55 protein-coding genes, 1 tRNA gene, 1 pseudogene and 1 riboswitch (2 of these 58 cut by a window edge) are annotated in these 56208 nt (G+C 61.9%); of the genes and pseudogenes, 19 read left to right on the top strand and 38 right to left on the bottom strand.

The features are described from left to right. From ACN5AZ_RS01870 to ACN5AZ_RS01860, 3 genes are all read right to left on the bottom strand, one after another. On the bottom strand, positions 1-397 hold the beginning of the coding sequence (locus ACN5AZ_RS01870; protein WP_419427144.1) for a xanthine dehydrogenase family protein molybdopterin-binding subunit. Its footprint begins 1973 nt before the window's first position; only the first 397 of its 2370 coding nucleotides appear in the window; the start codon lies at positions 395-397; its stop codon lies beyond the left edge, outside the window. Positions 398-455: 58 nt separating this feature from the next. Further along, positions 456-941 (bottom strand): (2Fe-2S)-binding protein, encoded by a 486-nt coding sequence (locus tag ACN5AZ_RS01865; RefSeq protein WP_419427143.1) that lies wholly within the window; start codon positions 939-941, stop codon positions 456-458. Between the two features lie 62 nt (positions 942-1003). After that, positions 1004-1513 (bottom strand): CoxG family protein, encoded by a 510-nt coding sequence (locus ACN5AZ_RS01860; RefSeq protein ID WP_419427142.1) that lies wholly within the window; start codon positions 1511-1513, stop codon positions 1004-1006. A 136-nt stretch (positions 1514-1649) separates the two neighbouring features. Between ACN5AZ_RS01860 and ACN5AZ_RS01855 the strand changes: the two genes are divergently transcribed. Then, entirely contained in the window at positions 1650-2783 is a 1134-nt protein-coding gene (locus ACN5AZ_RS01855; RefSeq protein WP_419427141.1) for an MFS transporter, read from the top strand. Positions 2784-2812: 29 nt separating this feature from the next. Here ACN5AZ_RS01855 and ACN5AZ_RS01850 read toward each other — a convergent pair whose 3' ends face one another. Beyond that, positions 2813-4369: a helicase HerA-like domain-containing protein gene (locus ACN5AZ_RS01850; protein ID WP_419427140.1), complete on the bottom strand. Its 1557-nt coding sequence runs from the start codon at positions 4367-4369 to the stop codon at positions 2813-2815. Positions 4370-4864: 495 nt separating this feature from the next. Here ACN5AZ_RS01850 and ACN5AZ_RS01845 point away from each other — a divergent pair, with 495 nt between their 5' ends. Beyond that, positions 4865-5518, top strand: a complete 654-nt coding sequence (locus ACN5AZ_RS01845; protein ID WP_419427139.1) for an invasion associated locus B family protein — start codon at positions 4865-4867, stop codon at positions 5516-5518. A 68-nt stretch (positions 5519-5586) separates the two neighbouring features. Here ACN5AZ_RS01845 and ACN5AZ_RS01840 read toward each other — a convergent pair whose 3' ends face one another. Further along, positions 5587-6552, bottom strand: coding sequence for a DUF808 domain-containing protein (locus ACN5AZ_RS01840; RefSeq protein ID WP_419427138.1), 966 nt, complete (start codon positions 6550-6552; stop codon positions 5587-5589). Between the two features lie 287 nt (positions 6553-6839). Between ACN5AZ_RS01840 and gap the strand changes: the two genes are divergently transcribed. After that, complete coding sequence (gene gap / locus ACN5AZ_RS01835) at positions 6840-7844, top strand: type I glyceraldehyde-3-phosphate dehydrogenase (RefSeq protein ID WP_419427137.1); 1005 nt, start codon at positions 6840-6842, stop codon at positions 7842-7844. A gap of 57 nt (positions 7845-7901) precedes the next feature. On the opposite strand, the gene ACN5AZ_RS01830 is transcribed toward gap, so the two are convergent. From ACN5AZ_RS01830 to ACN5AZ_RS01820, 3 genes are all read right to left on the bottom strand, one after another. Then, entirely contained in the window at positions 7902-8159 is a 258-nt protein-coding gene (locus ACN5AZ_RS01830; protein ID WP_419427136.1) for an excalibur calcium-binding domain-containing protein, read from the bottom strand. A gap of 81 nt (positions 8160-8240) precedes the next feature. Beyond that, entirely contained in the window at positions 8241-11714 is a 3474-nt protein-coding gene (gene mfd, locus ACN5AZ_RS01825) for a transcription-repair coupling factor (protein WP_419427135.1), read from the bottom strand. Positions 11715-11768: 54 nt separating this feature from the next. Further along, positions 11769-12290, bottom strand: a complete 522-nt coding sequence (locus tag ACN5AZ_RS01820; RefSeq protein WP_419427134.1) for a component of SufBCD complex — start codon at positions 12288-12290, stop codon at positions 11769-11771. Between the two features lie 127 nt (positions 12291-12417). On the opposite strand from ACN5AZ_RS01820, the gene hemB reads away from it, so the two are divergent. The 5 genes from hemB to ACN5AZ_RS01795 all read left to right on the top strand — a co-directional run bounded on the left by hemB (position 12418) and on the right by ACN5AZ_RS01795 (position 18831). Beyond that, positions 12418-13416 carry a porphobilinogen synthase gene (gene hemB / locus ACN5AZ_RS01815; protein ID WP_419427133.1) on the top strand — a complete coding sequence of 333 codons (999 nt, stop codon included), beginning with the start codon at positions 12418-12420 and terminating at the stop codon, positions 13414-13416. A gap of 127 nt (positions 13417-13543) precedes the next feature. Further along, the gene (locus tag ACN5AZ_RS01810) at positions 13544-14098 is read left to right on the top strand and encodes a YSC84-related protein (RefSeq protein WP_419427458.1); all 555 of its coding nucleotides are present in this window, start codon (positions 13544-13546) and stop codon (positions 14096-14098) included. A 364-nt stretch (positions 14099-14462) separates the two neighbouring features. Next, a complete protein-coding gene (gyrA, locus tag ACN5AZ_RS01805) occupies positions 14463-17216 on the top strand; it encodes a DNA gyrase subunit A (protein WP_419427132.1) in 2754 nt (917 codons plus the stop codon). Positions 17217-17477: 261 nt separating this feature from the next. Next, on the top strand, positions 17478-18335 hold the full coding sequence (locus ACN5AZ_RS01800) for a LysR family transcriptional regulator (RefSeq protein WP_419427131.1): 858 nt from the start codon (positions 17478-17480) through the stop codon (positions 18333-18335). A gap of 103 nt (positions 18336-18438) precedes the next feature. Next, positions 18439-18831 carry a hypothetical protein gene (locus ACN5AZ_RS01795; RefSeq protein WP_419427130.1) on the top strand — a complete coding sequence of 131 codons (393 nt, stop codon included), beginning with the start codon at positions 18439-18441 and terminating at the stop codon, positions 18829-18831. 98 nt (positions 18832-18929) lie between these two features. On the opposite strand, the gene ACN5AZ_RS01790 is transcribed toward ACN5AZ_RS01795, so the two are convergent. The 3 genes from ACN5AZ_RS01790 to ACN5AZ_RS01780 all read right to left on the bottom strand — a co-directional run bounded on the left by ACN5AZ_RS01790 (position 18930) and on the right by ACN5AZ_RS01780 (position 22489). Continuing rightward, positions 18930-20384, bottom strand: a complete 1455-nt coding sequence (locus ACN5AZ_RS01790; RefSeq protein WP_419427457.1) for a carboxypeptidase M32 — start codon at positions 20382-20384, stop codon at positions 18930-18932. A 28-nt stretch (positions 20385-20412) separates the two neighbouring features. Beyond that, positions 20413-21549 (bottom strand): heme A synthase, encoded by a 1137-nt coding sequence (gene ctaA, locus ACN5AZ_RS01785; RefSeq protein ID WP_419427129.1) that lies wholly within the window; start codon positions 21547-21549, stop codon positions 20413-20415. A gap of 184 nt (positions 21550-21733) precedes the next feature. After that, a complete protein-coding gene (locus tag ACN5AZ_RS01780; RefSeq protein WP_419427128.1) occupies positions 21734-22489 on the bottom strand; it encodes an RNA methyltransferase in 756 nt (251 codons plus the stop codon). Positions 22490-22621: 132 nt separating this feature from the next. On the opposite strand from ACN5AZ_RS01780, the gene ACN5AZ_RS01775 reads away from it, so the two are divergent. Then, on the top strand, positions 22622-23245 hold the full coding sequence (locus ACN5AZ_RS01775) for a thiamine phosphate synthase (protein ID WP_419427127.1): 624 nt from the start codon (positions 22622-22624) through the stop codon (positions 23243-23245). Here the strand turns inward: ACN5AZ_RS01775 and ACN5AZ_RS01770 are convergent. The 3 genes from ACN5AZ_RS01770 to ACN5AZ_RS01760 all read right to left on the bottom strand — a co-directional run bounded on the left by ACN5AZ_RS01770 (position 23213) and on the right by ACN5AZ_RS01760 (position 25189). Continuing rightward, entirely contained in the window at positions 23213-24067 is an 855-nt protein-coding gene (locus ACN5AZ_RS01770; RefSeq protein WP_419427126.1) for a lysophospholipid acyltransferase family protein, read from the bottom strand. The two genes, ACN5AZ_RS01775 and ACN5AZ_RS01770, sit on opposite strands and share 33 nt — an antisense overlap. Continuing rightward, positions 24064-24843 (bottom strand): GNAT family N-acetyltransferase, encoded by a 780-nt coding sequence (locus ACN5AZ_RS01765; RefSeq protein WP_419427125.1) that lies wholly within the window; start codon positions 24841-24843, stop codon positions 24064-24066. Before ACN5AZ_RS01765 ends, ACN5AZ_RS01770 begins: the two co-directional genes overlap by 4 nt. A gap of 163 nt (positions 24844-25006) precedes the next feature. After that, on the bottom strand, positions 25007-25189 hold the full coding sequence (locus tag ACN5AZ_RS01760) for a DUF3553 domain-containing protein (protein ID WP_419427124.1): 183 nt from the start codon (positions 25187-25189) through the stop codon (positions 25007-25009). Positions 25190-25216: 27 nt separating this feature from the next. Here ACN5AZ_RS01760 and ACN5AZ_RS01755 point away from each other — a divergent pair, with 27 nt between their 5' ends. Further along, positions 25217-25825, top strand: coding sequence for a histidine phosphotransferase family protein (locus ACN5AZ_RS01755; protein ID WP_419427123.1), 609 nt, complete (start codon positions 25217-25219; stop codon positions 25823-25825). A gap of 26 nt (positions 25826-25851) precedes the next feature. Here ACN5AZ_RS01755 and ACN5AZ_RS01750 read toward each other — a convergent pair whose 3' ends face one another. The 7 genes from ACN5AZ_RS01750 to ACN5AZ_RS01720 all read right to left on the bottom strand — a co-directional run bounded on the left by ACN5AZ_RS01750 (position 25852) and on the right by ACN5AZ_RS01720 (position 32201). Next, positions 25852-27117, bottom strand: coding sequence for a glutamate-5-semialdehyde dehydrogenase (locus ACN5AZ_RS01750; RefSeq protein ID WP_419427122.1), 1266 nt, complete (start codon positions 27115-27117; stop codon positions 25852-25854). A gap of 86 nt (positions 27118-27203) precedes the next feature. Next, the gene (gene proB, locus ACN5AZ_RS01745) at positions 27204-28310 is read right to left on the bottom strand and encodes a glutamate 5-kinase (RefSeq protein WP_419427121.1); all 1107 of its coding nucleotides are present in this window, start codon (positions 28308-28310) and stop codon (positions 27204-27206) included. Continuing rightward, a complete protein-coding gene (obgE, locus tag ACN5AZ_RS01740; RefSeq protein WP_419427120.1) occupies positions 28298-29350 on the bottom strand; it encodes a GTPase ObgE in 1053 nt (350 codons plus the stop codon). The genes proB and obgE overlap by 13 nt, the downstream gene beginning before the upstream one ends. 142 nt (positions 29351-29492) lie before the next feature. After that, complete coding sequence (locus ACN5AZ_RS01735; RefSeq protein ID WP_419427119.1) at positions 29493-30032, bottom strand: GNAT family N-acetyltransferase; 540 nt, start codon at positions 30030-30032, stop codon at positions 29493-29495. Positions 30033-30184: 152 nt separating this feature from the next. Further along, a complete protein-coding gene (gene rpmA / locus ACN5AZ_RS01730; protein WP_419427118.1) occupies positions 30185-30454 on the bottom strand; it encodes a 50S ribosomal protein L27 in 270 nt (89 codons plus the stop codon). A gap of 6 nt (positions 30455-30460) precedes the next feature. Next, positions 30461-31153 carry a 50S ribosomal protein L21 gene (locus ACN5AZ_RS01725; RefSeq protein ID WP_419427117.1) on the bottom strand — a complete coding sequence of 231 codons (693 nt, stop codon included), beginning with the start codon at positions 31151-31153 and terminating at the stop codon, positions 30461-30463. Positions 31154-31361: 208 nt separating this feature from the next. Beyond that, the gene (locus ACN5AZ_RS01720; protein WP_419427116.1) at positions 31362-32201 is read right to left on the bottom strand and encodes a DUF2059 domain-containing protein; all 840 of its coding nucleotides are present in this window, start codon (positions 32199-32201) and stop codon (positions 31362-31364) included. 154 nt (positions 32202-32355) lie between these two features. On the opposite strand from ACN5AZ_RS01720, the gene ACN5AZ_RS01715 reads away from it, so the two are divergent. Then, a tRNA-Ser gene (locus tag ACN5AZ_RS01715) sits at positions 32356-32445 on the top strand. Between the two features lie 98 nt (positions 32446-32543). Continuing rightward, positions 32544-33400 (top strand): annotated as a pseudogene (locus tag ACN5AZ_RS01710) (IS5 family transposase). A gap of 164 nt (positions 33401-33564) precedes the next feature. On the opposite strand, the gene ACN5AZ_RS01705 reads toward ACN5AZ_RS01710, so the two are convergent. The 9 genes from ACN5AZ_RS01705 to ACN5AZ_RS01665 all read right to left on the bottom strand — a co-directional run bounded on the left by ACN5AZ_RS01705 (position 33565) and on the right by ACN5AZ_RS01665 (position 42686). After that, complete coding sequence (locus ACN5AZ_RS01705; protein ID WP_419427115.1) at positions 33565-34311, bottom strand: ABC transporter ATP-binding protein; 747 nt, start codon at positions 34309-34311, stop codon at positions 33565-33567. Continuing rightward, the gene (locus ACN5AZ_RS01700) at positions 34308-35177 is read right to left on the bottom strand and encodes an ABC transporter ATP-binding protein (RefSeq protein ID WP_419427114.1); all 870 of its coding nucleotides are present in this window, start codon (positions 35175-35177) and stop codon (positions 34308-34310) included. The genes ACN5AZ_RS01705 and ACN5AZ_RS01700 overlap by 4 nt, the downstream gene beginning before the upstream one ends. Further along, a complete protein-coding gene (locus ACN5AZ_RS01695) occupies positions 35174-36085 on the bottom strand; it encodes an ABC transporter permease (protein WP_419427113.1) in 912 nt (303 codons plus the stop codon). The genes ACN5AZ_RS01700 and ACN5AZ_RS01695 overlap by 4 nt, the downstream gene beginning before the upstream one ends. Then, positions 36082-37104, bottom strand: a complete 1023-nt coding sequence (locus ACN5AZ_RS01690; protein ID WP_419427112.1) for an ABC transporter permease — start codon at positions 37102-37104, stop codon at positions 36082-36084. Before ACN5AZ_RS01690 ends, ACN5AZ_RS01695 begins: the two co-directional genes overlap by 4 nt. A 26-nt stretch (positions 37105-37130) precedes the next feature. After that, complete coding sequence (locus tag ACN5AZ_RS01685) at positions 37131-38720, bottom strand: ABC transporter substrate-binding protein (protein ID WP_419427111.1); 1590 nt, start codon at positions 38718-38720, stop codon at positions 37131-37133. Between the two features lie 37 nt (positions 38721-38757). Then, a complete protein-coding gene (locus ACN5AZ_RS01680; protein ID WP_419427110.1) occupies positions 38758-39801 on the bottom strand; it encodes a dipeptidase in 1044 nt (347 codons plus the stop codon). Positions 39802-40390: 589 nt separating this feature from the next. Continuing rightward, the gene (locus ACN5AZ_RS01675; RefSeq protein ID WP_419427109.1) at positions 40391-41032 is read right to left on the bottom strand and encodes a hypothetical protein; all 642 of its coding nucleotides are present in this window, start codon (positions 41030-41032) and stop codon (positions 40391-40393) included. Between the two features lie 104 nt (positions 41033-41136). Beyond that, the gene (locus ACN5AZ_RS01670) at positions 41137-41649 is read right to left on the bottom strand and encodes a hypothetical protein (protein WP_419427108.1); all 513 of its coding nucleotides are present in this window, start codon (positions 41647-41649) and stop codon (positions 41137-41139) included. Positions 41650-41738: 89 nt separating this feature from the next. Next, positions 41739-42686, bottom strand: a complete 948-nt coding sequence (locus ACN5AZ_RS01665) for an SDR family oxidoreductase (protein ID WP_419427107.1) — start codon at positions 42684-42686, stop codon at positions 41739-41741. 164 nt (positions 42687-42850) lie between these two features. Here ACN5AZ_RS01665 and ACN5AZ_RS01660 point away from each other — a divergent pair, with 164 nt between their 5' ends. From ACN5AZ_RS01660 to ACN5AZ_RS01640, 5 genes are all read left to right on the top strand, one after another. Beyond that, a complete protein-coding gene (locus tag ACN5AZ_RS01660; protein ID WP_419427106.1) occupies positions 42851-43729 on the top strand; it encodes an AraC family transcriptional regulator in 879 nt (292 codons plus the stop codon). Between the two features lie 147 nt (positions 43730-43876). Then, a riboswitch (guanidine-I (ykkC/yxkD leader) is annotated at positions 43877-43985 on the top strand. Positions 43986-44078: 93 nt separating this feature from the next. Continuing rightward, entirely contained in the window at positions 44079-45149 is a 1071-nt protein-coding gene (locus ACN5AZ_RS01655) for a putative urea ABC transporter substrate-binding protein (protein WP_419427105.1), read from the top strand. A 75-nt stretch (positions 45150-45224) separates the two neighbouring features. Next, positions 45225-46037: an ABC transporter permease gene (locus tag ACN5AZ_RS01650; RefSeq protein WP_419427104.1), complete on the top strand. Its 813-nt coding sequence runs from the start codon at positions 45225-45227 to the stop codon at positions 46035-46037. Continuing rightward, positions 46034-46819, top strand: a complete 786-nt coding sequence (locus tag ACN5AZ_RS01645; RefSeq protein WP_419427103.1) for an ATP-binding cassette domain-containing protein — start codon at positions 46034-46036, stop codon at positions 46817-46819. Before ACN5AZ_RS01650 ends, ACN5AZ_RS01645 begins: the two co-directional genes overlap by 4 nt. Positions 46820-46916: 97 nt before the next feature. Next, complete coding sequence (locus ACN5AZ_RS01640) at positions 46917-48206, top strand: agmatinase family protein (protein WP_419427102.1); 1290 nt, start codon at positions 46917-46919, stop codon at positions 48204-48206. Here the strand turns inward: ACN5AZ_RS01640 and ACN5AZ_RS01635 are convergent, their stop codons facing one another. Further along, a complete protein-coding gene (locus ACN5AZ_RS01635; protein ID WP_419427101.1) occupies positions 48207-48419 on the bottom strand; it encodes a hypothetical protein in 213 nt (70 codons plus the stop codon). Between ACN5AZ_RS01635 and ACN5AZ_RS01630 the strand changes: the two genes are divergently transcribed. After that, a complete protein-coding gene (locus ACN5AZ_RS01630; protein ID WP_419427100.1) occupies positions 48408-48764 on the top strand; it encodes a hypothetical protein in 357 nt (118 codons plus the stop codon). The genes ACN5AZ_RS01635 and ACN5AZ_RS01630 overlap by 12 nt on opposite strands. Further along, on the top strand, positions 48761-48934 hold the full coding sequence (locus ACN5AZ_RS01625; protein WP_419427099.1) for a hypothetical protein: 174 nt from the start codon (positions 48761-48763) through the stop codon (positions 48932-48934). The genes ACN5AZ_RS01630 and ACN5AZ_RS01625 overlap by 4 nt, the downstream gene beginning before the upstream one ends. A 61-nt stretch (positions 48935-48995) precedes the next feature. On the opposite strand, the gene ACN5AZ_RS01620 is transcribed toward ACN5AZ_RS01625, so the two are convergent. The 7 genes from ACN5AZ_RS01620 to ACN5AZ_RS01590 form a co-directional block, all read right to left on the bottom strand. Continuing rightward, on the bottom strand, positions 48996-49763 hold the full coding sequence (locus tag ACN5AZ_RS01620; protein ID WP_419427098.1) for a peptidase: 768 nt from the start codon (positions 49761-49763) through the stop codon (positions 48996-48998). 10 nt (positions 49764-49773) lie between these two features. Further along, a complete protein-coding gene (locus ACN5AZ_RS01615) occupies positions 49774-50571 on the bottom strand; it encodes a transglutaminase family protein (protein WP_419427097.1) in 798 nt (265 codons plus the stop codon). Positions 50572-50575: 4 nt separating this feature from the next. After that, on the bottom strand, positions 50576-51517 hold the full coding sequence (locus tag ACN5AZ_RS01610; RefSeq protein ID WP_419427096.1) for an alpha-E domain-containing protein: 942 nt from the start codon (positions 51515-51517) through the stop codon (positions 50576-50578). A 4-nt stretch (positions 51518-51521) separates the two neighbouring features. Further along, a complete protein-coding gene (locus ACN5AZ_RS01605) occupies positions 51522-52946 on the bottom strand; it encodes a circularly permuted type 2 ATP-grasp protein (protein ID WP_419427095.1) in 1425 nt (474 codons plus the stop codon). A gap of 153 nt (positions 52947-53099) precedes the next feature. Next, a complete protein-coding gene (locus tag ACN5AZ_RS01600; RefSeq protein WP_419427094.1) occupies positions 53100-54224 on the bottom strand; it encodes a glycosyltransferase in 1125 nt (374 codons plus the stop codon). A gap of 4 nt (positions 54225-54228) precedes the next feature. Further along, a complete protein-coding gene (locus tag ACN5AZ_RS01595; RefSeq protein ID WP_419427093.1) occupies positions 54229-55203 on the bottom strand; it encodes a glycosyltransferase family 2 protein in 975 nt (324 codons plus the stop codon). Next, positions 55196-56208: the 3' portion of a glycosyltransferase gene (locus tag ACN5AZ_RS01590; RefSeq protein WP_419427092.1), read on the bottom strand. Its footprint extends 148 nt past the window's final position; the window shows 1013 of its 1161 coding nt (coding positions 149-1161); its start codon lies beyond the right edge, outside the window; the stop codon is at positions 55196-55198. Before ACN5AZ_RS01590 ends, ACN5AZ_RS01595 begins: the two co-directional genes overlap by 8 nt.

Genomic DNA, 56208 nt, shown 5'->3' with positions numbered 1-56208 from the left:
GTTCGATGGACTCGGCGGCGTTGCGGGCCTCTTCGAGACTGTCTGCCACGACGGCAGCAATCGGATCGCCCACATGGCGCACCTTGCCAATGGCCAGCACGGGATGGGCGGGCTCTTTCATCGGTTGGCCGTTTTTATCGGTGACTTCCCAGCCGCAGGGCAGCCCCCCGATGCCCTCGAAATCGGCACCGGTGAAGATGCGCACCACACCGGGCATGGCCGCGGCGGCGGCTGTATCGATCCCGTTGATCCGGCCATGCGCCACGTCAGAGCGCAGAAAATGCACATAGGTCTGGTTATGAATGTTGATGTCGTCGGTGTATTGACCGGCTCCGGTCAGAAAGCGCACATCCTCGCGCCGTTTCTGACTTGCGCCGATGCCATGGTCCTTCGGCATGGGGCTTCCTCCCTTGGGGCCTTGTGCGGGTGCGACCCACCAAGGCGAAATATGGTGGTTATTCTGCGGCCACGGCGGGCACCTGCTGCCCGGAGGCGGCAAGGATCGCGCGCACGATGTTATGATATCCGGTACAGCGGCAGATATTGCCTTCGAGGTGGTGGCGCACCTCGGCCTCTGTCGGGGTCGGGTTGTCGCGCAGCAAAGCCGCCGCTGCCATCACCATGCCCGGCGTGCAAAATCCGCATTGCAGCCCGTGGAATTCCTGAAACGCCGCCTGTAGCGCGGACAAGGTGCCATCGGGCGCGGCCTGCCCTTCGATCGTGGCGATCTCTGCCCCGTCTGCCTCGATGGCGAACATGGTGCAGGCTTTGACCTGTTTGCCGTCCACGTGGATCGTGCAGGCCCCGCATTGCGAGGTGTCGCAGCCCACATGGGTGCCGGTCAGGCGCAAATCCTCGCGCAGGAATTCGGTCATGAGCGTATTGCCCCTGACCGTTCGGGTGACGGTCTTGCCGTTCACCACCATTGTGACCTCTGTCATGGTTTCCCTCCCTATGATCATGGCGGCAGCCGCGCTCCTCTTCGCGGCAACCACCCGTCGTGTTATCCCGTGATGCGTTTCAACCAGCCTTTCTTTTCCACGGGCGTGGCCTCTGCCGCATCCACATCCGGCGGCCCCTCAACCGCCCGCTGGAAATTGTCAAAGAACTGGTCGGCCATCTTCTTGGCAAAGCCGTCGATGATCCGGCTGCCAAGCTGTGCCAGCTTGCCGCCGACACTGGCCTCCACATCGTAGTGCAACAGGGTGCCGCCATCGCTGTCCTCAAGCCGGACGTCGGCGCCCCCCTTGGCAAAGCCTGCCGCACCGCCTTTGCCCTCGCCACTCAGGCGCAGGCTGGCGGGGGCTGTCATATCGGTCATCTCGACCCGGCCTTTGAACGTGGCCTTCACGGGGCCGACCTTTTGCGTGACCACCGCGTCAAAACCACTGGCCGCGTCGCCGGTCATCTCCGTGCATCCGGGCACGCAGGCCTTTAGCACATCGGCGTCCTGTATCGCCGCCCAGACCTGCGCACGTGGTGCTGCAATCTGGCGGGTATCGCTCATTTTCATGGACTGTCCTCTCTCCTCCGCCTTTCAGCCTAAGCGCGCTTTCCCCAACGGCATATTCGACCAAAGCGCTATGCCAAGACCGTCTGTGGCGCATTCGCGGGTTGCGAATCCCCGCCGTGCAGCGCAAGCCCGCCTCATGCATGTATCTTCCCCCAGACTGGCCGTTTCCGCAGCTTTTGCCCTGAACGGGGCCTTGCTTGGCGCATGGGCCGCGCGTGTACCCGCCGTGGTTGACCGCTTTGCGCTGAGCGAAGCGGCCTTGGGGCTGTTGTTGCTGGGTCTGGGCTTGGGGGCGCTGGCGTCCTTTCCACTGGCGGGGCGCGGGGCCGATCGCCACGGGGCCTATGGCGTCACCTGTGTGCTGGCGGTTGTCTATGCGCTGGGCCTGCTGGCGGTGGGTCTGGCGCCCACGGTGCCGCTGCTGGCGGTGGCGCTGGTGTTCTTTGGCGCGGGCCACGGGGCAATGGACGTGACGATGAACGCATGGGCCGCCGAGGTCGAGCGCCACGCGGGCAAATCCATCATGCCGTCCTTTCACGCGATGTGGAGCCTTGGCGCAGGCGTAGGTGCTGCGGGCGGCTGGTACGCGGTGCGCACGGATCTGGGGCTTGGCGCACATTTCGTGGCGACGGGCGTGCTGTGCGTCGCGGTCTTTGGCCCGCTGATGATGACCCGATGGACCAGCGACACAACCAAAGGCGGACAGGCGGGCCTGTTCACCCTGCCCAAGGGGCCGCTGATCGCTGTGGGGCTGATCGCCCTGTGTGGCGGCACCGGCGAAGGGGCCGTCGTGGACTGGAGCGCGCTGTATCTGACAGAGGTGGTCGGCACGTCAGCTGCGCGCGGTGCGCTGGGCTTTGCGGTGTTCTCTGTCACCATGGTGGCCATGCGCCTAAGCGTGGGACGGCTGATCACCCGTTATGGCGCGGTCGCCGTCGCCCGAGGCAGCGGGCTGTCGGCGGCGGCAGGCGTGGCCTGTCTGATGATCTCACCCGGCTTTGGCACGGCGATGCTGGGCTATGTGCTGATGGGCATGGGCTATGCCGCGATCATTCCGCTGGCCATCAGCCGGGCGGCCGCCGATCCGCATATCCCGCCGGGACAGGCCATCGCGTCGGTGGCAACCTTGGGCTATGGCGCGATGCTACTTGGCCCGCCCAGCATCGGCTTTCTGGCCGAGGCATGGGGGCTACGACTGGCGTTCGGATTGGTCGGCACGCTGGCCATTTGCGTGATCGTCGCGGCAGGGGCGCTGCGCACGGGGCGCTGACGCGCGCACCCCATGCTCAGGCCGTCAGCTCAGCGCGCCTTGAACAAACCGCCAAGGATGCCGCGCACGATGCGCCGCCCTGTGGTGCCGGTCAGTTCCTTCATCACCATTTTGCCCATCTGCTCGCCAAAGCTGTCGGTGCTTTTGCGGCGGCTGCGTGATCCGGTGCCACTGGTCGAGCGGCTGACACGTTTGCCGGTATAGCGGCGGCCTGCGCTGAATTCGCGCGCGCGGGCCTCCTGCGCCTCCTCTGCGGCTTCGGCCTCTTCAGCGGCTTGGGCGGCAGCGGCTGCCCGTTCTGTCAGGATCTCATGGGCGGATCTGCGATCCACCGGCGTGTCGTATTTCCCCGCCAGATCGGACGCGCCCATCACCCCGCCCCGCTCGGCGGCCGTGATCGGCCCCAGTTGCGAGGACGGCGGGCGGATCAGCGTGCGTTCCGCCATGCCCGGCACCCCCTTTTTCTGCAGGAAAGAGGTCACGGCCTCGCCAACCCCGACCTCGCGGATGGCGGTTTCGATGTCAAAGCGCGGATTTTCGCGGTAGGTCTCGGCGGCGAGACGCAGCGCCTTGCGGTCGCGCGCGGTAAAGGCGCGCAAAGCGTGCTGGACGCGATTGCCCAACTGGCCAAGGATGTCCTCGGGAATGTCATCGGGGTTCTGGGTGACGAAATAGACGCCCACCCCCTTGGACCGGATCAACCGCGCGACCTGTTCCACCTTATCGACCAAAGCGTCCGATGCGCCGTCAAACAGCAGATGCGCCTCGTCAAAGAAGAAGACGAACTTCGGCTTGTCGGGATCGCCCACCTCCGGCAGCGTTTCGAAGAGCTCGGACAGCAGCCACAGCAAGAAGGTCGCATACAGCCGCGGGCTGCTCATCAGCACATCGGCGGCCAGAATGTTGATCTGTCCGCGCCCGTCCGCGTCACAGCGCATCATGTCGTCCAGATCAAGCGCGGGCTCCACGAAAAAGCCACCGCCCCCCTGATTTTCCAGCACCAGCAGACGTCGCTGGATCGCCCCGATGGAGGCGACGGACACATTGCCATAGCGCAGCGACAGCGATTTGCGGTTCTCGCCCATCCAGACCAGCATCGCGCGCAGGTCATCAAGATCCAGCAGCGCCATGCCTTCCTCGTCCGCAAGGCGGAAAGCGATGTTCAGAATGCCCTCTTGCGCCTCGGACAGCTCCAGCAGGCGCGACAGCAAAAGCGGTCCCATCTCGGCGATGGTGGTGCGCACGGGATGGCCCTGCGTCCCGAAGAGATCCCAGAAGGTGACGGGGAACGCCTGATAGCTGTAATCGGCAAAACCGATCTTGGCCGCGCGTTCCATGAAAGGCGTGTGCAACTTATGCGCGGGATCGCCGGATTTGGCCATGCCGGACAGATCGCCTTTGACGTCGGCCATGAACACCGGCACACCGGCATTGGAAAACCCCTCGGCCAGGATCTGCAGCGTGACCGTTTTGCCAGTGCCGGTGGCCCCCGCAATCAGCCCGTGACGGTTGGCATAGTCCAGCGACAGCCCCTGCGCCGTGGCGTAGTCCGCGCCGCCGCCGCCCACAAAAATTTCATTTGCCATAAATCAATCCCACTTGGTCCGGAGCGACCATACATCGTTAACCATTGAATGCCATAGTCGAGCTTGGTCCGGGGCGACATGTCCTCTCCTGCCTTGGGCCAACTTCCTCCCTGTCAGACTGGCCGCGCCTTCTTGGCGCGGCTTTTTTCGTCCAACTCCATGCTTTACGCACGCAGTTTACCATAACATGAAATTCAATCATGCCAGTGGCTTGTCGCTTTCCCTTCGGATTATGTCAGCGGATGTCATTTCCGTGAAAAACCCTGTTGACCCGCGCCGCGCCTTCTCGTAGCGTCCTGATCAATGACAAAGTCGGCCGGTCCGACAGGGAGCGAAATAGAAAGGGGCCGTGCGGCCCCTTTCGTCTTGGAACACCCCGTCAGGACGCCTGCGGCAAACCGCCGATCCCCTGCCCCGTTTCACCATTTCTGCCCTGACAGTTCTTGTCAGTCATGTTAGGCATCCGTTCAGATTTATTCGATCCCGAGGATATCCATGACACAGAACCGGCTTCTCCTGCCCGTGATCGCCCTGCTTGCGGCGACACCTGCCCTGGCGCAAGAAACCGAAACCCCTGCCGAAGAGGCGCCCGCCGCCGAGGCAGAGGCAGCGACCCCCGAGGCCGAGACCGAAGAGGCCCCGCAAACCCCCGTGGGTGGCGATCTGGATCTGGGCCAAGGCGACGCGCCGCAACAGCCGCAGCCCTACATCCGCGAGACATTTCAGGACTGGTCGCTGCAATGCGTGGCGGTTCAGGGCCAAGAAGACGAAGTCTGCCAGATGTACCAGCTGTTGACCGACGAACAGGGCTCGCCCGTGGCCGAGGTCAGCATGTTCAAACTGCAAGGCGGCGGTCAGGCCGTGGCGGGCGGGACGTTCATCGTGCCGCTGGAAACCCTGCTGCCGCAAAAGCTCAGCGTGTCTGTCGATGGCGCGCAGGCCAAGCGGTATGACTATTCCTTCTGCGCGCAGGCAGGCTGCTACGCGCGGATCGGTCTGACCAGTGCGGATGTCGCCCAGTTCAAAGCCGGTGCAAAAGCTGAGGTCACAATCGTCCCCGCGCTTGCGCCGAACCAGAAGGTGACCGTGCCCATGTCGCTATCGGGCTTTACCGCCGCGTACGAGGCGACCTCGGCCCTGCGTCCGTAAACGGACCTCCAGAAACGACAAAAGGCGCGCCGGTGGGGCGCGCCTTTTTTGATTCATAAAGGCTGGCGTCAGTGAGCCGTGGTTTTACCGCCAAAGGCGCGCGCCCAAAGCGGGCCGATCAGCTTGGTCCCGATGGGGATCAGGATCAGGCCAGCCACCAGCCCCACCACAAAATCGATGCCCGCCGTCACGGCCCATTCCAGAAAGGCATCGCCGCCGCCCAGATCAACCGCAATGTGGTGGATCGTGTCGTATGGCACAGCCCAGCCCATCTCCTTGAGCGAGTTGGTCAGGATATGACCGCCCACCCACAGCATCGCCGCCGTGCCGATCACGGTCAGCGCCTTCAACAGCCATGGCATGAAACGCACGATCCCGCGGCCCAGCGACCGCGTCGCCCCAAGACGCCCGGTCTGGCTGAGCCAAAGGCCGATGTCGTCCATCTTTACGATGATGGCGACCGCGCCATAAACGACCAGAGTGATGGCAACCGCCACAACGGCCAGCGTTGCCGCCTGCATCCAGAATGTCGGGGCTTCGATCGCGGCCAGTGAAATCACCATGATCTCTGCCGAGAGGATGAAATCGGTCTTGATCGCGCCTTTGACCTTTTCCTCCTCCAGATGGGTCGGGTCGCCCACGGCGTGGCTGCCATCCGGTCCGCCCGACTGTTCGTCATGGGGCATCACAGCATGGGCGATTTTCTCGGCCCCTTCGAAACACAAATAACAGCCGCCAAGGATTAGCAAAGGCCAGACTAGCCAAGGGGCAAAGGCCGCCATCAGCAAGGTCACAGGCATCAGGAACACCAGCTTGTTGATCAGCGAGCCGCGCGCAATGCGCCAGATGATCGGCAATTCGCGGGCCGGCTTGAAGCCTTGGACATATTTGGGCGTCACCGCCGCATCGTCGATGATCACACCTGCGGTTTTGGACCCCGCTTTCATCGCCGCCGCGCCGATATCGTCGATCGAAGCCGCAGCCACCTTGGCGATGGCCGCCACGTCATCCAAAAGCGCCAGAAGTCCGCTCATACCCGTTCCTTACTGTTGTCTTGCATCGGACCCTAACGCGCGCGCCCCAAAGCTCAAGCGTCAAGCCCCACTGCCTACCCAATTCACGTGACGTGATTCTGTTCCCCGTGAACAGCCCCGCCGCCTTGCGTTCGACTGTTACCGCAAACCTTTACAAAAGGTTAGCGCCACCAGTGCTGGACGGGTCAAGTTTATCGCTAACAGTCTGATTTTGCGTGTATTTTACCCTAGCCGGTCATGGCACACATTCCTATACCAAGGCGCGACCGCCCAACAGGAGACAGAACATGACCGTGACCATCGGGATCAATGGCTTTGGCCGTATTGGCCGCTGCACCCTTGCGCATATTGCCGAATCCGCCCGCAATGACGTGCAAGTGGTGAAGATCAACGCCCCCGGCCCGCTGGACACCCATGCGCATCTGCTGCGTTATGACAGCGTGCATGGCCGCTTTCCCGGCGAGGTCACGGTCAAGGACCGCGCCATCGACCTCGGGCGCGGCCCGATTGATGTGATGTCGTCCTACGAGCTGGACGCGCTGGACTGGGGCGGCTGTGACGTGGTGCTGGAATGCACCGGCCAGTTCAACGACGGCGGCAAGGCCAATGCCCATCTCGCGCGCGGCGCGAAATCGGTGCTGATCTCCGCCCCGGCCAAGAACGTGCAGCGCACTGTGGTCTACGGCGTCAACCACCGCGACATGGTCAAAGGGGATGTGATGGTGTCGAACGGCTCTTGCACCACCAACTGTCTGGCCCCGCTGGCCAAGGTTCTGGACGAGGCCATCGGCATCGAAAGCGGCATCATGACCACGATCCACAGCTACACCGGCGACCAGCCGACGCTGGACCGTCGGCACAAGGATCTCTACCGCGCGCGCGCCGCCGCCATGGCGATGATCCCCACCTCTACCGGTGCGGCCAAGGCCTTGGGGGAAGTGTTGCCCAACATGAAGGGGCGGCTGGATGGCTCTGCCGTGCGGGTGCCGACCCCGAATGTGTCTGCGGTGGATCTGACGTTCTACGCGGGGAAAGACGTGACGCTTTCGGACGTGAACGAGGTCGTGGCCGAAGCTGCCGCCGGGCGCATGGGCTGTGTGCTGTCCTACGATCCCGAACCCAAAGTCTCGGTCGATTTCAACCACACCACCCATTCGTCGATCTTTGCGCCCGACCAGACCAAGGTGGTGGGCAAACGCATGGTGCGCGTCATGGCGTGGTACGATAACGAATGGGGCTTTTCCGCGCGCATGGCCGATGTTGCGGGCGAAATGGGCCGCCTTCTGCACTAAGCGCTACCCCACAGGGCAAGGCGCGCGATCCCGAGAGGTCGCGCGCTTTTTTGTGTCTCAGCACCGTGACCGGCACAGGTTTTCGCAAGGGATGCCGTCGTTGTCGCCATCGCGCACAGTCTGGCCGCATTGATGCAGTTTGAAACAGGCTTCGGCGCAGGACCGCAGGCGTTTGCAACTGACATTGCGGCAATCAAAGGCCTGCGCCGTGCGGAAACTGTCCAACCGGGTGCGCAGATCATGGGCGGTTTGTGGCGCGGCAGACGCCGCCCCGGCCATCAGCCCGAGGACCAAAGCCAGCTTTAAAATGGTCATGAAAATCATCCGTTAACTAAAGTAAACGAATGATTAACCACCCCCGCGCATCAGACAATCGACGCGGACGCAACTGCGCCGTTACGCCTTGGCCTTTTTCTTGATCGCGCCGGCACATTCCGCCAGATCACGCGCGATGGCAAAGGCACCTTGGATCTTGTCCTTGTCCGAATTCCAATCGCGGCGCACGACGATCTTATTGTCCTTGATCTTGGCCATGCCCTTTTGGTCGCTAATGAATTTGACCAGCCCCTCGGGCGAGGCGAATTTATCGTTATGGAACTGGATCGTGGCCCCTTTTGGCCCGCCGTCAAGCTTGGCAATCCCCGCCTTTTTGCACATCGCCTTGATCCGCACGACCAGCAGAAGGGTGTTCACCTCGCGTGGCAGCTTGCCAAAGCGGTCGATCAACTCGGCGGCAAAGCCTTCAAGCTCCACCTTGGTGGTCAGCGTGGACAGGCGGCGGTACAGACCCAGACGCACATCCAGATCGGGCACGTAATCCTCGGGGATCAGAACCGGCACGCCAAGGTTGATCTGCGGCGCCCATTGGCCGTCCTCTTCGGTCAGCCCCTCGCCTTCGCCGGATTTGATCTTGGCGATCGCCTCCTCGAGCATGGATTGATACAGCTCATAGCCCACATCGCGCATCTGACCGGACTGTTCCTCGCCCAGCAGGTTGCCCGCGCCGCGAATGTCGAGATCCTGCGAGGCCAGCGCAAAGCCCGCCCCCAGCGTGTCGATGCTGCCCAGAACGCGCAGACGTTTCTCGGCGGTGGTGGTCAGCTTGGCGCGCGGTTTGGTGGTCAGATAGCAGTAGGCGCGGGTTTTCGACCGGCCCACGCGGCCACGGATCTGATAGAGCTGCGACAGGCCGAACTGATCGGCGCGGTGCACGATCATCGTATTGGCCGTGGGAATGTCCAGCCCGCTTTCGACGATGGTTGTCGCCAGCAGCACATCATATTTGCCGTCGTAAAAGGCGTTCATGCGCTCATCAAGCTCGCCCGCCGCCATCTGGCCGTGCGCCACCACATAGGAACATTCCGGCATCTGTTCCTTCATGAAGGCTTCGATTTCGGGTAGGTCGCTGATCTTGGGCACCACATAGAACGACTGGCCACCGCGATAATGTTCGCGCAACAGCGCCTCGCGGATGGTGACGGGATCGAATTCCGAGACGTAGGTGCGGATCGACAGCCGGTCCACCGGCGGCGTGCCGATGATGGACAGATCGCGCACGCCGGTCAGCGACAGCTGCAACGTGCGCGGGATCGGCGTGGCGGTCAGCGTGAGCACGTGGATGTCAGAGCGGAGCTGTTTCAGCCGTTCCTTGTGCTGCACGCCAAAGCGCTGTTCCTCGTCGATGATCAACAGGCCAAGATTGTTGAACCGGATGTTCTTGGCCAACAGCGCGTGGGTGCCGACGGCGATATCAACGCTGCCTTTGGCGATGCCGTCGCGCGTGGTGGCCGCCTCTTTGCTGCCAACAAAGCGCGACAGCGGGGCCACGTTCAGCGGGAAGCCACGAAAGCGTTCGGCAAAGGAATTGTAGTGCTGACGCGCCAGCAGCGTCGTCGGCGCGATCACAGCCACTTGCTGGCCGGACATGGCGGCGACAAAGGCCGCGCGCATCGCCACCTCGGTCTTGCCAAAGCCCACGTCGCCACAAATCAGACGGTCCATCGGCTGGCCGGAATGCAGGTCCTCCATCGTGTCCTCGATGGCGCGCAGCTGGTCATCGGTCTCTGTGTAAGGGAAGCGCGCGGCAAAGCTTTCATACGCGCCGGGCGGCGTGTCGATCATCGGGGCCTTGCGCAGCGCCCGTTCGGCGGCGATGCGGATCAGCCGGTCCGCCATCTCGCGGATGCGTTCCTTGAGCTTGGCCTTTTTCGCCTGCCATGCGCCACCGCCGAGCTTATCAAGCAGACCTTCCTCATGGCCGTATTTCGACAGCAGTTCGATGTTCTCGACCGGCATATACAGCTTGGCGTCTTCGGCATATTGCAGCGTCAGACATTCATGCGGGCTGCCTGCGGCGGTGATCACCTCCATGCCCAGATAGCGGCCAATGCCGTGATCCACATGCACCACCAGATCACCGGGGCTGAGCGATTGGTGTTCGGTCAGGAAATTCTCGGCCTTGCGGCGCTTGGCGGGTTTGCGGATCAGCCGGTCGCCCAGAACATCCTGCTCGGAAATCACCGTCAGTTTTCGGTCGTCCCAAGGCGCCTCGAACCCCGCCTCCAGCGACCAGACCGCCAGATGCAGCCCGCGTTTGCCGATGCGCGTGGCATTGGTGATCGCAATGGCCTCGGCCAGCCCTTCATCCTCGATCAGGCCGGTCAGCCGTTCGCGCGCGCCCTCGGAATAGGACGCAATCACAACCGGCCCGTCGGTCATGCGCGTTTTGACGTGATCGGCCAGCGCGGCGAACAGGCTGATGTTTTCCTGCTGGCGCTCAGGGGCAAAGTTGCGCCCGATCCGCCCGCCGGCATCCACCACGCCCGGCCCGCTGGCCTGCGGCAGCGGATGCAGTTGCACAATCCGGTGGCCGGCGGTCGCAGCCTCCCACGCTGTGTCGTCAAGATACAAAAGCTGCGGCGGGATCGGTTTGTAGACCGAACTGCCCAGCGTCTTTTTCTGGCTCAGCGCATGTTTGCGGGTGCCATATTGGTCGTCGATCTGCTCCCAGCGCGACAGGCGCTGCGGGGTCAACTGGTCGTCCAGCATCACCGGCACGCCTGGCAGATAGTCAAACAGCGTCTCCAGCCGTTCATGGAAGAACGGCAACCAGTGTTCGATGCCTTGATGCTTGCGCCCTGCGCTGACCGCCTCGTACAGCGGATCATCGGTTCCGGCGGCGCCGAATTCGATGCGATAGTTCTGGCGGAACCGCATAATCGCCGCGTCGTCAAGGATTACCTCTGACACAGGCGCCAATTCCACCACGTCGAGCTTTTCCGTCGTCCTTTGGCTGACCGGATCAAAGCGGCGCGCCCCGTCCAATGTGTCGCCAAAGAAATCCAGCCGCACCGGACCGCCCTCGCCGCCGGTGTTGGGCGGGTAGATGTCGATGATGCCGCCGCGAATGGCGTAATCGCCGGGCTCTGTCACAGTGGGGGCCTGGCTAAATCCCATGCGCACCAGAAAGGCGCGCAAGGCTTCCTCGTCAACACGGTCCCCGACCCGCGCGCTAAAGGCCGCCTCGCGCAGGACATCGCGGGCAGGCACCCGCTGCATCGCTGCGCCCAAGGTCGTCAACAGAATGAAACGGTCCGGCATGCCATGCACAAGACCGGCCAAGGCCGCCATGCGCACCGCCGAGATATCGGCATTCGGCGACACCCGATCATAGGGCACACAGTCCCATGCGGGAAAGACGACCACCGGCATATCAGGCGCAAAAAAGGCCAGCGCCTCTTGCAAGGCCGCCAGCCGCTTGTCGTCACGGGCAATGTGAACCACGGGACCCGAGGCTTTCTCGACCTCCCGCAGCAGAAGTTGCGCATCAAACCCCTCTGGGGCACCGCCAATCGTGATCTTGTCTGCCATGGCTGCCCAAATGGCGCGCACAACCGGCGGCGTCAAGCGCGCATGGCCCGATGGTTACAGAATGCCGGTCGACAGATTGTAGAACATGCCCCACAGCGCGGTCACAAAAATAGACAGCATGCCGATCGCTTGCGTGATCAAACGGTGGATGCGCAGCCTGCGCCACAGCGCCTCGCCGGTGTTTTCCCCCATCTGGACACGGCGCGCGGAAAACACGGTCAAAAGCCCCACCAATGTCAGCGGCAGCGCCAAAAGGAACAAGGCCTGCGCCATTTCCACACGATACCAGAACCCGAGGATCAACGCCCCCGTCAAAAAGGCCGACACGATTCCCGCCAACACCAGTCCCGACTCTTCGATGATGAACAAAAAGCGGTTGGTGTTGATGCGGACCAGATCCTCAAGGTCCTGTGCCGCCTGCCCGCCATTGCGCCGCGCGCGTCCCACCATATCGAACGGAACGCCCAGCACCCAGTGCGAGATCGAGGACCATAAAACCGCCAAGACGATCCAGAACCACAGGTTCGAGAAAGACCGCATGTCGATCACTTCAAAGACAGTTCCGTACCAGCCCAATTGCCCGCTCTGTTTTGTTTTGCCTGCCGCCTTATGCCGCGCAGAATGCCCGTTGCGCAATGGGGTCTTGTGATTGCGCGTCAATCCATGCCACCCAAAGGGAGCTGTTTCCTCCGGAGGTCGCCTGATGCAACCCACGCTCGCCCCCTACCCCCACACACGTCTGCGGCGTCTGCGCCGCACCCCTGCGATCCGTGCATTGGTGTCGGAAAACACTCTGTCGCCTGCGGATTTCATCTGGCCGGTCTTTGTCCGCGACGGCGAGGGAGAGGTGGAACCCATTCCATCGATGCCCGGGGTGAACCGGCTGTCCGTGGACAAGGTTGTAGATGCCGCACGCGAGGCGCATGCCCTCGGGATCCCCTCGATCTGCCTGTTTCCCTACACCGATCCCGCGCTGAAGACCGAAGACTGCGCCGAGGCCTGGAATCCCGAAAACCTCTCGAACCGCGCCACCCGCGCGGTCAAGGACGCGGTGCCCGATATCGCGGTGATGACCGATGTGGCGCTTGATCCCTATAACATCAACGGCCATGACGGCTTTGTCGAAGATGGCGTGATCGTCAATGATCGCACGGTCGAGGCGCTGGCCAAACAGGCCCTCAGCCAGGCCCGCGCCGGGGCCGACATCATCGGGCCATCGGATATGATGGACGGCCGGATCGGTGCCCTGCGCGACACGCTGGAGGCCGAGGGATTCAAGGATGTGGTGTTGCTGTCCTATGCGGCGAAATACGCAAGCGGGTTTTACGGCCCGTTCCGCGATGCAGTCGGCGCGTCTGGCCGTCTGGTTGGGGACAAGAAGACCTATCAGGAGGACCCGGCCAACAGCGACGAGGCCATGCGTCTGATCGCCCGCGACCTGTCCGAGGGCGCCGACATGGTGATGGTCAAACCGGGCATGCCCTATCTGGATATCTGCCAGCGCGCGAAGGAGATGTTCGGCGCGCCGACCTTCGCCTATCAGGTGTCCGGCGAATACGCCATGTTGGCGGGGGCTTTCCAGAACGGCTGGCTGGATGCGGACAAGGTGATGCTCGAAAGCCTGATGGGGTTCAAACGCGCCGGATGCGATGGTGTGCTGACCTATTTCGCGCCGACAGCGGCGCGTCTGCTCAACGAATGACGCAGCCTTTAGCGGCCTGACGCCCACCCACCACAAGGTGAGGTGACAAGCATTTGGTTGCAGTGTAATGTCCACATCAACCGGCGGAACAGCCGGACTGAGGCATCGGCAGAAAAGAGCTTATATCATGACACTTTCCCGACGGACGGTCCTTGCGGGCCTGGGTGCGACAACTTTTGTGGCAGGCTGCGCCAATGGCGTGGGCTCCCGTGGCCCCCAAACCATTGACGCACGCGTAAACGCGACATTGTCGCAACTATATGCAGACTACCCCGGCACCCGCGATCTTGCCGCGAAATCGGTGGGCATGCTGGTCATGCCTCTGGTCACAGAAGCAGGACTTGGCCTGGGCGGCGGCGGCGGCAACGGCGCCCTGCGCGTGGGCGGCGCAACCGTGGATTATTACTCGCTGGTCAAAGCCTCCGGCGGCCTGCAGATCGGCGTCCAGCAATACAGCCACGTTTTGTTTTTCATGACCAACAACGCGCTTGAAAATTTCCGCCGCTCCCCTGGCTATGCAGCAGGCGCGAATATTTTGTACGCAACGCCTGGGAAGGGCGAGACGCTGGCCGCAGAAACCACGACGTCTCTTGCGCCTGTCATCGCAGTGATTTTCGGTCAATCCGGTTTGCGGGTCGGAGCCACACTCGAAGGTGTGAAATACACCCGCATCATCCCTTAAGTTAAATCACCGGAGCGCGCTTTCGCGCGCGCTCTGGCATTTGGGCCTGATCGGCCCGTTTTTAGGTATTTGAACCAAGAAAAAACAAAGCTGCGTGTTTTTCTTTGGCGCAAATACCTCGGGGAGGCACAGCGCAAGCTGTGACGGGGCGGAGCCCCAGTTCGCCCCGCCTCTAAAGACTAATCCGCGGCTTTCTTTTCACCCGATCAGCAGCCCTCCGCTGCGACACGGCTGAATTGGATCTTAGAGCAAGATTTTCCACGGTTTATCCGGTCGTTACAGGACGCTATCATTGCGCCCTATATCCTGCATCTGTTATAGTGCATCTCAACTAGATATGGCACAATGACGGACAGGCACCCACGTGAGCGATACGCCGGAAACACCTGAGAACGCGGAACAAAATCCGCCAGCACCCAGCGGACCTTCGATTTCTATCGAAAACGAGATGAAGGCCAGCTATCTCGATTATGCGATGAGCGTGATCGTCAGCCGCGCGATTCCCGATCTGCGCGATGGGCTCAAGCCCGTCCACCGGCGTATTTTATACGCGATGTATGAGGGTGGCTACACACCCGACAAATCCTACCGCAAGTCAGCAAAATCCGTGGGCGAGGTGATGGGCAACTATCACCCTCACGGTGACTCGGCGATTTACGATGCTTTGGTCCGGATGGCGCAGGACTTTTCCATGTCGCTGCCGCTGATTGATGGTCAGGGCAACTTTGGCTCCATGGATGGCGACAGCCCCGCCGCCATGCGCTACACTGAAAGCCGTCTGGCCAAGACCGCGCTGGCATTGCTGGTGGATATCGACAAGGACACCGTCGATTTTCAGGACAACTACGATGGCAAGGAACGCGAGCCCACGGTCCTGCCTGCGCGGTATCCCAACGTTCTGGTCAACGGTGCCGAAGGCATTGCGGTCGGTATGGCCACGCGCATTCCGCCGCACAACCTTGGCGAGGTTATCGATGCGACGCTGGCCCTGATCGAGAATCCTGACTTGTCGTCTGAGCAGTTGATCGAATACATCCCGGCCCCCGATTTCCCCACAGGCGGCGTTATTTTGGGGCGCTCCGGCGCGCGCAAGGCCTACCTTGAAGGGCGCGGTTCGGTGGTCATTCGCGCCAAGACCCGCGTCGAGGAAATCCGCAAGGACCGTTACGCCATTGTCATCGACGAGATTCCCTATCAGGTGAACAAGGCGACCATGATCGAGCGCATCGCCGAGGCTGCCCGCGATAAGAAGATCGAAGGCATCGCCCATGTTCAGGACGAATCCGACCGTGATGGCGTGCGCGTGGTTGTCGAGCTCAAGCGCGATGCCACAGCCGAGGTGGTATTGAACCAACTCTACCGCTTCACCCCGATGCAGACATCTTTTGGCTGTAACATGTTGGCGCTGAATGGCGGGCGACCGGAGCAGCTGACTTTGCGTGCGTTCCTCACATCCTTCATCGATTTCCGCGAGGATGTGGTCGCACGTCGCACCGCCTATCTGCTGCGCAAGGCGCGCGAGCGGTCACATGTTCTGTGTGGTCTGGCTGTCGCTGTCAGCAACGTGGATGAGGTGGTGGCCACCATCCGGTCCTCAGCCGATGCGCCCGAGGCCCGCCGCCGCCTGATGGAACGCCGTTGGCCTGCGGAGGAGATCCTGCCCTTCATCCGGTTGATCGACGATCCGACCCATACCGCAAATGACGACGGCACCTATAACCTGTCGGAGACACAGGCCCGCGCTATTCTGGAACTGCGTCTGCAGCGCCTGACACAGCTGGGCGTCAAAGAGGTCACGGACGAGTTGGAAGACCTTGCTGCCAAGATCAAGGACTACCTCGACATCCTGTCATCGCGCGAACGGATCATGTCCATCATCACCGATGAGATGACCGCGATCCGCGACGAATTCGCCGTGCCACGTCGCACCGAAATCGTCGATTGGGCCGGCGATATGGATGATGAGGACCTGATCGAGCGTGAGGATATGGTCGTCACCGTCACCGCAGGCGGCTACATCAAACGGACCGCACTTGCCGACTTCCGCGCACAAAAGCGTGGCGGCAAGGGTGTCTCTGGCGGTGGTCTGAAAGACGATGATGCGGTGACCACATTGTTCGTGGCCAACACCCATACGCAGCTGTTGTTCTTCACCACTGACGGGATGGCCTACAAGCTGAAGACATGGCGGCTGCCGTTGGGGGGCCGCAACTCGCGCGGGAAGGCCATCGTCAACATTCTGCCGATCCCGCAGGGGGTGTCGGTCGCGGCGATCATGCCGGTGGATCGTGACGAGGATGACTGGGATGATCTGCAGATCGTCTTTGCCACCAACACCGGTCGCGTGCGCCGCAACCGTTTGTCGGACTTCACTTCCGTTCGCGCCAACGGCAAGATCGCGATGAAATTCGAGGGTGAGGAAGAAGGCACCCGGCTGATCAACGCGCGCATCTGTTCCGAAGACGACGATGTTATGCTGGTGACCAACTCGGGCCGCGCCATCCGCTTCCCCGTGCCAGATGTGCGGGTGTTCAACTCGCGTAGCTCTACCGGTGTGCGCGGCATCAAGCTAACAGGCGACGACGAGATCGTTTCCATGTCGGTGATCCGCCACTTTGACGCGGAATCCGACGAGCGTGCCAGCTATCTGAAGATGCGCCGCCTGATGGCCGGCGTTACCGAGGATGACATCAGCGACGAGGAAGGCAACGCCGACGCGCCGCTGCCACAGGACCGCTACGCCGAGATGTCGGCGGCAGAGAACCTGCTGCTGACCATCACCGCCAAAGGTCTGGGCAAGCTGTCCTCCTCGCATGACTATCCTGTGCGCGGTCGCGGCGGCATGGGTGTCACCGCGTGGGAGAAATCCATGCGCGGGGGCGAGATCGTGGCCTCCTTCCCGGTGGAACAGGGCGACCAGATCATGCTGGCCACGTCCACGGGGCAATCGATCCGCGTGCCGGTGGACGGAATCTCTTTCCGCTCGCGCAGCGCAGGTGGCGTGAAGGTGTTCAACACCGGCGCCGATGAAACTGTGGTGTCCGTGGCATGGATCGCCGAGTCGGATGAAGACGAGGTCTCCGAAGCGGACAGCACGACGCCTGACGCGGAAAACTGATAGGTCAACCGTATGCCCGGTCAAGGGGGCCGGGCATACGACCTTGGTCGGGTATTTCACCTAAACCATTATGATCATTTGCATAAAACTTAATGCCAAGAGCATCTTTCAGACCAACATACCAAATACAAGTTTGCATCGATCCGAAACATCCATTAGTTGATAGGTAAAGGGATTGTTGGTTCACAGGGCGTCTTTTCCCTCGGCCTGCTTGCGTATCCTGCGTGTTTTACGCTTCTGCCTGCTGAAAGGATCTGGCACATGGACAATTGGGACGACCTACGTTTCCTCGCGGCGCTGGCACGGACCGGCACGATGAAACTGGCAGCCCAGATGCTGGGGACAAACACAGCGACTGTGTCGCGCCGGATCGACCGGCTGAGCGAACGGTTGGGTGAACCCGCCTTTGTCAAAACGCCCGATGGCTGGAAGCCGTCCAAAGCGGTTGAGGGGCTGATTCAGGTCGCTCAGGCCTTTGATGGCCAGATCCAAAGCGCCCTGCACGCCCGCCCCGCCAATGATGATGCGCCAGTGACTGTCCGCCTTGGCTGTGTGCCATTTATCCTGCGCAGCCTGCTGATCCCCGGCTTGGAACGCCACACCGATATGCTCAAAGGCGTCGGTCTGATGTTCAACGACCGTCTGATGAAAGACGGGCTGGGCGACAACGACATTGTCATTCAGGCCGACCGCCCCGAACAAGGCCGCGTGATCACGCGCAAGGTCGGCACTATGCCGCTGCGGTTCTACCGTCCGGTGCAATGTCGTGATCCGCACAATTGGGCTGGCTTCTCCGAAGCGTTGGACGATTTCCCGCTTCAGCAGCAGGGCTTCAAACGGTTCGGCTGTGCACCGCGGATGCGGATGGACAGCATGGATGCGCTGCGCTCGCTGATGTTGTCCATGGGCATCGCGGGCCCCCTGCCCGATCTGATCGCCGAGAACGATCCGGGGCTGGAGCCGCTGGATATGAACGAGCCTCCGTATATGGCGGATTTCTGGTTGCTGTACCATGAATCGCGTCGCAGCGATCCGGTCATTCGTGCCACGGCGGACTTTGTCGTGCGCTGTTTCGAGGACGCAGAGGGTAACCATAGGCGCGCCGAAGCCGCTGAGTAGCGCGATTTCTGCAACTCAACCGTTGTGAACCTTGGCGTTGTGTTCTCCCTGAACGTGCATCAATGTGATCTTAACAAAAGAACACAAGCACGAGCAGGCACAGATGACACAACCCTATGACGGTTTCCAATGCGCGGTGCGACTCACCCTCAGCGGGTGTTTGGCTTATGCTGCGACAGAGCATCTGATTGTCGCAACCGGTCCCACCGCGCAGGTCACGATCCAAGATCCGGTTCAGGCGCTGACCGGAACCATCTTGGCCGCGATGATCCTTGTGAATGCTGTGTTTCTTGCCTTTGGCGCCCGCACCCGCGTTATGGCCATGCTGGGCTTGGCTTTGTACACCGGTTTGGTGACCTTGCTGCCGGGCCTGAACAGTCTTTCGGCAAATTCGCTGCTGGCCGTGGCCATGGTCGCCGTGCTGGCGCTGCCCCTGTTCTACAATGGCGGCGGGCGGTTCAGCCTGTCGCGCGGCGGCTGGCACGTGCCGCTTTAATCTCTCTCGATACTCTCTCTGGTTGTAGTAACGATTACCGCGATACTAACCCTGACTTCAGGCGGCCCCTCGGGGCCGCCCTTTTTCATATGTATCAATTAGAGATCGTACAGGGACGAGAACTTGTCTTCGAGATAGTCGAGCAAGGGCTCTTCGCTGGGGCTCATGCCTGCTGCATCAGCGATCAGATCACGTGGGCTGCGCAGCCCGCCGTGACATTGCAGATTGCTGCGCAGCCATGCCAGCGCCTGTGACGTGTCGCCCTGCCCCAATTGCGCATCCAGATCCGGCACCGCCTTACGCAGCGCCTGATACAGGCAACCGGCATAGACATTGCCCAAAGTGTAGGTCGGGAAATAGCCGAACAGACCGGCTGACCAATGCACATCCTGCAGCACACCGTTCGACGCCTTGTCCACGGCAAAGCCGAAATCGGCGGCGAAGCGATCATTCCACGCGCTTTCCAGATCGGCCGGTGCCAGATCGCCAGAGACCAGCGCGCGTTCCAGATCAAACCGCAGCAAGACATGCAGATTATACTGCAGCTCGTCCGCTTCGGTGCGAATATAGCCGTTCTTGACGCGGTTCACCGCCCCATAGAACGCGTCCTCATCCGCGATGCCAAAATCGCCAAAGGTGTCGCGCATCTGACCGTACAACCATCCGGTAAAGGCGCGCGAGCGTCCGAGCTGGTTCTCGTAAATCCGGCTTTGTGATTCATGCACCCCCATCGACGCGCCATGCCCCACGGGCGTCAGCCGATAGGCTGCATTGACGTTTTGTTCATAGGTCGCATGGCCCACTTCGTGGATGGTGGAATACAGGCAATTGAACGGATCAAGCGGAACGGTCCGTGTGGTGATCCGTACGTCATCACCAGAGCCGGAGCTGAACGGGTGCACCGCCTTGTCCACACGGCCACGGGTCATGTCATAGCCAAAGGTTTTGGCCAGAACATGGGTCAGCGCCATCTGCCCGTCTTCGTCAAAGCTCTGCGTCAGACCGGGCAGTTGCGGCTTGTCCAGAACCGCCTCGCGCAGCGCGACCAGACGCGGCCGAAGTGCGCCAAACATCGCGTCCAGATCGGCACCCTTGGCGCCGGGTTCATAAGAATCGAGCAACGCATCATACAGATCGCCACCACCGGCGAGGGCCTGCGCCTCTTGACGGCGAAGGTCGAGGATCTCTGCCAGAACCGGCGCGAAGGCTGCGAAATCGTCATTCGCCCGCGCCTCGGCCCAGATGACATGGCCACGCGACACCGTCCGCGCAATCGCCGCCGCCAGATCGGCGGGGATCTTGGCAGACCGGTCATAATCACGCCGGATCAGCCGCAGCTGCGCCCTCCCGGCCTCGTCCAATTCGGATTCGTCAATATGTGACAACCATTGCGCGATGCGCGGATCGGTCCGGCGCTGGTGAAGCACCGTCTCCATCGCGGCGCGCTCATCACTGCGTTGATCGGCCGAGCCACGCGGCATCATGGTTTCCTGATCCCAAGACAGCCGTCCAGCCACCTGTCCCAGCGCCTCTGTTTCGCGCTGGAACTGCATCAGGTCATTAAATTCATTCGTCAATCTTTTACCCTCTAACCGATTGCGGCAACGGATAGCGCGCCGCGAAACGTGCCCTGAGGATCAGACACCACAGGAGCACAGCGCCGATCTGGTGCAGGATTGCAATATGCACTGCCGCCGCCGACACAACCGTAGCGATACCAATGCCCATCTGCACGCACAACATGGCAAAAACGGCATTAAACCAGAAACCGGTGTTGCGATTGGCCGAACGGCGCCCGCGCAGCCAGACCACCACGCCAAAGGCAAACAGCACATAGCCCAGCATCCGGTGCATGAACTGCACCAATCCGGGGTTTTCAAAGAAGTTGCGCCACAGCGGTTCCAGCGCGAACATATCCGACGGCCACAGCCCGCCCTCCATCAGCGGCCAGCTGGGATAGTTGCGGCCAGCGTCGATGCCCGCAACCAATGCACCCAGAATGATCTGCAGAAACGCCGCATGAAGCAGACCCGTGGACAGCGAGAACAGCTTTGGCTCGGCGCTGCGGCGGGCCTGCATCAGATCGCGTTCGGGACGCGACAGCGCATAGGTGTACCACGCAATCAGCCCGAGGATGACAAAGGCCAGACCCAGATGCGTGGCCAAACGGTAAGAGGCCACATCCAGCATCTCGCCGCTCAGACCGGAGTGGACCATCCACCAGCCCACAGCCCCCTGCATGCCCCCAAGCGCGCCGAGGATCAGCAGGCGCGATGTCCAGCCTGTCGGAATTTTGCGCGCCACAAGGAAGCCAAAGAACCCCAGCGCCCAGACCAGACCGATCACGCGGCCAAGCTGCCGGTGGCCCCATTCCCACCAGTAGATCGCCTTGAACTCAGACAGGCTCATGCCCTTGTTCTGCAACTGGTATTCGGGGATCTGGCGGTATTTGTCGAACTCGACCTCCCAGGTCGCCGCGTCCATCGGCGGCAGCGCACCTGTGATCGGCTTCCATTCCGTGATCGACAGCCCGCTGTCGGTCAGACGGGTCAAGCCGCCCACAGCGATCATCACCATGACCAAAGCGAACATCACCATCAGCCAGATGCGGATCGCCCCACGCGCACCACGGTTGGCGGCGTCGATCATGCCTCCGGTCGGGGTATGTTTGGGGGTGTCGCTGCCAACCTCTTCGAACAGCTTGCGTTTTTCGGCCATGGCGGTCTCCTTTGGTCTGCGCGCCAACATAAACGGGATCATCGCAGCTTCAAGCGCCAGCGATGGCCGATATGGTCGCAGGCCGACCCACGGGCTGATGGCTACACAGACCCATGAGGAACGCAATGCAACGGCATGAACTTGCGAGATTTTTACGTTTTATTAACCAAGCAACAGCGCAGGCTCAGCGCCCGTCATCACCCTTTTGCGCCCAACGGACCATCTGCCGCATCATGCCGTGCATCATTTGCACGTCCGCACGGGTCAGTGGCATCCGCGACCACATGTTGCGCAGGTTGGTTTTCATGCCTTGCGCCTTGGTTTCAGGGAAGAAGAAACCCGCCTCTTCAAGGCGGTCCTCGTAGTGGCGCGCCAGATGGTCGACCTCATGCCCTTCGGCCCAGTCGGTCCCGGCCAGCGCATCACGTTTGGCGGTCACCTCGCCCTGCGCCCGCTGCCATTCGTAGGACATCAGCAGCACACATTGCGCAAGGTTCAAGGAATAGAATTCAGGGTTCACCGGCACGGTCACGATGGCATTAGCTTGGGCCACGTCCTCGTTTTCCAGCCCCGCGCGTTCGGGACCAAACATCACGGCCACCTTCTGGCCTGCGGCGATGCGGCGCGCGGCCTCTGTCATGGCTTCGCGCGGCTCATAGACGGTTTTGGTCAGATCGCGGGTCCGCGCCGTGGTGGCCAGAACAAAGTGACAATCGGACAAAGCCTCTGGCAGGGTGTCCACATGCTGCGCCTCGTCCAACAGACGTCCCGCGCCCGATGCCATGGCCACCGCTTTGGGGTTGGGCCAGCCGTCGCGCGGGCCAACCACGCGCATCCGGTCCAGCCCGAAGTTCCACATTGCCCGCGCCGCGGCACCGATGTTTTCACCCATCTGCGGGCGCACCAATACGATGGCGGGTTGCGGGGTTCCGGTGGGCATGGCTCTCTCCTGTCTATGGCGCGCCCCCGACTACTGCGCTTGGGCCGCCGGAACAAGGGTCTGGCGCCGTCTGTCCCCTGTGGTCAAACACAAAACTCTGCGATATGAGACGCCTCTGTCAGGAGGACCGACATGACCGACCAGCAAGAGCGCCCACAAATCTATCTCGTGACCCCGCCGGAGTTCGAGCTTTCGTCGTTTCCCGACCAGTTGGCCCGCGTGTTGCAGTCCACAGACATCGCCTGTCTGCGGCTGAGCCTTGCGACCCGTGACGAGGACCGCCTGACCCGCGCCGCAGATGCCATCCGTCAGGTTGCCCATGACGCCGATGTGGCGCTGGTCATCGACACCCATGTGGTGCTGGCAGAGCGTTTGGGGCTGGACGGGGTTCACCTGCTGGACGGGTCGCGGTCGGTGCGCAGCGCGCGCAAGACGCTGGGCGCGGATGCCATTGTCGGGGCGTTTTGCACCAATTCCACCCATGACGGCATGACCGCCGGTGAACATGGGGCGGATTACATCAGCTTTGGCCCGATTGGCGGCTCGTTGGGCGACGGTGCCCACGCCGAGACCGATCTGTTCCAGTGGTGGTCGGAGATGATCGAGGTGCCCGTGGTGGCCGAGGGCGGTCTGACAGAGGACGGCATCCGCACGCTGGCCCCTTACACCGACTTCTTTGCCATCGGGGAAGAGATCTGGGCCGACGCCGATCCGGTAGCCGCGCTACAGCGCTTGATCGCCGCGATGAACGGCTGAGGCCTGAGGGCCCTTACCTGCGCGTACCTGCGTTTCCAGATGGCGGGCCAACGCTTTGCGGTCCGCGAAATCGGCCACGGGCACTGCCGGGTGAAACAGCATCCGCGTCTGCCCTTGCCGTGGCTGCGCCAAAACGCGCAGCAGACCGCTGGCGAAATCCATATCCCCCCACCAGCCGTAGAAACGCGAATCCGCCCCCTTAGGGGCCTCATAGCCCAGGCTGATCGCCTGTAGCTGCATACGGTCCCGCAAGCTGTCATCGAAAAAGGCGGCAAACAGCGTTGTCTTGAACGGCAGCACCCGAAGACCGTCGGTCGAGGTCCCCTCGGGGAAAAACAGCAGCCGGTGGTTTTGCAACAGCCGCGTCTGAAACAGACGCGTCTGGGCCGCAGCCTCGCGCCGGTCGCGCCGGATAAAGACGGTGCCAGTCACCTTGGCCAGCAGTCCGATTCCCGGCCAGCCCGCGACCTCGGATTTCGAGACAAAATACAACGGCTGCTGGCTGTTGAGCACAAAGATATCCAGCCATGAGATATGGTTAGACACATTGACCCCGGCGCCGGTCAGTGGCTTGCCCGACACTTGGACCCGCAGCCCGATCAGCCACAAAACCGCGCGGCAGACAGCAACCGTGATCCGTCCGGTGATAGGCCGTGACGCCCCGAAACAGAGCCGTTCCAACGGGCGCGACAGCAGCGACAAGAGGACACCGACGATTAGAACCGCTGCAACAGGCAGGCCGCGCCGGAGAACATGCAACCAGCCCACAAATCCGATGGGCGGATCGGGGGGCAATGGCGCCCCCTGCCATGTGGGGCTCATGCGGCGGGTCCGCCGGTATACATGCTGCGCTGCCGTTCGGTCATCCGCGCCGTGTCCATGACCAGACAAACGTCCGTGGTGTTAAATCCATGATCGACAAAGGCGCCGTCCCCGACACAGCCCCCCAGCCTCAGGTAAGCTTTGATCAGGGCGGGCACTTCCAGCATCGCGGATTTGCGATCCAGATCCGCCTCGGCGATCAGGTTCATGTCCTGATAGTCGCGCGCACGCACCCGCAAGTTCTGCGGCGCCAGATGGCGGTGATGCAGCAGCGACAGCGACGGGGCCAGCCGCGCAACATCGGTGCCGTGAAAGCTTGCCGTGCCGAACATAACCTCGATCCCGTGGTCGATCACATAGGCACCCAACCCCTGCCACAGATGGAACATCGCAGGCCCGCCGCGATAATCGGGATGCAGACAGGACCGGCCGAGCTCCAGCAGGCGTCGCCCGGAGTGCCGCAGCGGCGTCAGATCATATTCGTCTTCGGAATAGAACTGCCCGGCCTCGCGCGCGCGGTCCTCGCGCATCAGCCGGTAGACACCCACAACCGCACCGTCGCGCGCCTGATCACGTACCAACAGGTGGTCAAAGAACGGATCAAAGCGGTCCCGTTCCAGCCGGTTGTCATGATCGACCAAGGGTCCGTCGCCGCCAAGCTCGTTGACAAAGACGTCATAGCGCAGGCGTTGGGCGGCGCGCACATCGGCCTCGTCCCGGGCCAGATGGACCCGAAAGCCCAATGCGGCGACATCGGCATTCGGTTGGGCGGTCATCGCGGCGCTCCCCTCGCAGTCAGTGACTGGTGCCGCTTGTAAAGGCCACAGGCGGCGGGTGCAACGCGGCGCTGTTGCACGAACGCCCCTAATCGGCACAACTTTAACGTGGTTTTGACAGCGGAGGTATGGTTAACCTTTTTTCAATATCCACAGCCGTAGTTTAACGTTCGAAAACAGGGGTCAACGCAACAACGCGTCCATCCAGAACAACTTTTCCCTGTTCCTGAAAGTTAACGGTGATCCGGCCACCGATGTTGGATTGAACCTGCCCCAGCCCCCACTCCGGCTGGTCTGGATGCCGCACCAGCATCCCCGGTTCAAGCAAGGCATTCAAATGGTCCATGTCACGCGTCCCGAATTGGAGGAATTCATGCAAAATATCAGTGTCTCATTGGCCGCGCTCGTGGGCTCGCGCCTCTGTCATGACCTGATTAGTCCCATCGGCGCCATCCAGAACGGGCTAGAGCTTCTTGCCCTGACCGGCGGGGGAAAAGATAGCCCCGAATTGGCACTGATCCAAGACAGCTGCGAAAGCGCGACCGCGCGCATCCGTTTTTTCCGTGTGGCGTTTGGTTTTGCCTCCGAGACGCAGGGCATGTCCGCGCGCGAGATTTCCTCCACACTGGAGGCTGTGACCAAAGGCACGCGCCTGCGCACGCATTGGAGTGCAGACGGAGACCAGTCGCGACGCGATGTGCAACTGTGCTATCTCGCCCATCTGTGCTGTGAAAGCGCGCTGCCCATGGGCGGCAGCGTCACGATTGACCGCGATGCCGCAGGCTGGACGGTGCGCGCCTCCGGTCCACGTGTGAATGCAGATACGGTGTTCTGGGATCACCTTAACGGCATCGCGCCACTGGACGAGCCGCCCGCCGACAAGGTGCATTTTGCGCTGCTGCCGGTGCTGGCCAAAGACCAGAACCGACAGCTTCTGGCCACCACGGACCAAGACAGCGCGAGCATCAAGATCGCGGTGTAACCCGCTGACCTTGATGCAAATTTCATTCAGCTACGGACCGCACCATCGCCTTCGACAAGGTATTTGAAGCTGGTCAGCTGTTCGACACCCACCGGCCCGCGGGCGTGCATCTTGCCCGTGGCAATTCCGATTTCCGCGCCCATCCCGAATTCGCCGCCATCGGCAAACTGGGTCGAGGCATTGCGCATCAGGATTGCCGAATCCAGCCGCTGAAAGAACCGCGCGGCGGCGCTGTCGTCTTCGGTCAGGATGCAATCGGTGTGCTGCGACCCATAACGGCGGATATGGGCAATCGCCTCGTCGATGTCATCCACGACCCGCGCGGCGATCACCATATCAAGGTATTCCTTGCCCCAATCGTCATCGCCTGCGGCCTGCGTGCCTTCGATGCTGCGCAGGGTTTCATCGGCGCGCACTTCGACACCGGCATCCATCAGCGATTTGATCACGCCTTGGCCAATGGTGTCCACAACGTCGCGGTGGATCAGCAGACATTCCGCAGCCCCACAGATGCCGGTGCGGCGCGTCTTGGCGTTTTTGATGACGGACAGCGCCTTGATCGGGTCGGCGTCACGGTCAACATAGATGTGCACGATCCCTTCGAGGTGGGCAAAGACCGGCACCCGCGCCTCGCGCTGGACCAGACCGACCAACCCCTTGCCGCCTCGGGGCACGATCACATCGATATATTCCACCATGGACAGCATTTCCGACACGGCAGCGCGGTCACGCGTGGGCACCATCTGCACCGCATCCTCGGGCAGGCCCGCCGCGCGCAGCCCGTGCTGGATCGAGGCATGGATCGCCTGACTGGAATGCAGCGATTCCGAGCCGCCGCGCAAAATCACCGCATTGCCCGCCTTCAGGCACAGGGCACCCGCATCTGCGGTCACGTTGGGGCGGCTTTCGTAGATCACCCCGATCACCCCCAAGGGCGTGCGCACCCGCTTGATATGCAGCCCCGACGGCTGGTCCCATTCGGTGATGACCTCACCCACGGGATCGCGCTGTGCGGCGACCGCGTTCAGGCTGTCACGAATGGCGGCGATGCGGTCCTCTGACAGCGTCAAACGGTCCATCATTGCCGCGCTCAACCCCTTCTCGGACCCGAATTCCAGATCCTTGGCGTTGGCGTCCAGAATATGCGCGCGGTTGTCCCACAGGTGGCGGGCCGCCTCTTCCAACGCCTGTTGCTTCGCCTCCGCTGGGGCAAAGGCCAGTTCGTTTGCAGCCGCGCGGGCGCGGGCACCGATATCCTGCATCACAGCGGAGATGTCCTGGAGATCCTTCATGGGTCTGACCTTTGGTTGATGTGTTCTTCGTCTAGGTTACTACGGTCTGGCGGCGGGGCAAAGTTCCAAGCCGCGCAGACCGGGCGTTACAGCGCCATATCGTCGCGATGGATCAGGACGGCGCGCCCCGGATAGCCAAGGATGTCCTCGATCTCGGCGCTTTGGTGACCAGCAATCTGGCGGGCCTCGACGGCAGTGTAGCGTGCCAGCCCCTGCCCCAGCGTGGTCCCGTCCGGTGCGCGCAGCACCACGGGATCGCCGCGCCCGAAATCTCCGTCCACCTGCGCAAGCCCCGCTGGCAAAAGCGATTTGCCGTTCTCGAGCGCGCGCCGCGCACCGCTGTCGATATGCAGCACGCCTTGGGGTTTCATCGCCGCGATCCAGCGTTTGCGCGCAGCATGTGGATCACCGGCGGCCTGAAATATCGTATGCCGCGCGCCGTCACGCAGGCGCTGCAGGGGGTGATCCTCGGCCCCGTGCATGATGATCATGGCACAGCCCGAGGCAGTCGCCGTTTTCGCCGCCATCACCTTGGTTTTCATGCCCCCTTTGGACAGACCGCTGCCCGCGTCCCCTGCCATCGCCTCGATCTGCGGGGTGATGTCGTCGATCAGGGGGAGATGCTTGGCCTCGGGGTCATCTGCGGGGTTGCCGGTGTACAGCCCGTCCACATCCGACAACAGGATCAACAGATCCGCGCCCGTGGTCACCGCAATCTGTGCCGCAAGCCGGTCGTTGTCGCCGTAGCGAATTTCATCCGTGGCCACCGTGTCATTTTCGTTCACGATCGGCACAGCCCCATGCGCCAGAAGCGTCGCCAGTGTCGCGCGGGCGTTGAGATAGCGGCGGCGGTCTGCGCTGTCTTCCAGCGTGACCAGCACCTGCGCCGTGGTCAGCCCGTGTTGGGCCAATGCCTCTGACCACGCCTGCGCCAGCCGGATCTGGCCCACAGCGGCAGCGGCTTGTGATTGTTCCAGCGGCAGGGCCGTGGGCGGGAACCCCAACAGACCGCGCCCCAAAGCGATGGAGCCGGAGGAGACCAGAATGACATCCTGACCCGCGGATTTCAGCGCGGCGATGTCTTGGGCAATCGCGGCCAGCCAGCTTTCGCGCAGATCGCCCGTCTGGCGATCCACCAAGAGCGCCGAGCCGATTTTGACGACAACGCGCCCCGCGCCGGTCAGGGCGTCCAAGGTGCGTCCTCCTCCGCCTCCGCATCTGGATCGACCGGACGGTCTGCGGCGCGACGGGCGTCCACATGCGGGCGCAGGGCGCGCAACACATCGGTCACACCCTCTTTGGTGACGCCGGACATCAGCATCACGTCCTTGGCCCCCGCGGCTTCCAGCTCTTCCTTGAGGAAGGCTTTCTCCTCTTCATCCAGCGCATCGATCTTGTTCAACACGGTGACGCGCGGCTTGTCCGCCAAGCCGCTGCCATAGGCGTCGAGCTCGTCGCAGATGGTCTGCCAGTCCTCGATCAAGGTGCCAGAGGTGCCGTCGATCAGGTGCAGCAAGACCGCGCTGCGTTCCACATGGCCAAGGAAAATATCGCCAAGACCACGCCCCTCATGTGCGCCCTCAATCAGACCGGGAATATCGGCCACGACAAATTCGTTGTTGTCGACCTTCACCACACCAAGGTTGGGGTGCAGCGTGGTAAAAGGATAATCCGCAATTTTCGGGCGCGCGTTGGACGTTGCGGCAAGGAAGGTGGATTTGCCCGCATTGGGCAGGCCAACCAGTCCCACATCGGCGATCAGCTTCAGCCGCAACCACAGCGTGCGTTCGATCCCCTCTTGGCCGGGATTGGCGCGGCGCGGCGCCTGGTTTGTGGAGGTTTTGAAATGCAGGTTGCCCCAGCCGCCGTTGCCGCCCTTGGCCAGCAGGACGCGATCGCCCAGCGTCGACAGATCGGCCACCACGGTTTCCTCGTCATCTTCGAGGATTTCGGTGCCAACGGGAACCTTGAGGATAATATCCTCGCCGGTTTTGCCGGTCCGTACCTGCCCCATGCCGCCCTGCCCGTTCTGGGCAAACCAGTGCTGCTGGTAGCGGAAATCGATGAGCGTGTTCAGACCGTCCACAGCTTCGGCCCAGACAGAGCCACCATTGCCGCCGTCCCCGCCATCCGGGCCACCGTATTCGATGAACTTCTCGCGGCGGAAAGAGATCGACCCGTTCCCGCCGGAACCGGAGCGGATGTAGACCTTGCAAAGATCGAGGAATTTCATGACTGGGGCGCTTTCGCTTGGGGTTGGTCGGGGTGTACCCCGAGACGGTGCGGCTCACAAGCACTCGCATCGGTCGGGGAACATCCCCGACCTACGGCCGGCCTGCGTGGTGTGACGGCCCACGGGGCCAGCAATGACCCTGTCAGCCGAGTTTGCGCAGGTACGTCCAGGTCGGAACCTTGGCACCGCGCGCGACAGAGAAGCTTTCGGCATCTCCGATATATTCGAACCCGCAATTGACCAGAACCTTGGCCGAGGCGGGATTGTCCTGGAACACCGAGGCAAACATCGTCTCGTTGTCCATCGGGTTGGCGTCGACAAGGGCGCGCACCGCGTCAGAAGCAAGACCTGTGTTCCAGAACGCCGGGGCCACCCAATAGCGCACTTCGGACTGGTTGCGATCGAGGCGCAGCAGCTTGATCACGCCCATGAATTCGGACGTCTCCGATTTGGTGCCATCCATCGCCCAGACATCCACATCGCGGTCCTCGGCCACGGCACGGGTGACAAAGGCCTCGGCGGCGCCGGGAGGCAAGGGATGCGGAATCGTCGGCGACATCTTCGCCACGCGTTCATCCGCCGCGTAAAGCTCCCAAAGGCCCATGTCGGACCGGCGCACCGGGCGCAGGTCAAACCGGTCGGTCGCCACGATGGGCTGGTTCAAACTCAAATCAAGGCTCATCTGCACTCTCCTCCGTGCATGCCCTCCGTCCTGCGGATCAGGGTGGCATGGGGATTTGTCCCCATTATGTCCAATCCCGCCCGTTGGAACGGAAAAGGGACCGGCCGGTTGGCCGATCCCCTGTCTGTTAGTCTTCAGACCTGAAGAACGGCTTACTCCGCAGCCTCGGCCACTGGCATGACCGAAATAAAGGTGCGGCCTTTAAGACCTTTGCTGAAGGTCACGGCACCCTCGACAGTTGCAAAGATCGTGTGATCCTTGCCCATGCCAACGCCTTCACCCGGCCAGAACTTCGTGCCGCGCTGGCGGACGATGATGTTGCCGGGGATTGCAGCCTGACCACCGTACAGCTTGACGCCGAGACGGCGGCCGACGGAATCGCGACCGTTGCGGGAGGAACCGCCTGCCTTTTTATGTGCCATGGGGGATTACTCCTGTTCTGCGGCGAAGGTTTTCGCCTGTTCGATCCAGTTGTCGCGCTCGATACGGCCTTTGAACGACAGCTTGTCATCCATATAGGAGATCTCGGACGCGGTCCAAGCGGCGATCTGGTCAAAGTGGAAGACGCCGTTTTCGTGCAGCAGACCTTCGAGCTTGGGGCCAACGCCGGAGATCTTTTTCAGATCGTCGGCCTTGCCACCACGGGCTTCGGTCAGCAGGTTGGCAGGCTTGGTGCCTTCGACCTCTGCTGCGGCTTCAGCTGCCGGAGCGGCCTTTGCCTTCTTCGGTGCGGCTTTGGGGGCTGCTGCGGCTGCAACGGCCACGGAACCTGCACCAACTGCGGCTTTCACGCCGGATTTGTCAGCGCCTTCTGCCAGGATCGAGGTGATCTTGAGCAGGGTCAGTTGCTGACGGTGGCCCTTCGTGCGCTGCGAGCTGTGCTTACGGCGACGCTTTACGAAGTGGATGACCTTGTCACCCTTGACCTGATCGACAACCTCGGCCTGAACCGCGGCACCTGCCACGAAAGGCGCGCCAACGGTCACGGTCTCGCCGCCGACCATCAGGATGTCGTTGAATTGAACGGTTTCACCGGCGTCTGCTGCCAGTTTCTCCACACGGAGCACATCGCCCGACTGGACTTTGTACTGCTTGCCGCCGGTTTTCATCACCGCGAACATGCGCGTATCCTTTTCTTTTCCGCGTCCTGTGGTCCCTGCCTGCCCGGTAAATTGGGCCGACAAGCGTTTCGATGGGCCTTTGCCCGGATACCTCGGACCGCGCGTTCATCAAAGAACGTCAGTTTCCAAAAACGAAAGGCGGGGCCGAAGCCCCGTCCTTTGGTAGGCTGCGCTTACGCCAATGCGCCAAACGAGTCAAGCATCGCGCCTACAATTCCTGCGATTGCATTTGCAGCCCCGCGGCCAGACCCAAGGCATAGCTGATCTCGTCATACATCGTGTTGAAACCGGCAAAGAGCGCACGGTTCAAAACCCGCCCGTCGTCCGTTTCCGAGAATGTGATGTAGTCGTCCAAGGTGTCGTCCGACAGCGGCTCATAGGCCATCATCAAAAACCCGTACAACCATTCACGGGTGTCTTGGCGGGTGTCATCCTCTGTCGACCAGACGTCGGACAGAATATCGCTCTCGCTCATCACAATGCCGCCGCCTTCGACCAGCCCGGTGTAGAACTGGTAGCTGGCATTCAAGGCACCGGTCACGTTGGTCTCCAACAGATCGTTGGCGGCTACAAAGCGTTCAAGCTGCGCCATACGGCCACTGTCGACCTCGGCGGCGCGCACGACCTCGCGGGCGGCCTGCTCGACCGCGTCGTCGATCATGGCCGCACGGGCATCCAGCTCCGACTGCACGATCTTCTGCCCGGTCTCGCTGTCAAAGAACGCCTCGACCGACGACATATCGCGGGTGCCGATCACCTCGGCAAACTGCTGGTGGAGGATCTCGTACATCTTGTCGGTGTCGTAGATCTGCTCCAGCCGCGCCTGCCAGCGCGGACTGTCCCCACCCATGAACATGTCATTGCCCAGATCGATGCCGTAATCGATGCCCTCATCGCGCATGATCTCCAGCATCTCGGGCACGCGCATACGCTCAAGCAGATCGTCCGCGGCATCCGCATACGCAGGAGACGCAAGACCAAGCCCCAACACCGTGGCTAAGACTGCCCCCCCGGTCGACGCCGCAACGGTGCAAAGAATGTCTGACATGAAACCCTCTCACGATCTGTTCCTGTCACAGGTAGCCTGCAGCGGACCCCACAACAACCACCGCAAGGCCCAGCCGGCGGCAATCCGCAAAAAACTGTCAAATCCCTGTTGCACCCGCCCGAACGATTGTCTAAACGCCCCCTACCCAGACCGCGGAGAGGTGCCGGAGTGGTCGAACGGGGCGGTCTCGAAAACCGTTGTGGGCGCAAGTCCACCCAGGGTTCGAATCCCTGTCTCTCCGCCATCCACTCTTTTTGCAGCAACAAAATCAAACCCTTAGGGTCAGGATGCATTGATTTCGGTCTCGCTGCATGATTCACGGCCCCGACAAGGAGTGGTGACATGAGTGATCTTTTCTGGCTGAGCGATGCGCAGATGGCGCGTCTTGAACCCTTCTTCCCAAAGTCCCACGGTAAACCCCGCGTCGATGACCGGCGCGTTCTGAGTGGGATTATCTTCATCAATCGCAATGGCTTGCGTTGGCGGGATGCACCGCGGGAATATGGCCCGACTGGCGGCGGAACACGGTGAGAAGACGACCGTGATGATCCCCTCTCGGGACATCACTTCGTGATGCCCTGCCGGGCAGTGGACGCGACATACCTGAAGGCCCATCGAACAGCGACCAGCATGGCCGCCAAGTAAGGAGGGTCAGGAATTGATCTGGGGGATCATTTCCCCGACGAACGGGGGCGTGGCCGCCTGATCGGACGAACCAAAAGCGGTATGAACCACTGCCCGGCAGGGTATTTCCGAAGGAAATGTCCCGAGAGGGGCCAAGCTGCACGCCATCTGCGACAGTAAGGGGCGACCAATCGACCTGGTCGTTACCGCCGGACAGGTGAGCGATTACATCGGCGCCAAGCCCTGCTGAGTGGCCTGCCAAACGTCAAATGGCTGCTCGGGGATCGCGGCTATGATGCTGATTGGTTCAGAGAAGCGTTACAGGACAAGGGGATACGCGCCTGCATCCCAGGCCGGAAGAAACGCAAGACGCCGGTCAATTACCCCTCTCGGGCCATCACTGCGTGATGCCCTGCTGGGCAGTGGACAAGCGCAGATACAAGCGGCGTAACCGCATCGAGATCATGTTCGGTAGGCTTAAGGATTGGAGGCGTTTCGCGACTCGCTATGACCGCTGCCCAAAGGTGTTTCTCTCTGCCATCGCGCTCGCGGCTCTCGTTATCTACTGGTTATGAATCCTGACCCTAGACGGTGTCCGAATAGGTGCCGCACGCGCTCCACAAGCGACGGCGGGACGTCCATGCCGTCCGAATTTGGCGAAACCGACTTCCCCTTCCGCGCCCTTCGGTGCCAGGCCAACACTGTGCCGGGGATCAACTCATACTGCGCGGCGTCCGCGTCACGCCACGTCCCGCCGCGCTGAATCAAGCGAGGCCTGCAACAGTTGCCGCGTGTAGGGGTTTTGCGCCTCCAGCCGCCGCATCTCTTTCACGCCCAGAACCTCGACGATCCGGCCCGCCTGCATCACCGCCACGCGGTCGCACAGGTGACCGACAACACCCAGATCATGCGACACCATCACGTAGGTCAGCCCATGCGCGGTGCGCAGATCACTCAGCAGGTTCAGGATTTCCGCCTGCACCGACACATCCAGCGCCGAGGTCGGCTCATCGAGCAACAACACCTCCGGTCCGCAGGCCAATGCCCGAGCGATGGCCACGCGTTGACGCTGCCCGCCGCTCAGCTGATGCGGATAGCGAAAGCGGAACGACGGCCCAAGCCCCACATCATCCAGCAGCTTTGGAATGCGCTCGTCGACCCCCTGCACACCATGCAGCACCATCGCCTCGGACAGGACACGGTCCACGGTCTGGCGCGGATGCAGCGACGCGTAAGGGTCCTGAAACACCATCTGCACTTTGGAATAAAACGTCTTTGACCGCCGCGGCCCGAGCGTTTCACCCGCGACCTGCATCGATCCGCCCCAATCCGGCACCAGACCGACAACGGCACGCAGGATGGTCGACTTGCCCGACCCGCTTTCCCCCACGATGCCAAAGCTCTCGCCCTGCGCCACCGAAAACGAAGCCGCGTCAACGGCGGTGGTGTCACCGAACCAGACGTTTAGATCTCGTATATCGATCATGCGGATACCTCATTCACCCGTGCACTGACAGAAGGCGCCTCGCGCCAAGCGGGATCGCGGCGCATCACCTCCAGCCGGTCACGGGGCCTTTCCAGATCAGGGACCGCATTCAACAGCCCCAGCGTGTAGGGGTGCGTGGCGCGATGCAGGTCTTCGGCGCGGCAGGTCTCGACAATCCGGCCGGCGTACATCACCGCGATACGGTCGCAGAACTTGGCCACCAGATTGAGATCGTGGCTGACAAATATCAGCCCCATGCCCCGATCCTTGACCAGCCGATCAAGAATATCGAGCACCTGCAGCTGCACCGACACATCCAGCGCCGAGGTCGGCTCGTCCGCGATCAGAACCTCCGGCCCCGGCAACAGCATCATGGCAATCATGATGCGCTGGCCCATGCCGCCGGAGACCTCGTGCGGGTATAGACCCATGACCCGTTCGGGATCACGGATCGCCACCTCGTCAAGCATCTGCACCGACCGCTTCCACGCCTCTGCCCAAGAAACCCGTTCATGCGCGCGCAGCGCTTCCACCAGCTGCCGCCCCACCGGCATCACCGGATTGAGCGAGAATTTGGGGTCCTGCATGATCATCGACACCCGAGCCCCGCGCAGTCCGCGCATTTCGCGGTCCGACGCGGTGAGAATATCGGTATCCTGCACACGCAGCCTGTCGGCGGTCACCACGCCCGGTGGCCGGATCAGCCGCAAAAGCGCCCTGCCCGTCATCGACTTGCCAGACCCGCTTTCACCCACGATCCCCAACCGTTCGCGCCCCAGCGTCAGGGACACGCCCCGCACCGCTTCAACCACGCCGGTGCGTGTGGGAAACTTCACCCAGAGGTTTTCAACATCCACAAGGCTCATTGTTCGCCCTCCTTCGGGTCCAGCACGTCGCGCAGCCCGTCACCCAACAGGTTGAACGCCAGCGAGATGGCGAAAATTGCCAGCCCCGGGATTGTCGCGACCCACCAGTGATCAAGGATGTACTTGCGTCCCTCGGAAATCATGGCGCCCCATTCCGGACTGGGGGGCTGTGCCCCGAGCCCCAGAAAACCCAAGCCCGCCGCGGTCAGGATAATCCCCGCCATATCCAGCGTGACACGGATCACCAGCGAGGAGATACACAGCGGCCAGATGTGTTTCGTGACGATCCGCAGATGCCCCGCGCCCTGCAGGCGGATCGCATGGATGTAGTCGCTGTTGCGGATGGTTAGCGTCTCGGCCCGCGCGATGCGGGCATAGGGAGGCCAAGCGGTCAGCGAGATCGCCAGCACCGCGTTCTCGATCCCTGCCCCCAAGGCCGCAACAAAAGCCAGCGCAAGGATCAGACGGGGAAAGGCCAGAAAGATATCGGTGACCCGCATCATGACCGTGTCGACAAGGCCCCCCGCATAGCCGGAGACCGTGCCAACGATCAGCCCCACCACAGGCGCGACCATCGCGACCAGCAAAACGATATAGATCGAAATCCGCGCGCCATACAGCAGCCGCGAATAGATATCGCGCCCCAGACTGTCACTGCCCAGCAGGTGCCCGCCTTCGCCCGGTGGCAGCAGACGTTGACCCAGATCCTGCGCAAAGGGGTCATGGGTGGCCAGCACCGGCGCGAATATCGCCGCCAAGATCAGAACCACCAGCACGATTAGCCCGACCATGGCCAGCGTGTTCGACCGCAGCGACAGCCACCCCTTGTACCATGCAGCAAGGCTTGCCTGCCTGCGCGACGTCGGCGCATCGGACAAAAGCCATTCTCTCATCGTTTGTGCGCTCATTTCGCCCTCGGATCAAAGACCCGGTACAGCAGGTCAGACAGGATATTGATGGCGACAAAGATCGTCCCGATGACAATCGTGCCTCCCAGTACGGCGCTCATGTCATTGGACAAAAGCGACGTGGTGATGTAGCTGCCCAGCCCCGGCCAGGCAAAGATGATCTCTGTCAGGACCGAACCTTCCAGCAGGTTGGCATAGGCCAGCGCAATCACCGTCACCAACTGGATCAAAATATTGCGAAAGGCATGGCCCCAGACGACCCGCCATTCGGACAGTCCCTTGACCCGTGCCGTGGTGATATATTCGGAATTCAACTGATCGAGCATGAAGCTCCGCGTCATCCGGCTGATATAGGCCAGCGAATAATATCCCAGCAACGACGCAGGCAGAATGATGTGGGAAAACGCGTCCCGAAAGACCGCCCATTCGCCTCGCAAGGCCGCATCCACCAACAACATGCCGGTGACGGGCTCCACGATCCCCTGATAAAAAATCCCGAGCCGCCCCGGTCCGCCGACCCATCCCAGAATACCGTAGAACAACAAAAGCCCCACCAGCCCGAGCCAGAAGATCGGCATCGAATAGCCAATCAGCCCGACCAGCCGCGCCAACTGGTCGATCCAGCTTCCGCGTTTGACCGCAGCGATCACGCCCAAAGGCACCCCCAGCACCACACCGATCAGCGTGCCCAGCGTGGCCAGCTCCAGCGTGGCCGGAAACACACGCGCAATGTCGGCTGTCACCTCCTGCCCCGTCCGGATCGACTCGCCAAAGTCGCCGGAGAGCACATTGCCCACGTAAATGCCGAACTGCACCAGCAGCGGCTTGTCCAGACCAAGCGCCTGATAGGTTGCCTCGTATTGCGCCTGTGTCGCACGTTCCCCAACGACCGCCAGCACGGGGTCAATCGGCATCACCCGCCCGATCATGAAGGTCACAAACAACAGGCCCAGTATCGTCACCGCAACCGTCGCCAGCGTCGCCAGCGATTTTTTCAGCCACGGTGGGACGGCGGACATGCCGCCGCCCCGTTTTTTTGCGACCGTCATTCTTTGGTGATCACCCAGTAAGAGACCGCCGTCGTGGCGCCACCGGCGACAAAGTTCTGCACGCCCTCGCCCATGCCGGTCTGTTCGATCTGCTGGAACATCACGCCAAACGGGCTGACCTTCTGGTGCTCGCTTTGCAGGTCGAGGTACATGTCACGGCGCGCATCCACGTCGTTCTCCACCACGGCTGCCAGCGTTTTGTCATTCATCGCACCCGGGTCCCAGGCATTGCGCCATGCCAGATAGCCCGTGTTGCCCGCCTCATCCGCGTTGTCGGGGTTCAGCGCAAAGGTGCCCGCATTGGTGTTCGGGTCGGGATAATCCGGCCCCCACTCACCGAGGTAGATGTCGTGTTCGCGCGCGCGGTAGCGATCCAGCGTCTGAGCGCCGGTGCCGACGATCAGCTCCACCTCGCAGCCCAGCTGGCCCCATGTGTTTTGCAGCGATTGCGCGATGTCCAGACGCTCCTGCGCCTCGCGCACCGAAATCTTGATCGGACCGCATTCGGGGAATCCGGACCCGGCCAGCGAGGCTTTCGCCGCCTCCAGATCGAAATCAAACGGCTTGTCTTCGAGCGCCCCAAGGAAGGTCAGCGGCAGGAACGCTTGATGCACTGTGTACTGCCCCTTGAGGAATGAGCCAGCCATCCCGTCGTAATCCGTGGCCAGTTTCAGCGCCTCCAGAACCTTGGGGTCTGACAGCATCTCGTTCTTCTGGTTGGCTGCGAAATACATCAGGCGGCCGCGCATCTCGTCCTCGACCTTCACGCCGTCCACATCGGCCAGACCGGCCACATCCTCGGGCGACAGGTTGCGCGCAATGTCGATGTCGCCGCGTTCCAGTTGAAGCCGCTGCGTCGCGCTCTCCTGGATGTGCTGCACGATCACCCGCTCCATCGCGGGCTTTTCGCCGCCATAGTTGGGGTTAAGATCCATCAGCACGGATTCATTGGGCTTCCAATCGACCACTTTGTAGGGGCCGGACCCTGCGGTGTTGGTCCGCAGCCAATCGTTGCCCATGTCGCCATCGACTTCGTTTTCCATCGCGGCGGCGCTGTCGACAATCCCGCCGATGGTGGAGGTCAGGCAGTTGAGCACAAAGGACACCGCATAAGCCTTGTCCAGCGTCAGGACGAGCGTTTTGTCATCCGTGGCCTTGATGGTTTCTTCGATATTGTCGGCGGTAAAGCCGAACTGCGTCAGGATAAAGGACGGCGTCTTGTCCAGCAGCACGGCGCGGCGCAGCGAATATTCCGCGTCCTTCGCCGTCACCGGATTGCCGGTGGAAAAGACATTCCCCTCGGCCATGGTAAAGGTGATGACAGTGCCGTCCTCGGACACCTCCCAGCTTTCGGCAAGCTCCGGCCCATAGCCCGCATCCAGATCCAGCGGGTCGAAATTGACCAGCTTCTGATAGACGTTGCGCGACACATCCGAGCCCGCGAATTCAAAGGATTCTGCCGGGTCGAAGGTCTTGATATCGTCAATCCGGTTGGCGATCACCAGCATGTTCGGCGGGGTCTCCGCCATGACGGGCGCACCCGCCATCAAAGCCGCGCAAACGGCTGCGACAAAACGCGTTTTCATTCTAAAAAACTCCCTGTTTTTGTTGGTCTTTCCAAGCTCACACGCCCCAGGTTTGCCTGAGTACGCGTATCCAGTTGCCATGGGCGATCTGTTCGGTCAGCACAGCGCCATACCGCGCCTGCATGGCGTCGATCAGCACCGGCAGACCGGCACAGTCCTTGATCGGCGCAGGCACCAGGGCCCCGTCGAAATCGGACCCCAGCCCAACGCGGGTTTCGCCCAGCAGGTCGATCATGTGATCCAGATGCTGCAGCATGACATCAATGCTGAAATCCGCATCCATCTTGCCGTCCGGTCGCAAGAACGCGCTGGCAAAGTTCAGCCCCACCATACCGTCGCTGTCGCGGATCATGTGAAGCTGTCGGTCCGTGAGGTTGCGCGCATGGGGACAGATGGCGTGGGCATTGCTGTGCGTGGCCACCAGCGGATGAGAGGTAATATTCGCCACGTCCTCCATGCCTTTGACATTGAGGTGGGACAGATCAACCATGATCTTCAGGTGGTTGCACTCGCGGATCAGCGCTTTGCCCGCGTCCGTCAGACCGGGGCCGATGTCGCCGTCTGACGGATAGCGGAACGGCACGCCGTAGCCCCAGACGGTGTCGCGGCTCCAGACCGGGCCAAGGCTGCGCAGCCCGCGTGCGTGCCAGTCGTGCAAACGGGCAAAGTCACGGTCCACGCCCTCTGCCCCTTCGATATGGGCGACAGCCGCCATTTGGTCGGCGGTTAGGGTGTCTTCGATCTCCCCTGCGGTTCGGCACAAGGATACAGCGCCTGCCGTCTCCAACGCTTGCAACCTGTCCAACCCGCGTTCGACAAAGGCCGCGGCGGTCGTTTCATCCACCCTATCGGGCAACGGCAGATCATAAGGCGGTTTCGTCATCGCCGCGTGATCGATGCCCTCACCCACGCTCGGGACAAAGATCGCAAACATGCCGCCTGCAAACCCGCCTTTCACGGCGCGCGGCAGGTCGATATGCCCGTCTGGCAGACCGTCTGCCACCTGTTCCGGTGTCACATTACCCGCCAATAGGCGCAACAACAGGTCGTTATGACCGTCAAAAACAGCGGTACGGGTCATTCATCCCCCAAATTACGATTGCTCCCGATATGTGAAGCGGCAGAGCCCGCGCGCCCGTAGACGCGGTGGGCGTCCATTCGGGACGTGTCGGATATCAGCTGGATAAGCGAGAAGCCGCGCTGGCGCGCGTGGCGCTGGCTTTTGGCGTCACCCCCGTGGCCACTGATCTGACGCGGCACATCTGATGGGGACGCAGGGCGGCGGTCCATCCCATCAGTTTGGGCAGCGCAATTTAAAGACTTCAACATGCGATGATGCAACTAACGCTCGGTCAAGGTGTCAAGCGACAGCTTCGATCAACCAAAGCGTAAGCATGAATTAAGCAGATCTTGACCGCCCGTGATCGGCACGCGTGCTCAAAAGATAGCAGGCCCGTTGGGGTGACACAGGTCAGCTATGCCTCACTCATGTGCTTCGGCACCGATGATCTGCCCCGGCCCAAATCAAACGGGATGACAATACCGTCCCATATCATCACCTGAGCCTCGGGCAGTTCAATTTCGTCAGCAGGCAGCACGTGTTTTGGCCGCCTGCCGATTATGGCTGCAACCGCCGAAACCAAGAAAGCAGCCGACCGCCCCCGTTATTGCTAGGTCAGGTCCGTTGGTCCCTGGCCAATCGGCACCGTGACACCGCCGTCATCAATAATCGGTTCCGGATCACCGCTGCTATCGGTATTTGGGTCCGTACCGCCCCCGTTGCCGGTGTTTGGATCTGGCGAAACGGTTGGGTTGTCGTCTTCCTGAACGACCTCTTCCGTGTCGTCATCATCGGACGTGTGCGTATCGACCCATCCGGCGCCGATGCCAAGATCAACGGTCCCGCTGCCGAAATTATACCCGCCGTTCAATTCGATATAGCTGTCGTCCATCAGATAGGCAGCACCCAAGGAGCCACGCCATGACTGGCTGGTGAACATATAGTCGAGCCCGAGAGAGGCCGCGCCCTCATCCTTGCGGTCGTTGGAGAAGACCCGCACACCGACACCGGTGTTCGCAGTCCCGTTACCAAAGGTGACGTTGATGCCAAAGCCGACTGTCGGATCAGCGAGGGCCGGCGCAGTCAGAGCGCATAAAATTGCAATACTGGTGATATGTTTCGAGAGCATAAGAAAAACCCATTTTGAATAATGGAAGAAGTTAAAATGATCTCGAACAATCGCGCAAGGGTTGAGGTAACCGGCAGGCCGTCTTGCGGCTTGGTCGATGACCTTCGCGCAGATTTTCATCATCGGCGTGGAGCACTGGACGTGATCCCAACCGTCAAAGGGCGGACCGCCGGTCCCACCCTGAAACCAAAAGCGCCAAGACCCACAGGACAAAGCGGCCTGCTGCCTTACAACTGCCCTTCATCCCGTGCAAACAACAGCTGCGTCTTATAGGCCTGCAAGCGGGCGCTGGCATTCGCATCCACCACCATAAGCGAGGCAACCATCACAATGGCTGTCATCAAACCGGCCCGCAGGACCAGCCCCTGAACCATCATCAAAAGCACCGCGCACAGGATGATAATGCCGGGCATGACCTTGAACACGGCGGTTTTGTAGGTCGCCACAGTGCTGTCGACGCGCGCGATCTCCGAGGTGACAAAGCCCATGCCATCGGTGGCAAAGGCCGCCTCCGCCCCCGCGCCGATCATGTACGCGCTGTACAGCAACCCGCCGCCAAGGATCAGCAGCAACGCCCCCGCAAGCAGCGTGGGCCACACAAAGGCGCGCGCCATATCGACCTTGCCATACTGCCAGAACCCGTAGCTCGCCGCGATAAAGACCAGCCCGAATGCCACAAAGACGCCCGAGGACAACATCTCGGCCTTGGCCCAATCACCGGCGGTTTTCACAATGTCCATGTCTTGCATACCTTTTTCCTGTGTCCAGCCGCAGGCGCGGCCAAATCGCCGGACCCCGAGTGTGGCCCAAGGTCCGGCGTGCGGTCCAGTCAGATGTTCCAGACGTAGCCGGTGGCCTGTTCGGATACGTTCCAAAGGCGCGTCATGACCGGCTTGTCATAGGCGTAGGGCTCCAACGTCCCTTGCCCCACCGGTCCCACCATTTCCATCCGCCCCGTCGGGCCATACAGCGCGCGCTGCGTCAGGCCGTCGGCGGTGGCGCACATGACCTCCGGGTAGGATCCCTGTTCGGCGGTTTGCACAATCGGAAGACGCTGCATGAACCACCATGTGATACGGGTCATCATGCCCCCGCTGGTGCTGATCAAAGAGGTCGCAGAGGCACCGGGGTGGCAGACATAGACCTCGACAGACTTGCCGGTGGCCGCGATCCGGTCCTGCAGTTCATAGGCGAACATCATCTGCGCCAGCTTGCTGTGACAGTAGGTACGGTTGGGGTGGTAGTTCTTATCCCAGTCCATGTCGTCAAACTGGATGGTGCGCAGTCCCATTTTATAGCCAAGGCTCGACACAACCACGATCCGCCCGGCAGAGGCATCGATCCGGTCGAACAGCTTGCCGCACAGGACAAAGTGGCCGTAGTGATTGGTGCCGAGCTGGCTTTCGAACCCGTCCTTGGTGAACTGCTGGGTCGGCACCTGCGCGATGGCCGCGTTGCAGATCAGCGCGTCGATCTGCGGCACGGTTTGCAACACCTCTTCGGCGGCGGCATGCACAGACGCCAGATCCGCCAGATCCATCCGGACAAAGCTGACCTCCGCATCGGCACCGAATTCGGCCTTCAGCTCTTTGACGGCTGCGGCGGATTTCTCGTCGCTGCGGTTCAACATGACGACGCGGGCGCCTTTTGCCAGCAGCGTGCGGGTCGCCTGAAACCCTGCGCCGGCATTGGCGCCGGTGATCACAAAGGTTTTGCCGGATTGATCGCCGAGGTTTTCAGGGGTCCATCCTTTGGGGCCGAATGTCTTGGTGGTCATGTCTGTTCTCCAGTCTGTTGGGGCGTTGCGGCCCCGTATTACGTTGTGTCGAGACGGTAGATAAATCGCAGAACCCCGCATCGGTAGGCGATATAATCGCAAATACTTGCCTAATTGTCTCAATAGGGTTGCACGCAGGAGAGAGCCGCGCCTAAGTGCCTACTATGGAAAAGAAACGTATCCGACAGATAATCGAGGCCCGCATGTCCAGCGACGGGCTGATGGAGACCGGTATTCCGGGGGTCAAGCTATTCCGCGCAACCGAGGCCGTGCCTTGCGTCCCGGCGGTCTATGAACCCAGCCTGATCGCCATTGTCAGCGGCGGCAAGGAAACCGTTCTGGAAGGCGAGCGCTTCGTCTACGACAATAGCCAATACCTGTGCTGCCCCATGTCGCTGCCTGTGCGCGCGGGCACGCCCACCGCATCGGACGACGACCCGCTGTTCGGCGTCTATATCGCGCTTGATCCGCGCATCATGTCCGAATTGACGCTGGAGATGGAGCGCACATCCCCGCCCCTGCCCTCCAGTGACGTGAGCCCACGCGGCATTAAACTGGCGCGTTGGGACGCGGGCTTTGCCGATGCGCTTTTGCGTCTGGTGCAGGCCAGCGAAGATCCCACAGATGCCGCCATCCTTGGCCCGTTGCGCCTGCGCGAGCTGTATTACGCCGTCATGAAGGGCGAGGCAGGCCGCTTTGCCCGTCAGGCCTTTGGTCCCGGCAACCCCATCGCGCGGTCCATCGCCCATGTGTCGCAGCGGCTGGATGAAAACGTGTCCATCGACGATATGGCCGCCCGCGCCGGGATGAGCCGCGCGGCCTTTCACCGCAATTTCAAACAGGCGACTGCGATGTCTCCGATTCAGTTCGTCAAATCGATGCGGCTGAACAGTGCCGCCATGAAGATCGCGGGCGGCATGACCGTGAACGAGGCAGCGATGGACGTGGGCTATGTCAGCCCGTCGCAGTTCAGCCGCGAATTCAAACGGCTGTATGGCCATTCCCCCCGCCAGTGGAGCGATTTGCAACAGCACCCCGTCTGAGGCGGGCGGCGAAAATCCCCATTCTGGGCGGAATCTTCCCCGCACTGCCCCCGGTTTGTGCTGAAAATTTGAGCGACGCCAAAGATTCAGCCCCCGAAAACGCACGCAATCCTTGCCCAAACCCCACCTTCCACGCCCCTAATGGCCCTGCAGGGCGTTTAGGGTTCCACTGCTGCCACAGCAGGTTCGGTCCGAGAAATGCCACCACGCGGGCCAATTCCTGCGCGGCACACGGCGGGCCAAAATCCCGGGAGGCATACTGCGCAGGTCCGACCCGCGCTATCTCCTTGTTCCGCCAGCGGGGCGTGACCTGTTCATAACGAGCGGGACGCACCGATGGGGAAAGACGATGATCAAAGCGACCAAAGCCAAATTCCTGACCGCCACCGCACTATCACTGGGACTGCTGGCCGCCCTCCCGGCGCAGGCGCAGGAAAAGACCGACTTCAAGATCGCATGGTCGATCTATGTAGGCTGGATGCCGTGGGGCTATCTCGAAGACAGCGGCATCATGGACAAATGGGCCGAGGAGTACGGCATCGACGTCGAGATCGTACAGATCAACGACTACGTGGAATCCATCAACCAATACACTGCCGGTGCCTTTGACGGGGTGTCGGCCACCAACATGGACACGCTGTCCATTCCCGCAGGCAGCGGTGTGGACACCACCGCGCTGATCATCGGCGACTATTCCAACGGCAACGATGCGGTTATCGCCAAGGGGGATGTCACGCTGGAGGATCTGGCCGGCACCAAGGTCAACCTCGTGGAGCTTTCGGTGTCGCATTACCTGCTGGCGCGCGCGCTCGACAGCGCCGGTCTGGCAGAGCGTGATCTGGACGGTGTGGTCAACACCTCGGACGCGGATATGATTGCCGCCTATGCCACCGACGATGTCACCACCGTGGTGACATGGAACCCGCTGGTGTCAGAGATCACCGCCTCGAACCCCGACGCAACCGTGCTGTTCGACAGCTCGAAAATCGCGGGCGAGATCCTCGATCTGATGGTGGTCAACACCGAGACGCTGGAAGCGAACCCCGACTTCGGCAAGGCGCTGGTTGGCGCGTGGTACGAGGTCATGGGCCTGATGGCCTCCGGCGACGAGGACACCCTCACCGCCATGGCGGAGGCCTCCGGCACGGATCTCGACGGCTACAAGGCGCAGCTTGCCGCGACCGAGATGTTCTATGATCCCGCCGATGCGGTGGCGCAGGCGGCCTCCCCCGATCTGCCCGGCACCATGACCGAGATCGCGGAGTTCCTGTTCGACAAGGGCATCCTTGGCGAGGGCGCACCGTCGGCGGATTTTGTGGGCATCGCCTATCCCGATGGCAGCATCAGCGGGTCAGAGGCCAACGTGATGTTCCGCTTTGACAGCAGCTACATGCAGATGGCCGCGGACGGCGAACTGTAACAGGCGACCAAAGCCCCGGCGCATCAGGTAGGTGCCGGGGCGCATTCCCTTTCGACAGATCACAGGGTTCTGACCGTGCGGCTGATCAATCAACGTCCCTCCCGCCCCTTTGCGGTGTTTCTGGCGGCGCTGCCCTTTGTGGCGGTGCTGATCGCCTATGCCATCGGGTCCGACCTGCGGCTGACCGCCAATCCGGCGGACAAGCTGCTGCCCGCCCTGTCCACCATCCGCGACACGGCAATCCGGCTATTCACCGAGGGCGACCGACGCTCCGGCGAGATCCTGCTGTGGCATGACACATGGGCGTCGCTGTCGCGGCTGCTGGGCGGTGTGGCCATTTCCGCCGCTTTGTCGCTTCTGATCGGCATGGTGATAGGCCTGTTGCCGCTGGCGCGCGCCACCCTGTCGGGTTTTGTCGCGGTTGTGTCCATGGTGCCCCCGCTGGCCCTGTTGCCGATCCTGTTCATCGTGTTCGGTCTGGGCGAGACGTCAAAGGTGGTGCTGATCGTCATTGGCATTACGCCTTTCATGACGCGTGATCTGGCGCAGCGTGTCTTGGACATCCCCCATGAACAACTGGTGAAGGCGCAGACGCTCGGGGCGTCGTCGTTAGTCATCGCCTTGCGGGTCGCCCTGCCCCAGATCCTGCCCCGTCTGATCGCCAATGTGCGGCTCTCGCTTGGCTCGGCATGGCTGTTTTTGATCGCGGCCGAGGCCGTCGCCGCCGATGTGGGCCTTGGCTACCGGATCTTTCTGGTGCGCCGTTACCTCGCGATGGATGTGATCCTGACCTATGTGATCTGGATCACCCTGCTGGCCTTTGTGCTGGATTGGGCGCTGAAACAGCTGTCGCGACGGGCCTTTCCATGGATGGAGGCGGGGCTATGAGCTTTGTCGAAGTGCGCGACATCTGGCAGGCCTATGGCGGCCGGTCGATCATCGAACGGGTCAATCTGGACGTGGACGAAGGCGCCTTTGTGTCGATCGTGGGTGCCTCCGGCTGCGGCAAATCCACTTTCCTGCGGCTGTTGCTGGCCGATGAGCGCCCCGTGCGCGGCACAATCACCGTCGATGGCGGCGAGGTCGCGGTGGAGCCGGGCCGCGAGCGCGGCGTTGTGTTCCAGAAATATTCGGTCTTTCCGCATCTCACCATCCGCGACAACCTGATTGCCGGAGAAGGCTTTGCCACACGCTTTGGCTGGCTGTCACGCGCCCAACGGCGCGCCGCCGCTGAACGGGCGGACGCCATGCTCGCCCGCATCGGTCTGAACCATGTGGCAGATCAATACCCCGCCAGCCTGTCGGGCGGGATGCAGCAACGCCTTGCCATCGGTCAGGCGCTGACGGCGCGCCCGCGCGTGTTGTTGCTTGATGAACCCTTTGGCGCGCTGGACCCCGGCACGCGACACCAGATGCACGATTTCCTGACCGAACTGCGCACCGAGACAAAGATGACCGTTTTCATGGTGTCCCATGATCTTGAAGAGGCGTTCAAGCTGGGCGACCGGGTGCTGGTTTTCGACAAGGTCCGCTGGGACCCGCAGGACCCCGGCCTGTTCGGCGCAACGCTGACCTATGATTTCGACGCCCGCAACGGCGGGATGCCCTACCAGAACATTCTGGACCGCTACCCGTCCCTGGCCGCACCACCCGAAGTGCAGGCCCTCTGACCCCATACCCACGCGCGCCCACGGGCCCCGCGCGTGGGATAGCCAAGGCCCGCACCACGCCCGCCCCGCGCCCGTCGGGGCAACAAGGGAGACAGGAATGTTTTCTGAGTTCTCATCCACGATCCACCGCGCCGAGGCCCGCGCCCGCACGCCCCAAGGCCTGCGCGCCCGTCACGCCACGCGAGAGCAGCGCCACCACCACCCCGACCTGACAAAACTGGCGGGCTGGAAGGCGATGCGCAAAGAGGCCGAACTGCCCGAAGGCCGCTGGGCCGAAGAGCGCGCATGGGCTTTGCGCATGGGGCTGACCGGCGCCGACAGCATCGACGACAAGTCGATCCCCACCTTTGCGCGCGGCGAGCTGCCCCACTACGCGGGCATCAACACTTTCCTCAAGGCGCCCTACACCGAGGACGTGCTGGAGGTCGCCAATTACGACGCCACCGTTCTTGGCATTCCCTTTGACGGCGGCACCACCTACCGCCCCGGCACGCGCTTTGGCCCGCAAGGCGTGCGCAAGATCTCGGCGCTTTATACGCCCTACAACTACGAGATCAGCGTGGATCTGCGCGAGCAGATGACGCTATGCGATGCAGGCGATGTGTTCACCATTCCAGCCAATATCGAGAAGTCCTTTGACCAGATCAGCCGCGGGGTGAGCCATGTGTTCTCGTCCGGCTCGCTGCCGATCATGATTGGCGGCGACCATTCCATAGGCTTTCCTTGCGTGCGCGGCATCGCGCAATGCACCTCGAAGAAAATCGGCATCATCCATTTCGACCGCCATGCGGATATTCAGGAGAAAGATCTCGACGAGCGGATGCACACCACCCCGTGGTTCCATTCGACCAACCTGCCGAATGTGCCGGCCAAGAACCTTGTGCAGATCGGCATCGGCGGCTGGCAGGTCCCGCGCGAGGCGGTCAAGGTCGCGCGCGAGCGCCACACCAATATCATCACCATGGGTGACATGGAGAAAATGGGCATCGACAAGACCATCGAGATGGCGCTGGAGATGGCATGGGACGGGGTGGACATGGTCTATATGTCGTTTGACATCGACAGCATCGACTGCGGATTTGTGCCCGGCACAGGCTGGCCGGAACCCGGTGGGTTCCTGCCGCGCGAAGCGCTGGCGCTTGCCTCCGGTGTGGCCGCTGAAGGCATCTGTGGACTGGAGTTGGTCGAGGTTTCCCCGCCCTATGACACCTCGGACATCACCGCGCTGATGGGCACGCGGGTCATCGTGGACGTTCTGGGGGCAATGGTGTCCAACGGCACATTGGGCAAACACAAGCGCCACATCGACAAGCCCGTGACCCTGCCGCACGGGGCATTCGAGGGCAAGCGCTGGTCGAATGATGCCCCCCATAAGGTGGGAGAGTGATTATGCCGGTGCGTCAGCCAAGGGGCGCTGCCCCTTCTGCCCCTGCGGGGCATTCAACCCCGAGGTATTTGGGCCAAGAAAAAGCGCGAAAGGTCCGTCATGCCACATGATCACCCGCACGGGGCGCATCACGCGCATCATCATCATCATCATCCGCATGATCACAACCATCCGCACGATGCAGATCACCTGCATTCGCATATGCATGAACATGATGAGGCGGCGGATTTGCAGGTGCTGGCGGCGCAGTTCATCGACGGGTTCGTGCAGGCCAAGGACAAGACCAGCTATCTCAAGCTGGCCGGTGTGCCCTTTGAGCGGCCGGGCAAAGGCGGCGCGACCGCGCTGAAGCTGGTGGATGTGGAGTTGACCACTGATTGGCAGGTCGGCACGGCGTCCCCGTCCTTTGGCTCGCGCGAGCTGTCCTATCTGCCGTTTCCCGGCGAGATGGTCCGGGAGCGGACAAACATGCACCTGATCTACGTGTCCATGGATGAAAAATCGACCTTGGACCTGCGAGATTTCCTGACACAGAGAAAGCGAGAATTGGACAGATGAAATATGTAATCGTGATGGGCGCTGTGACCGTGGCCGGCCCTGCGGCGGCCCATAGCGCGGCATTGCCGCATGCGCATTCCGGCAATGGATTGATGCTGGCGGCGCTGGCCGTGGTGGCGGCTGCCGGTGGTGTTGCCCTATGGCTGTGGCGCGAAGGGCGGCGTGCTTGAGCATGTTGTGAACAACAGGCCCCGGAGGAGATGATCCGCCGGGGCCTGTTTTAATGCGCTGTCAGTCGCCGAGACCTGCGTCGGGATAGCGGTCGGGATCGGCGGAGAAGTCCGGCAGCATGTCGAGCGCCTCGCGCAGCGCCTCTCCCCAGCCTTGGGAGATCGACTGGAAATAGGGATCTTCCGCGGTGATCCGTCCCGTGCGCCCTGTTTGCAGGCTGTCCTTGGCGTAACAGTGGAAATCGAACGGGGCGCCCACGGTCAGGTTCGCCTTGAGCGTGGAGTCGAAGCTGACAAGCAGCAGCTTCATCGCCGCCTCGAAACTCATGTCGCTGTCGTAGGCGCGGACCAGAATGGGGCGGCCGTATTTCGTCTCGCCGATCTGGAAAAATGGCGTGTCGTCGCCCGCTTCGATAAAGTTGCCTTCGGGGTAGATCATGAACAGGCGATGCGGGCCGCCTTTGATCTGGCCGCCAAGAATCAGCGTGGCGTTAAAGGTGCTGTCGGCGCGCTGTCCGGTATCGGCGTGCTGTTCGATCACGTCGCGCAGCGTGTCGGCGATCAGGCGCGCGGCCTGAAACATCGACGGCACCTCCAACAGGGAGGGTGCGCGGTCCTCGGGCGATTTGCTGCGCTCCTCAAGCAGGCTGACCACGGCCTGCGTGGTGGCAAGGTTGCCTGCCGACATCAAGGTGATCGACCGTTCACCGGGAGTTTCCCAGATCGACATTTTGCGGAAGGTCGAGATATTGTCGAGACCTGCATTTGTCCGCGTGTCCGACATGAACACCAGCCCGTGGTCGAGCATCATCCCCACGCAATATGTCATTCAGGTCTTCCTATTGTTGCGTCACTTCGATTTCGACGGACAAGGTTTCCGATGTGCCGCCGACCCGCATTCCCGATACAGGGGCTGCTTCGGCATAGTCCAGACCTGTGGCCACACGAACGTAACGTGTATCCGGTGAAATTCCGTTCGAGACATCGAAACCGACCCAGCCCAGGCCGTCGACGTGGGCTTCGGCCCAGGCGTGCATCGCATCCTGTACGGTGCGGTCGTCGAGCATCAGATAGCCCGAAACATAGCGCGCCGGACAGCCAAGCGCGCGCGCGCCGCTGATAAAGATATGGGTGTGGTCCTGACAGACGCCGGCACCGGCGGTGATCGCGTCCTCGGCGCTCCAGTCCGGTTCGGATGCGCCGAGTGTGTAAGGCACACGGTCGCGGATCAGCGCTGCCATGGCGTGCAACTGCTCCAAGGGTTGCGCCTTTGGCACATCGCGCACCAGCGCCCGCACCCCGCTGCCCGGCGTGGTCTGGTCTGTGCTGCGCAGATACAGCCACAGCGGTGTCTTGCCCCGATGGCGGCCCAGAATGCCACTGCTGTCGGACAGATCGACCACCCCTTCACTGACCAGGCTCAGCTCTTGGGCGTCGCGGGCAAAGCCTATGAGCTCCACCGTATTGCCATGGTGGTCCTCGTAGCTCAGTTCCTGATGGCCGCCGGTCACGCTGGTGCGCCATTGCACAACCGATTGATTGTAGGTGGGTTTCGGCGTCTTGCGCAGCTGCTGCAGCCCGTATTTTACAGGGCTGTCAAAGCGGTAGCTTGTTTCATGGCGGATCGTCAGGCGCATGGGATCACTCGTAGAAGCGGAAATCGGTTTCAATCTGGCCGGAGACCTCGGACAAGAGCATCAGCACCTTCTGGATGTATTCGTGCAGCCCGTAGTCAAAGACCGCATCGATATCATGGCTGAGGTAGGTACGCTCGATATGCAGCGCCTTGAGCTGCGCCAAGCCCGGCCGCAGCCGACCACGATTAAGATAGCCGAGATTGTCGCGCAGCTTGCGCACGCAGAACGCCAGCGAACGTGGCATGCGCCGGTCGAGGATCAGGAACTGCGCGATCTCGCGGGTGCCGGCCCCTGCCCCGTATTCCATGCGAAAGCCACCCCGCGCCGATACCGACCGCAAAATGGTTTCCCATTGCACGTTGTCCAAAGGCGCGCCCACCGCATTGCCCGAGGGCAGCAGCACATAGTATTTCACATCGATGATGCGCGCCGTGTTGTCGGCACGTTCGATAAAGGTGCCAAGGCGGGCAAAGTCGTAGATCTCGTTGCGCAACATCGTGCCGTGGGTCATCCCGCGCACCAGCGCCGTGCGTTGCCGCAAGGCCCCAAGCACCGCAGGCAGATCCCGCTCACTGACCTTGCGGGCCAAAAGCTCGCGCGCGCACATATAGGCGGAGTTAGTGGCTTCCCAGACCTCATGCGTGAGCGCCGTGCGCACAAGCCGCGCGTTCTGGCGGGCGTTTTCAATCGACGACAGAACAGAGGACGGATTGGCGCGGTCACGCAGCAGCCAGTCGATGGCCGCATCCTTTGTCACCTCGTCCCGGTTGGTTTCGAACAGGGCCAGCGTGCCTGCGGTCTGCAGCACCGATTGCCATTCGTTCTCGCCCAGTTCCAGACGGGTCAGGCCGATGCGCTGACCGGTTTCGATCAGCCGCGCGGTGTTTTCGGCACGCTCCAGCGAGCGATACATCCAGTACAGGCCATTGGCGGTTTTTCCCAGCATCGCCTCAGTCCTCCAGAACCCAGGTGTCTTTGGTGCCGCCGCCCTGACTGGAGTTGACGACCAAAGACCCCTTTTTCAGCGCCACGCGGGTCAGACCGCCGGCGGTCACCTTGATTTCATTGGGGCTGACAAGGACAAAGGGGCGTAGATCCACATGGCGCGGGGTCAGACCACGACGGCCGAAAATCGGCACGGTCGACAGGCTGAGCGTGGGCTGCGCGATGTAGTTCGAAGGCCGCGTCGTAAGCTTGCGCCTAAAGGCCGCGATCTCTTTCTTCGACGCCGTCGGGCCGATCAACATGCCGTAGCCGCCCGATCCGTGGACTTCCTTGACCACCAGTTCTTCGAGATTGTCGAGCACATAGGCCAGTTGATCCGGCTCGGAACACCGCCACGTGGGCACGTTTTGCAGCAAAGGCCGCTCTCCGGTGTAGAATTCGACGATATCGGGCATGTAGCTGTAGATCGCCTTGTCATCGGCGATGCCGGTCCCCGGCGCGTTGGCGATGGTGATGCCGCCCGCCTTGTAGACGTCCATCAGACCGGGCACGCCCAGCTGGCTTTCGGGATTGAAATTCAGCGGATCGAGGTATTCGTCATCGACGCGGCGATACAGCACATCGACGGGTTTGTACCCTTGGGTTGTGCGCATCGCCACGCGGCCATCGACCACGCGCAGGTCGTGGCCTTCGACCAGTTCCGCGCTCATCTGATCGGCCAGAAAGGCGTGTTCGTAATAGGCCGAATTGTAGATCCCCGGCGTCAGCACAGCGACCACCGGCTGGGTGGTTGTCATCGACGGCGCGCAGGCCGCCAGCGACCGGCGCAGATCCGTGGGATAGTTCTGCACCCCCTTCACCCGGTTGCTGGAAAACAGCTCCGGGAACATCTGCAGCATGGTTTCGCGGTTCTCCAGCATATAGCTGACCCCGCTGGGCGTGCGGGCGTTGTCTTCGAGCACAAAGAACTCGTCCGGCCCCGTGCGCACCAGATCGATCCCCACGATATGCGTATAAATCCCGCCCGGCGGTGTGACCCCGATCATCTGCGGCTCGAAGGCTGCGTTCTCGCTGATCATCTCACGCGGGATGCGCCCTGCCTTGATGATCTCTTGTCCGTGGTAGATGTCGTACAAAAAGGCATTGATCGCGCGGACGCGCTGCTCGATGCCCTTTGTGACCTTTGTCCATTCCCGTTCCGAGATAACGCGCGGAATGATGTCAAAGGGAATGAGCCGTTCCTCTGCCTCGGCGCGGCCATAGACGTTGAAGGTGATGCCGGTCAGGCGGAAAAGCTCTTCGGCCTCGCGCTGTTTGGCCCGCAATCGTTTCGGATCTTCGCTGTCAAACCAGGCGTGAAATTTCTGGTAAGGAGACCGCAACCGGTCATCACTGCCCCACATTTCATCAAAAATTGGTTCCTGCTCCATGCCGCACCCTTCCAGCTTCCCTCTGAAATCAGACACTTTTCCATGGCTATTCACCAGAGCAGAAAGAGCGGGTTTCGCAAAATAGGCGAATTTCGCCTGAAATTTGTGCATGTTCTTGGGCGGCGCGATTTGCCAATCACGTCTTGAGAAAGGTCACTGAGCCGCCAATTCTCGGCCCGCTGGCAATTCGATGTCGCGATAGGACACGGGCGCGGCTGGCGCTGTCAGCCCGTCGATGCAGTGGGCATACAAGTTCTCGTACCGCTCCAGCATATGGGTCAGGGTGAACCGGCCCTGCACCCCCGCGCGCGGCACGCGTCTGGGAATGTCCATCGCCTGTGTGATGGCCCGCGCCAGATCATCAGCGTCGGCGGTGCTGTAGCGCCCCGCCTCTCCGGCGACTTCGCGGATGGCACCGTTTTCGATGGCCGCCACAGGCAGGCCGCAGGACATCGCCTCGATCGCGACAAGGCCAAAGGGTTCGTCCCAAAGCGGCGTGAACACCAGAACGGAATATTGCCCGATCTCGCGGGCCAGATCTTGCGCCCCAAGGTGGCCACCATAGGTGATCTCGCCCCCCAGCAGCGGCGCAACCTGCGTGTCGAAATATTCGCGGTCCTCAATTGTGCCAAACAGGGTCAGCCCCACGCCCGCGCGGCGTGCTGCCGCCACCGCAAGATGCGCGCCCTTGGTCGGCGTGATCCGCCCCATCCAGACCGCGCGTCCGTTGCCCTGAGCCTGCCAAGGCCAGTCGGCGGGATCGATGCCGTTGGGGGCCACATGGGCATGATGCGCGCGATCCGCAGTAAACCATGCCCGTTTCTGGCGGCTCGAACAGGTGGTGAACCGTGCCCAAGGGGCGCCACTGTCGGCCACGGCGCGCTGTAGCACATCAAAGGGCGGCACATGCAGTGAAGTGAGCATAGGCACGCGGTCCCGTCGAGCAAAACGCGGCGGAAACCGGTGCAGGCTGTTGTTGTGGATCACATCAAATCCGCCATCGCGCAAGGCAGGCAAAACCGCCGCCATATGGCTGTCGAGATGGGCATTCAACGTATCGGTGCCATGCCACTGGTGCCATGGAAAGCGGTCGTCGTAATGCTCGGGCAGAAGCGGCACCACCGGCCCGCCCCAGTCGCTGTCGCCAGCGGCGAACAGCACCACATCATGGCCACGCGCCCGAAGCCCGCGACATAGATGCCAGCAATGCGCTTCCATCCCGCCCATGAACGGCGGTTTGATCGGAAAGCGCACATGTCCGATGACCGCGATCCGCATCGCCTTATTCCGCCGCGATGGCCGAGATCGCGGCCTCGCCAGCCTCTGCCGCGCGGCGCCGGTCGGCCTCCGTGCCCAGTTCGGCCTGCAGTTTGTCCATCACGCGGCGGCTGTTGGCGTAGGGCATGTCTTCTGTCTGGCGGCACATGTCCAGGTCCGCCGCATCGGGTTCGCGCAAAATGGTCAACCCCTCGGGGGCATTGTCGATCAGCCCCATCAGATGGAAGGCATGCAGCCAATGGCCCATGGTGCGATGGCCCCAACGGCTTGCGAAATACTCGGCGTTGCGCACGACCGAATGCAAGTGATGCACCGGTGGCATGCAGTGGTCGTGGTATTGGTGATAGACCTTTGCGCCCTTCATCCACCAGATGTCGATCCCGCGATGGTCCAGCACCCGACCGAAATCGGTGTCTTCCCCGCCGTAGCCGTAATACCCTTCGTCAAAGCCGCCCGACAGCGCCCAGTCGTCGCGGTGCATGGCAAAGTTCAGCGACCAGAAGCAGCGGTAATCCTCGCATTTCATCAGTCCAAAACGGGGCGGCGCCTGCCGGTCGGAATGGCGCACCCCGATACGGTCGAAGATGTTGAATTGCAGACCTTTGTCCGTGGCCCCTTTGGGTAGATATGCGACCTCGCCCATCACGAGCCCACGCCCCGGATGACAGGCATCGGCCACATCCGCCACAAGATCGGGGTGCGGGATGCAATCCACATCCACAAAGGCAAGGACATCCCCCATGGCATGCACCGCCGCCGCATTGCGCGCAGCTGACAACGGCAGCTCGCCATCGGTGCGGGTCACATGGATCTGGCGCACGGGAAAAGGCGTTTCCGGCAGCAGGTCATAGGGCAGATCATCCATCACGGCGATCACCAGCTCACGCGGGGGGATCGATTGCGCGGCCAACCCGCGAACCACGTTATGCAGATGCTCTGTGCGGCCTTTTGCGATGGTCAATACGGATACGTCACGCATGGATTTGGTCCTTCTGAAGTGTCTTTGTGGTGCTGGCAGGCGCATCCCAAAGGTGCGCGGCAAGCTGGCCCAGCCAGTCAGCCGTGCGTTGTGCGGCCTGTGCGTCACCTGCCAGTTTGTGTTGTTGGTCTGGGGCGTGCTGGCTGCGGGCCTGTTCCAGCGCCGCGCGCCACGCCTGCGCCGAGGATGGCAGATGCGGCAGATGCACCGCCGCCCCCGCGCGGGCCAAGGCGCGCGCCTTTTCAACCTGTTCGTCAAAGTAGCGCCATTCCGGCACAACGATCCAAGGCAGCCCCGCCTGCAGCACCTGCGCGCAGGTGGTGTTCCCGGTGGACGACACCACCAGATCGCTGGCGGCGATGTAATCCGGGGCATTCTCGACCCAGCCGTGGTGCGACAGGTTCGGCGGCAAGGTCGCGTGCCAGTCACGCTGGACCGCGCCAATGGTGATCCACTGCATGTCAGGACAGCTTCGCGCGGCCACGCCCAAGGGGGCCTCGGATATGCCATTGCCGCCGCCACCACTGACCACCAAGGCCACGGGCCGGTCGTCCAGCCCCAGCCGCTTGCGCGCCTCCGCCCGCGACGGCAGGTCCACGTTCACCCCAAGTCCCGGTGCATAGAGCGTCTTTGATGACCAGCGTTGCCAATCGGGCTGCGCCAATCGCGCGTGAAACGGTGCAAGCAGCCCTGCCGCGCCGTCATAGGCGGCGGTATGGCCGGGATCTGACCGCTCTCCGTGTTGCAGGATCTTCACATGGGGGACGGAACACAGGCGCGCTAACTGCGCCACCTCTGCCGAGACGTCGACGATCATCAGCTCTGGAGCTTCTTCGACAAAGAACCGGGTCATTGCCCCCATGGCGTCACGAATGCCGCGCCAGCCCACGGGGGCGCAATGCACCGTGTCCGGCGTGTCCAACCGCGCCGCCCCGTCCGGCTCATCCCCTGCGGGTTCGAACAGCGACGGGATGCGCACAACGTTCGCGTTATCGCGCAATGGCG

Source organism: Sagittula sp. SSi028, assembly GCF_048553715.1.
Taxonomy (GTDB): Bacteria; Pseudomonadota; Alphaproteobacteria; order Rhodobacterales; family Rhodobacteraceae; genus Sagittula.
This window is presented reverse-complemented; position numbering and strand designations above follow the sequence as displayed.

Coding starts and splice junctions, on each gene's coding strand:
- ACN5AZ_RS01680 (WP_419427110.1), bottom strand. CDS start 39,801: ATGACCCGTACCGCTGTTTTTGACGGTCATAACGACCTGTTGTTGCGC.
- ACN5AZ_RS01640 (WP_419427102.1), top strand. CDS start 46,917: ATGTTTTCTGAGTTCTCATCCACGATCCACCGCGCCGAGGCCCGCGCC.
- ACN5AZ_RS01755 (WP_419427123.1), top strand. CDS start 25,217: ATGCAAAATATCAGTGTCTCATTGGCCGCGCTCGTGGGCTCGCGCCTC.
- hemB (WP_419427133.1), top strand. CDS start 12,418: ATGCAACCCACGCTCGCCCCCTACCCCCACACACGTCTGCGGCGTCTG.
- ACN5AZ_RS01645 (WP_419427103.1), top strand. CDS start 46,034: ATGAGCTTTGTCGAAGTGCGCGACATCTGGCAGGCCTATGGCGGCCGG.
- ACN5AZ_RS01695 (WP_419427113.1), bottom strand. CDS start 36,085: ATGAGCGCACAAACGATGAGAGAATGGCTTTTGTCCGATGCGCCGACG.
- ACN5AZ_RS01630 (WP_419427100.1), top strand. CDS start 48,408: ATGCATGAACATGATGAGGCGGCGGATTTGCAGGTGCTGGCGGCGCAG.
- ACN5AZ_RS01775 (WP_419427127.1), top strand. CDS start 22,622: ATGACCGACCAGCAAGAGCGCCCACAAATCTATCTCGTGACCCCGCCG.
- ACN5AZ_RS01750 (WP_419427122.1), bottom strand. CDS start 27,117: ATGAAGGATCTCCAGGACATCTCCGCTGTGATGCAGGATATCGGTGCC.
- ACN5AZ_RS01605 (WP_419427095.1), bottom strand. CDS start 52,946: ATGGAGCAGGAACCAATTTTTGATGAAATGTGGGGCAGTGATGACCGG.
- ACN5AZ_RS01790 (WP_419427457.1), bottom strand. CDS start 20,384: ATGCAGTTCCAGCGCGAAACAGAGGCGCTGGGACAGGTGGCTGGACGG.
- ACN5AZ_RS01760 (WP_419427124.1), bottom strand. CDS start 25,189: ATGGACCATTTGAATGCCTTGCTTGAACCGGGGATGCTGGTGCGGCAT.
- ACN5AZ_RS01800 (WP_419427131.1), top strand. CDS start 17,478: ATGGACAATTGGGACGACCTACGTTTCCTCGCGGCGCTGGCACGGACC.
- ACN5AZ_RS01685 (WP_419427111.1), bottom strand. CDS start 38,720: ATGAAAACGCGTTTTGTCGCAGCCGTTTGCGCGGCTTTGATGGCGGGT.
- ACN5AZ_RS01765 (WP_419427125.1), bottom strand. CDS start 24,843: ATGACCGCCCAACCGAATGCCGATGTCGCCGCATTGGGCTTTCGGGTC.
- ACN5AZ_RS01770 (WP_419427126.1), bottom strand. CDS start 24,067: ATGAGCCCCACATGGCAGGGGGCGCCATTGCCCCCCGATCCGCCCATC.
- ACN5AZ_RS01625 (WP_419427099.1), top strand. CDS start 48,761: ATGAAATATGTAATCGTGATGGGCGCTGTGACCGTGGCCGGCCCTGCG.
- gap (WP_419427137.1), top strand. CDS start 6,840: ATGACCGTGACCATCGGGATCAATGGCTTTGGCCGTATTGGCCGCTGC.
- ACN5AZ_RS01780 (WP_419427128.1), bottom strand. CDS start 22,489: ATGCCCACCGGAACCCCGCAACCCGCCATCGTATTGGTGCGCCCGCAG.
- ACN5AZ_RS01665 (WP_419427107.1), bottom strand. CDS start 42,686: ATGACCACCAAGACATTCGGCCCCAAAGGATGGACCCCTGAAAACCTC.
- ACN5AZ_RS01690 (WP_419427112.1), bottom strand. CDS start 37,104: ATGTCCGCCGTCCCACCGTGGCTGAAAAAATCGCTGGCGACGCTGGCG.
- ACN5AZ_RS01635 (WP_419427101.1), bottom strand. CDS start 48,419: ATGTTCATGCATATGCGAATGCAGGTGATCTGCATCGTGCGGATGGTT.
- ACN5AZ_RS01725 (WP_419427117.1), bottom strand. CDS start 31,153: ATGTTCGCGGTGATGAAAACCGGCGGCAAGCAGTACAAAGTCCAGTCG.
- ACN5AZ_RS01615 (WP_419427097.1), bottom strand. CDS start 50,571: ATGCGCCTGACGATCCGCCATGAAACAAGCTACCGCTTTGACAGCCCT.
- ACN5AZ_RS01705 (WP_419427115.1), bottom strand. CDS start 34,311: ATGATCGATATACGAGATCTAAACGTCTGGTTCGGTGACACCACCGCC.
- ACN5AZ_RS01595 (WP_419427093.1), bottom strand. CDS start 55,203: ATGCGTGACGTATCCGTATTGACCATCGCAAAAGGCCGCACAGAGCAT.
- mfd (WP_419427135.1), bottom strand. CDS start 11,714: ATGGCAGACAAGATCACGATTGGCGGTGCCCCAGAGGGGTTTGATGCG.
- rpmA (WP_419427118.1), bottom strand. CDS start 30,454: ATGGCACATAAAAAGGCAGGCGGTTCCTCCCGCAACGGTCGCGATTCC.
- ACN5AZ_RS01830 (WP_419427136.1), bottom strand. CDS start 8,159: ATGACCATTTTAAAGCTGGCTTTGGTCCTCGGGCTGATGGCCGGGGCG.
- ACN5AZ_RS01850 (WP_419427140.1), bottom strand. CDS start 4,369: ATGGCAAATGAAATTTTTGTGGGCGGCGGCGGCGCGGACTACGCCACG.
- ACN5AZ_RS01720 (WP_419427116.1), bottom strand. CDS start 32,201: ATGTCAGACATTCTTTGCACCGTTGCGGCGTCGACCGGGGGGGCAGTC.
- ACN5AZ_RS01795 (WP_419427130.1), top strand. CDS start 18,439: ATGACACAACCCTATGACGGTTTCCAATGCGCGGTGCGACTCACCCTC.
- obgE (WP_419427120.1), bottom strand. CDS start 29,350: ATGAAATTCCTCGATCTTTGCAAGGTCTACATCCGCTCCGGTTCCGGC.
- ACN5AZ_RS01655 (WP_419427105.1), top strand. CDS start 44,079: ATGATCAAAGCGACCAAAGCCAAATTCCTGACCGCCACCGCACTATCA.
- ACN5AZ_RS01600 (WP_419427094.1), bottom strand. CDS start 54,224: ATGCGGATCGCGGTCATCGGACATGTGCGCTTTCCGATCAAACCGCCG.
- ACN5AZ_RS01675 (WP_419427109.1), bottom strand. CDS start 41,032: ATGATGAAAATCTGCGCGAAGGTCATCGACCAAGCCGCAAGACGGCCT.
- ACN5AZ_RS01620 (WP_419427098.1), bottom strand. CDS start 49,763: ATGACATATTGCGTGGGGATGATGCTCGACCACGGGCTGGTGTTCATG.
- ACN5AZ_RS01855 (WP_419427141.1), top strand. CDS start 1,650: ATGCATGTATCTTCCCCCAGACTGGCCGTTTCCGCAGCTTTTGCCCTG.
- ACN5AZ_RS01810 (WP_419427458.1), top strand. CDS start 13,544: ATGACACTTTCCCGACGGACGGTCCTTGCGGGCCTGGGTGCGACAACT.
- ACN5AZ_RS01735 (WP_419427119.1), bottom strand. CDS start 30,032: ATGAGCCTTGATTTGAGTTTGAACCAGCCCATCGTGGCGACCGACCGG.
- ctaA (WP_419427129.1), bottom strand. CDS start 21,549: ATGGCCGAAAAACGCAAGCTGTTCGAAGAGGTTGGCAGCGACACCCCC.
- ACN5AZ_RS01670 (WP_419427108.1), bottom strand. CDS start 41,649: ATGGACATTGTGAAAACCGCCGGTGATTGGGCCAAGGCCGAGATGTTG.
- ACN5AZ_RS01660 (WP_419427106.1), top strand. CDS start 42,851: ATGGAAAAGAAACGTATCCGACAGATAATCGAGGCCCGCATGTCCAGC.
- ACN5AZ_RS01865 (WP_419427143.1), bottom strand. CDS start 941: ATGACAGAGGTCACAATGGTGGTGAACGGCAAGACCGTCACCCGAACG.
- ACN5AZ_RS01610 (WP_419427096.1), bottom strand. CDS start 51,517: ATGCTGGGAAAAACCGCCAATGGCCTGTACTGGATGTATCGCTCGCTG.
- ACN5AZ_RS01840 (WP_419427138.1), bottom strand. CDS start 6,552: ATGAGCGGACTTCTGGCGCTTTTGGATGACGTGGCGGCCATCGCCAAG.
- ACN5AZ_RS01860 (WP_419427142.1), bottom strand. CDS start 1,513: ATGAAAATGAGCGATACCCGCCAGATTGCAGCACCACGTGCGCAGGTC.
- ACN5AZ_RS01700 (WP_419427114.1), bottom strand. CDS start 35,177: ATGAGCCTTGTGGATGTTGAAAACCTCTGGGTGAAGTTTCCCACACGC.
- ACN5AZ_RS01845 (WP_419427139.1), top strand. CDS start 4,865: ATGACACAGAACCGGCTTCTCCTGCCCGTGATCGCCCTGCTTGCGGCG.